The organism is Pseudoalteromonas aquimarina, assembly GCF_049257255.1.
GTDB lineage: Bacteria > Pseudomonadota > Gammaproteobacteria > Enterobacterales > Alteromonadaceae > Pseudoalteromonas.
The window spans coordinates 403,701-461,371 of record NZ_JBMMUG010000004.1; the positions used below are offsets into that span (position 1 = coordinate 403,701).

The 57,671-nt window shown below is 37.0% G+C and carries 55 protein-coding genes and 2 pseudogenes (1 of these 57 only partly in view); 38 read left to right on the forward strand and 19 right to left on the reverse strand.

The genetic code is table 11. The features are described 5' to 3' along the window. Positions 1-240 precede the first annotated feature (240 nt). From AAEU29_RS12535 to AAEU29_RS12545, 3 genes are all read left to right on the forward strand, one after another. Positions 241-1,098, forward strand: a complete 858-nt coding sequence (locus AAEU29_RS12535) for a hypothetical protein (RefSeq protein WP_421973662.1) — start codon at positions 241-243, stop codon at positions 1,096-1,098. A gap of 12 nt (positions 1,099-1,110) precedes the next feature. Further along, positions 1,111-2,247, forward strand: a complete 1,137-nt coding sequence (locus tag AAEU29_RS12540; RefSeq protein WP_421973663.1) for a DUF4785 domain-containing protein — start codon at positions 1,111-1,113, stop codon at positions 2,245-2,247. Between the two features lie 108 nt (positions 2,248-2,355). Further along, complete coding sequence (locus AAEU29_RS12545) at positions 2,356-4,359, forward strand: methyl-accepting chemotaxis protein (protein WP_421973664.1); 2,004 nt, start codon at positions 2,356-2,358, stop codon at positions 4,357-4,359. 23 nt (positions 4,360-4,382) lie between these two features. Here the strand turns inward: AAEU29_RS12545 and AAEU29_RS12550 are convergent, their stop codons facing one another. The 3 genes from AAEU29_RS12550 to AAEU29_RS12560 all read right to left on the reverse strand — a co-directional run bounded on the left by AAEU29_RS12550 (position 4,383) and on the right by AAEU29_RS12560 (position 9,923). Then, positions 4,383-5,687: an ABC1 kinase family protein gene (locus AAEU29_RS12550; RefSeq protein WP_421973665.1), complete on the reverse strand. Its 1,305-nt coding sequence runs from the start codon at positions 5,685-5,687 to the stop codon at positions 4,383-4,385. 202 nt (positions 5,688-5,889) lie between these two features. After that, entirely contained in the window at positions 5,890-7,794 is a 1,905-nt protein-coding gene (locus tag AAEU29_RS12555) for an alpha/beta hydrolase family protein (RefSeq protein WP_421973666.1), read from the reverse strand. 62 nt (positions 7,795-7,856) lie between these two features. After that, the gene (locus AAEU29_RS12560; RefSeq protein ID WP_421973667.1) at positions 7,857-9,923 is read right to left on the reverse strand and encodes a TonB-dependent receptor; all 2,067 of its coding nucleotides are present in this window, start codon (positions 9,921-9,923) and stop codon (positions 7,857-7,859) included. 114 nt (positions 9,924-10,037) lie between these two features. Between AAEU29_RS12560 and AAEU29_RS12565 the strand changes: the two genes are divergently transcribed. The 19 genes and pseudogenes from AAEU29_RS12565 (at position 10,038) to AAEU29_RS12655 (ending at position 27,977) form a co-directional block, all read left to right on the forward strand. Then, positions 10,038-11,441: a PQQ-dependent sugar dehydrogenase gene (locus AAEU29_RS12565; RefSeq protein ID WP_421973668.1), complete on the forward strand. Its 1,404-nt coding sequence runs from the start codon at positions 10,038-10,040 to the stop codon at positions 11,439-11,441. Between the two features lie 103 nt (positions 11,442-11,544). Then, positions 11,545-12,048 carry a PAS domain-containing protein gene (locus AAEU29_RS12570; protein ID WP_421973669.1) on the forward strand — a complete coding sequence of 168 codons (504 nt, stop codon included), beginning with the start codon at positions 11,545-11,547 and terminating at the stop codon, positions 12,046-12,048. Next, positions 12,017-13,522 (forward strand): methyl-accepting chemotaxis protein, encoded by a 1,506-nt coding sequence (locus AAEU29_RS12575; protein WP_421973670.1) that lies wholly within the window; start codon positions 12,017-12,019, stop codon positions 13,520-13,522. The genes AAEU29_RS12570 and AAEU29_RS12575 overlap by 32 nt, the downstream gene beginning before the upstream one ends. A 250-nt stretch (positions 13,523-13,772) precedes the next feature. Next, on the forward strand, positions 13,773-14,720 hold the full coding sequence (locus AAEU29_RS12580) for an RHS repeat-associated core domain-containing protein (protein WP_421973671.1): 948 nt from the start codon (positions 13,773-13,775) through the stop codon (positions 14,718-14,720). Then, positions 14,717-15,223: a hypothetical protein gene (locus AAEU29_RS12585; RefSeq protein WP_421973672.1), complete on the forward strand. Its 507-nt coding sequence runs from the start codon at positions 14,717-14,719 to the stop codon at positions 15,221-15,223. Before AAEU29_RS12580 ends, AAEU29_RS12585 begins: the two co-directional genes overlap by 4 nt. 196 nt (positions 15,224-15,419) lie before the next feature. Next, the gene (locus tag AAEU29_RS12590; RefSeq protein ID WP_421973673.1) at positions 15,420-15,737 is read left to right on the forward strand and encodes a hypothetical protein; all 318 of its coding nucleotides are present in this window, start codon (positions 15,420-15,422) and stop codon (positions 15,735-15,737) included. 101 nt (positions 15,738-15,838) lie between these two features. Next, a complete protein-coding gene (locus AAEU29_RS12595) occupies positions 15,839-16,291 on the forward strand; it encodes a hypothetical protein (protein ID WP_421973674.1) in 453 nt (150 codons plus the stop codon). Positions 16,292-16,615: 324 nt separating this feature from the next. Continuing rightward, a complete protein-coding gene (locus tag AAEU29_RS12600; protein WP_421973675.1) occupies positions 16,616-17,002 on the forward strand; it encodes a hypothetical protein in 387 nt (128 codons plus the stop codon). After that, positions 17,002-18,057 (forward strand): hypothetical protein, encoded by a 1,056-nt coding sequence (locus tag AAEU29_RS12605; RefSeq protein ID WP_421973676.1) that lies wholly within the window; start codon positions 17,002-17,004, stop codon positions 18,055-18,057. Before AAEU29_RS12600 ends, AAEU29_RS12605 begins: the two co-directional genes overlap by 1 nt. Positions 18,058-18,209: 152 nt before the next feature. After that, a pseudogene (locus AAEU29_RS12610) lies at positions 18,210-18,824 on the forward strand (transposase); the annotation flags it as partial. Between the two features lie 167 nt (positions 18,825-18,991). Beyond that, a complete protein-coding gene (locus tag AAEU29_RS12615; protein WP_421973677.1) occupies positions 18,992-20,437 on the forward strand; it encodes an RHS repeat-associated core domain-containing protein in 1,446 nt (481 codons plus the stop codon). 43 nt (positions 20,438-20,480) lie between these two features. Next, on the forward strand, positions 20,481-21,404 hold the full coding sequence (locus AAEU29_RS12620; protein WP_421973678.1) for a leucine-rich repeat domain-containing protein: 924 nt from the start codon (positions 20,481-20,483) through the stop codon (positions 21,402-21,404). Between the two features lie 88 nt (positions 21,405-21,492). Continuing rightward, positions 21,493-22,692 (forward strand): RHS repeat-associated core domain-containing protein, encoded by a 1,200-nt coding sequence (locus AAEU29_RS12625; RefSeq protein WP_421973679.1) that lies wholly within the window; start codon positions 21,493-21,495, stop codon positions 22,690-22,692. A 2-nt stretch (positions 22,693-22,694) separates the two neighbouring features. After that, positions 22,695-23,597: a leucine-rich repeat domain-containing protein gene (locus tag AAEU29_RS12630; RefSeq protein WP_421973680.1), complete on the forward strand. Its 903-nt coding sequence runs from the start codon at positions 22,695-22,697 to the stop codon at positions 23,595-23,597. A 42-nt stretch (positions 23,598-23,639) separates the two neighbouring features. Beyond that, positions 23,640-24,860 (forward strand): annotated as a pseudogene (locus AAEU29_RS12635) (RHS repeat-associated core domain-containing protein); the annotation flags it as partial. Between the two features lie 12 nt (positions 24,861-24,872). After that, positions 24,873-25,229 carry a hypothetical protein gene (locus AAEU29_RS12640; protein ID WP_421973682.1) on the forward strand — a complete coding sequence of 119 codons (357 nt, stop codon included), beginning with the start codon at positions 24,873-24,875 and terminating at the stop codon, positions 25,227-25,229. 300 nt (positions 25,230-25,529) lie between these two features. Beyond that, the gene (locus AAEU29_RS12645; protein WP_421973683.1) at positions 25,530-25,793 is read left to right on the forward strand and encodes a hypothetical protein; all 264 of its coding nucleotides are present in this window, start codon (positions 25,530-25,532) and stop codon (positions 25,791-25,793) included. 212 nt (positions 25,794-26,005) lie between these two features. Beyond that, complete coding sequence (locus AAEU29_RS12650; protein WP_421973684.1) at positions 26,006-27,334, forward strand: hypothetical protein; 1,329 nt, start codon at positions 26,006-26,008, stop codon at positions 27,332-27,334. Between the two features lie 265 nt (positions 27,335-27,599). Continuing rightward, positions 27,600-27,977: a hypothetical protein gene (locus AAEU29_RS12655; protein WP_421973685.1), complete on the forward strand. Its 378-nt coding sequence runs from the start codon at positions 27,600-27,602 to the stop codon at positions 27,975-27,977. 165 nt (positions 27,978-28,142) lie between these two features. Here AAEU29_RS12655 and AAEU29_RS12660 read toward each other — a convergent pair whose 3' ends face one another. The 3 genes from AAEU29_RS12660 to AAEU29_RS12670 form a co-directional block, all read right to left on the reverse strand. Next, a complete protein-coding gene (locus AAEU29_RS12660) occupies positions 28,143-28,952 on the reverse strand; it encodes a hypothetical protein (RefSeq protein WP_421973686.1) in 810 nt (269 codons plus the stop codon). A 319-nt stretch (positions 28,953-29,271) separates the two neighbouring features. Continuing rightward, on the reverse strand, positions 29,272-30,870 hold the full coding sequence (locus AAEU29_RS12665; RefSeq protein WP_421973687.1) for an ABC-F family ATPase: 1,599 nt from the start codon (positions 30,868-30,870) through the stop codon (positions 29,272-29,274). 110 nt (positions 30,871-30,980) lie between these two features. Beyond that, positions 30,981-31,778 (reverse strand): substrate-binding periplasmic protein, encoded by a 798-nt coding sequence (locus tag AAEU29_RS12670; protein ID WP_421973688.1) that lies wholly within the window; start codon positions 31,776-31,778, stop codon positions 30,981-30,983. A 300-nt stretch (positions 31,779-32,078) separates the two neighbouring features. Here AAEU29_RS12670 and AAEU29_RS12675 point away from each other — a divergent pair, with 300 nt between their 5' ends. After that, positions 32,079-32,966, forward strand: coding sequence for a cation diffusion facilitator family transporter (locus tag AAEU29_RS12675; protein WP_421973689.1), 888 nt, complete (start codon positions 32,079-32,081; stop codon positions 32,964-32,966). Here AAEU29_RS12675 and AAEU29_RS12680 read toward each other — a convergent pair whose 3' ends face one another. The 3 genes from AAEU29_RS12680 to AAEU29_RS12690 form a co-directional block, all read right to left on the reverse strand. Then, positions 32,967-33,617: a hypothetical protein gene (locus AAEU29_RS12680; RefSeq protein ID WP_421973690.1), complete on the reverse strand. Its 651-nt coding sequence runs from the start codon at positions 33,615-33,617 to the stop codon at positions 32,967-32,969. Positions 33,618-33,795: 178 nt separating this feature from the next. Beyond that, positions 33,796-34,533: a dienelactone hydrolase family protein gene (locus tag AAEU29_RS12685; RefSeq protein WP_421973691.1), complete on the reverse strand. Its 738-nt coding sequence runs from the start codon at positions 34,531-34,533 to the stop codon at positions 33,796-33,798. An 81-nt stretch (positions 34,534-34,614) separates the two neighbouring features. After that, complete coding sequence (locus AAEU29_RS12690; protein WP_421973692.1) at positions 34,615-34,857, reverse strand: DUF2164 domain-containing protein; 243 nt, start codon at positions 34,855-34,857, stop codon at positions 34,615-34,617. A gap of 174 nt (positions 34,858-35,031) precedes the next feature. On the opposite strand from AAEU29_RS12690, the gene AAEU29_RS12695 reads away from it, so the two are divergent. From AAEU29_RS12695 to AAEU29_RS12720, 6 genes are all read left to right on the forward strand, one after another. Beyond that, positions 35,032-36,099, forward strand: a complete 1,068-nt coding sequence (locus AAEU29_RS12695) for an efflux RND transporter periplasmic adaptor subunit (protein ID WP_421973693.1) — start codon at positions 35,032-35,034, stop codon at positions 36,097-36,099. Then, a complete protein-coding gene (locus AAEU29_RS12700) occupies positions 36,096-39,221 on the forward strand; it encodes an efflux RND transporter permease subunit (protein ID WP_421973694.1) in 3,126 nt (1,041 codons plus the stop codon). Before AAEU29_RS12695 ends, AAEU29_RS12700 begins: the two co-directional genes overlap by 4 nt. 133 nt (positions 39,222-39,354) lie before the next feature. Continuing rightward, a complete protein-coding gene (locus AAEU29_RS12705) occupies positions 39,355-40,584 on the forward strand; it encodes a TMEM143 family protein (protein ID WP_421973695.1) in 1,230 nt (409 codons plus the stop codon). Positions 40,585-40,742: 158 nt separating this feature from the next. Further along, entirely contained in the window at positions 40,743-41,204 is a 462-nt protein-coding gene (locus AAEU29_RS12710; protein ID WP_421973696.1) for a tellurite resistance TerB family protein, read from the forward strand. Then, positions 41,170-42,084: a hypothetical protein gene (locus AAEU29_RS12715; RefSeq protein ID WP_421973697.1), complete on the forward strand. Its 915-nt coding sequence runs from the start codon at positions 41,170-41,172 to the stop codon at positions 42,082-42,084. The genes AAEU29_RS12710 and AAEU29_RS12715 overlap by 35 nt, the downstream gene beginning before the upstream one ends. An 80-nt stretch (positions 42,085-42,164) precedes the next feature. After that, complete coding sequence (locus tag AAEU29_RS12720) at positions 42,165-42,464, forward strand: hypothetical protein (protein WP_421973698.1); 300 nt, start codon at positions 42,165-42,167, stop codon at positions 42,462-42,464. Here the strand turns inward: AAEU29_RS12720 and AAEU29_RS12725 are convergent. Both AAEU29_RS12725 and AAEU29_RS12730 read right to left on the reverse strand, forming a co-directional pair. Next, positions 42,437-44,149, reverse strand: a complete 1,713-nt coding sequence (locus AAEU29_RS12725; protein WP_421973699.1) for an alkaline phosphatase D family protein — start codon at positions 44,147-44,149, stop codon at positions 42,437-42,439. The genes AAEU29_RS12720 and AAEU29_RS12725 overlap by 28 nt on opposite strands. A 233-nt stretch (positions 44,150-44,382) precedes the next feature. Then, complete coding sequence (locus AAEU29_RS12730; protein WP_421973700.1) at positions 44,383-45,039, reverse strand: nitroreductase family protein; 657 nt, start codon at positions 45,037-45,039, stop codon at positions 44,383-44,385. Between the two features lie 110 nt (positions 45,040-45,149). Here AAEU29_RS12730 and AAEU29_RS12735 point away from each other — a divergent pair, with 110 nt between their 5' ends. Further along, positions 45,150-46,070: a LysR family transcriptional regulator gene (locus AAEU29_RS12735; protein ID WP_421973799.1), complete on the forward strand. Its 921-nt coding sequence runs from the start codon at positions 45,150-45,152 to the stop codon at positions 46,068-46,070. 107 nt (positions 46,071-46,177) lie between these two features. After that, complete coding sequence (locus tag AAEU29_RS12740) at positions 46,178-47,542, forward strand: sensor histidine kinase (protein WP_421973701.1); 1,365 nt, start codon at positions 46,178-46,180, stop codon at positions 47,540-47,542. A gap of 42 nt (positions 47,543-47,584) precedes the next feature. Here AAEU29_RS12740 and AAEU29_RS12745 read toward each other — a convergent pair whose 3' ends face one another. Then, on the reverse strand, positions 47,585-47,938 hold the full coding sequence (locus tag AAEU29_RS12745) for a RidA family protein (RefSeq protein WP_274759985.1): 354 nt from the start codon (positions 47,936-47,938) through the stop codon (positions 47,585-47,587). A 152-nt stretch (positions 47,939-48,090) separates the two neighbouring features. Here AAEU29_RS12745 and AAEU29_RS12750 point away from each other — a divergent pair, with 152 nt between their 5' ends. Next, the gene (locus AAEU29_RS12750; protein WP_274759986.1) at positions 48,091-48,990 is read left to right on the forward strand and encodes a TPR end-of-group domain-containing protein; all 900 of its coding nucleotides are present in this window, start codon (positions 48,091-48,093) and stop codon (positions 48,988-48,990) included. On the opposite strand, the gene AAEU29_RS12755 is transcribed toward AAEU29_RS12750, so the two are convergent. The 3 genes from AAEU29_RS12755 to AAEU29_RS12765 form a co-directional block, all read right to left on the reverse strand. Further along, the gene (locus AAEU29_RS12755) at positions 48,991-49,377 is read right to left on the reverse strand and encodes an MAPEG family protein (protein ID WP_421973702.1); all 387 of its coding nucleotides are present in this window, start codon (positions 49,375-49,377) and stop codon (positions 48,991-48,993) included. It lies immediately after the preceding gene. Positions 49,378-49,379: 2 nt separating this feature from the next. Continuing rightward, positions 49,380-49,619 (reverse strand): DUF2960 family protein, encoded by a 240-nt coding sequence (locus tag AAEU29_RS12760; protein WP_274759988.1) that lies wholly within the window; start codon positions 49,617-49,619, stop codon positions 49,380-49,382. A gap of 79 nt (positions 49,620-49,698) precedes the next feature. Then, positions 49,699-50,373: a tRNA (adenine(22)-N(1))-methyltransferase gene (locus tag AAEU29_RS12765; protein ID WP_421973703.1), complete on the reverse strand. Its 675-nt coding sequence runs from the start codon at positions 50,371-50,373 to the stop codon at positions 49,699-49,701. Positions 50,374-50,573: 200 nt separating this feature from the next. Between AAEU29_RS12765 and AAEU29_RS12770 the strand changes: the two genes are divergently transcribed. Both AAEU29_RS12770 and AAEU29_RS12775 read left to right on the forward strand, forming a co-directional pair. Beyond that, a complete protein-coding gene (locus AAEU29_RS12770; protein WP_421973704.1) occupies positions 50,574-50,753 on the forward strand; it encodes an NADPH-dependent FMN reductase family protein in 180 nt (59 codons plus the stop codon). A gap of 36 nt (positions 50,754-50,789) precedes the next feature. Beyond that, a complete protein-coding gene (locus AAEU29_RS12775) occupies positions 50,790-51,095 on the forward strand; it encodes a hypothetical protein (RefSeq protein ID WP_421973705.1) in 306 nt (101 codons plus the stop codon). On the opposite strand, the gene AAEU29_RS12780 is transcribed toward AAEU29_RS12775, so the two are convergent. The 4 genes from AAEU29_RS12780 to AAEU29_RS12795 form a co-directional block, all read right to left on the reverse strand. After that, entirely contained in the window at positions 51,089-51,973 is an 885-nt protein-coding gene (locus AAEU29_RS12780; protein ID WP_421973706.1) for a dTDP-4-dehydrorhamnose reductase family protein, read from the reverse strand. The two genes, AAEU29_RS12775 and AAEU29_RS12780, sit on opposite strands and share 7 nt — an antisense overlap. 85 nt (positions 51,974-52,058) lie before the next feature. Further along, the gene (locus tag AAEU29_RS12785) at positions 52,059-52,658 is read right to left on the reverse strand and encodes a TIGR02466 family protein (protein ID WP_421973707.1); all 600 of its coding nucleotides are present in this window, start codon (positions 52,656-52,658) and stop codon (positions 52,059-52,061) included. A 14-nt stretch (positions 52,659-52,672) separates the two neighbouring features. After that, entirely contained in the window at positions 52,673-53,773 is a 1,101-nt protein-coding gene (locus tag AAEU29_RS12790; protein WP_421973708.1) for a DUF481 domain-containing protein, read from the reverse strand. Between the two features lie 80 nt (positions 53,774-53,853). Continuing rightward, entirely contained in the window at positions 53,854-54,321 is a 468-nt protein-coding gene (locus AAEU29_RS12795) for a GNAT family N-acetyltransferase (protein WP_421973709.1), read from the reverse strand. A 160-nt stretch (positions 54,322-54,481) separates the two neighbouring features. Between AAEU29_RS12795 and efpL the strand changes: the two genes are divergently transcribed. From efpL to AAEU29_RS12815, 4 genes are all read left to right on the forward strand, one after another. Further along, entirely contained in the window at positions 54,482-55,051 is a 570-nt protein-coding gene (gene efpL, locus AAEU29_RS12800; RefSeq protein ID WP_421973710.1) for an elongation factor P-like protein EfpL, read from the forward strand. 161 nt (positions 55,052-55,212) lie between these two features. After that, the gene (locus AAEU29_RS12805) at positions 55,213-56,379 is read left to right on the forward strand and encodes a nucleotide sugar dehydrogenase (RefSeq protein ID WP_421973711.1); all 1,167 of its coding nucleotides are present in this window, start codon (positions 55,213-55,215) and stop codon (positions 56,377-56,379) included. A 35-nt stretch (positions 56,380-56,414) separates the two neighbouring features. Next, on the forward strand, positions 56,415-57,425 hold the full coding sequence (locus AAEU29_RS12810) for an NAD-dependent epimerase (RefSeq protein WP_421973712.1): 1,011 nt from the start codon (positions 56,415-56,417) through the stop codon (positions 57,423-57,425). A 112-nt stretch (positions 57,426-57,537) separates the two neighbouring features. Further along, on the forward strand, positions 57,538-57,671 hold the beginning of the coding sequence (locus AAEU29_RS12815; RefSeq protein ID WP_274759997.1) for a thymidine kinase. Its footprint extends 463 nt past the window's final position; 134 of the gene's 597 nt are visible here — the first part of the coding sequence; it begins with the start codon at positions 57,538-57,540; the stop codon falls past the right edge of the window.

Consider the following 57,671-nt stretch of genomic DNA (forward strand, 5'->3'; position numbering starts at 1 on the left):
CAAATAATGTAAAAGTCTTTAAATATCTGAATTTTGATTAGTTAATACAATTTAAGGCAATAGCTATATTATTTAGTTATGTAAAGCATTCTGTTTTGACATAAATCTGTAATAACAAAAGTGCCATTCATACCGATTGTTAATAAAGTGTAAAAAAATATTGTAAATGTACCCAAATTGGTTATTTTGTGATCGGAGGTCACTCCTCCGATCACAAAACAATAATTAGGAACTCACAGTATGAAAATAATTAAAATAATAGCTTATGCGGTGATGTTGTACGCAAGCAATAGCTTATTTGCTAATCAAGGACTCGCCTTTATTCATGGCACTGGAAATCAAACGGATGCTTACAATGATTACTGGACAGGCGACTTTGTAAACTCCGTCAAACAAGGCCTTTCTAACACCAATAATGTTACAGTGATAAATTGTGACTTTGATCAGTACATGTGGGATGCGCGTGCATCCGGATGTTTAGCTGAACAATTAACTGCATTTATCGACAGTAAAAATATTACCTCGCTTACCCTTATTACCCATTCAAATGGTGGCAATGTAGTACGCTGGATTTTATCAAACCCTACTTGGGATAGCCGTTTTGTAAAAATCATTAATACTGTTTCCAAAACAATTGCTTTGGCACCTTCGTCAGGCGGCACGCCTTTGGCTGATGCGGTAACTACGGGTAATTCATTTGAAACAACACTTGGCTGGATTTTAGGCTATTCAAGTGATGCGGTTAAACAGCAGCAAGTTGGCTGGATGGCACACTACAATCAAAACTGGTTGAATGGCACACCAAATAGGCCTGCGCTTAGCTCGCAATTTGAAGTAGTGGTTGGTAGTGATGTGGATTCGGCGATTTGGGACGGTGATAGTTATTGTGGTGGTTATCAATATCAAGTTGCTTTGGAAGTAACCCAAAACTGGTTGGATAATTGCTCAGATGGTTTCCTTGAATGCAGTTCACAATCTCTTGCTGGGAGCGTGTGGTTTAAAGACAAAAACCGCACAAGAGGCAGTGAGCCATTAAGTCACCATCAAAGCCGTCGTAAATGTTTCAACCTTGATGGTCTTTTACGTAACCGCATTTAAGGAATAATAATAATGAAAAAACTAACCTTATTAACGCTTTGTTGTGGTTTAGTTACTGCTACAAATGCATACTCAAATGACGTTGTATATCAATTTAAACAAGTACAACCGCGTGTTGAAAAAAATATTACTCAATCAATTACAAGCAATGAGTATTGGATGACTGTATCTGGTAAGCAATTAAGAAATGGAGTCGATTTACCACTTTCTGCACGTAATAGCTTTGTTCGTGTTGCGCCAAAAATTACCCATAAAAAGGATGAGCAACCCTACATCGAGCCACTTGATGTGCGTTCACTCAAGTTAACATCAGTTGATGGGCTACAAAATGAAGAAGGTTTTGCTGAACATGTATTTGCCCAAAAAGAAATGGATGATGCAGGCTTTTCAGATGGCAGTGTTGCGCTAAAGGTGAAATCAAATAGGGCGTTACAAAAGTTTGTGCTTAAAACTGAGCAATATCTTGATGATTCATCGCACTATTTGGTGCATGTAAAAGAAAAAGAAAGTAATGCAATTTTAAATGTGGTTGCTGCAAATGAAATGAAAAACACATCAAACTTGTTTGCGCTGCAGTCACTTAAATTTACTGATCCTAATATTAAAGTAACTCATGTTTCAGCACGTTTGAAAAGCCCAACAAATCAAACGGTTGATGTAAATGTTACAGACGATGGTGCTAAGTTTAGTGAGTCGCTTGATTATGTAGGTGCAATTAGCGGTTTATATGAATTAGAGCTGCAAGTTGATGCTATGCAATCAAATATGCCAATTAAACGCGCAATCAAAGTACCATTTGTAAATACTAAACAAACAGCCAAAACACTGCCCGATTATAACTTTAAAGAGTTGAATAATACGGTAAGCGCATCTGTTCCATTAGTTGTTAATGAGCCGGGTAAATTTAACATCCAAGCGACTTTACAAGGAAGTGATGATGGAAAGCGTTTCCATAATGTCGCAACAGTTGAAATGGCTAAAACATTTTCAAGTGATGGTAATTTTGATATTCCATTTAATGTGAGTAGAGGTTTTAAGGAATACCGACTGACAAATGTGACTTTAAAAGATCATAGTCGTTTACTTGTGTTAGAAACACCTAAGCCACAACATCAATTGAAACCTAGACTACTACCTCAATTAAACTAGTCTAATAAATACGCCAATCATATTGGCGTATTTTTCTTATTTATAAAAAATCACTTTAGAAATATTACGTTATACTCAGTAAAACACATTATTTAAAAGGGCCAAACAATGCTGTTAACGGTAAAGCAAAAAATAACTTTTGGCTTTGCATCAGTTGGGATCTTGCTTGCAGGTGTATGCGTGTTTTTCTACTTTTCGCTAGCAAATATTGAACGCGCCTATTTAAATATTAAAGAAGAAGCTTTGCCCATTCAGCGTAATGCGGATGATATTCAATCTATCATTTTAAATTACACCAAAAATGCCAATGGTATTTATGGCGCTTCTAAGCTCAGCACAATTGAGAAATTGGCTAAGCAAAATGCACAGCTAAAACAAAACCTACTTGCAGTGTTAACAACAAACACAACGAACTACGCCATAAATTTAGAAAATTTAAATCAACAATCCCTTGCGTTAATTGATGCCGCTGAAAAACTCGTTTTAAACAAGAATGCATACATAGCAGCTAAGAAAGAAAACAAAGTACTGCTATCCAAGCAGATAGAGCAAATTAAAAATAGCTCAGATCTACTTTACGATTTAGAAACTATTCCTGGGTTAAATGGGCGGTTATTAGAAGAGGTTATGGGCACAGTAGTGCGTATCGACGATATGCTGTTTAATCTTACGGAACTCACCAATGCGCTTGCTCAAACACTTGAAAGTGATACTCAGGAAAAACACCAAAACGATACACGCTTTTTAATTGCCAACATTAAAGATAATTATAATTTTTTATTGCAACAATTAACGTCGTTAGAGAGTGGTGAGTTTAAACAACAATTTGAACAAAATTTAGCAATATTTAGCGAGAATATAGATAACCCTGGTGAGTTATATTTACAACAAAAAATACAGTCAGATAAGTTTGAACAAATTGAAGCTAGTTACCAAAAAATGGAAGCACTTTCAGAGGCGATTTCAGATTCTATTCACTCAATAAAACAAGAAGCAGGTGACATCGTAAATCGCTACCAACAAATTGCAGATAATAAAATTGATGAAAATAAAGTGTTATTAATTTCCATTGCGATTGTATTTTTGTTAGCTGCCATTGTTATTGCAACACTTACCATCAAAGCAATTATCACACCGCTTGGCTTTATTAATGATTCACTCACTAAAATCGCTAACGGTGATTTCTCATCAAATGCAAAAAAATTGAATGACGATGAGTTTGGTGAACTAAGTGACAAACTTAACCGTGTTATTAGTAACTTAAAAGAGTTAATTAATGATATTTTTGCCCAAGTTGTATTGCTTGAAGAGCGACTTGAAAACTCTTTAAATAGAAGCAACACAGTTTCTGCAAATGCGCAAAAACAAATTGAACGGGCAAAACATACAACGTCTCTAGCCGAAGATGTACATGCTAGTGCCGATTCGGTGAATATTCAAACAAAACAAAGTAGTAACGATATTTTAGACGCAAGTAAACAAAGTGATGCTGTGCTTAACCTTGCGACTCAAAATAGAGAACAAATACAGTTGCTTGCATCTAATTTAAATACTTCAGTAAAACTGATGGATGAGCTTTCAACACAATCAAGTAATATTGGCAGCATTTTAGATACCATTGTTGCAATTGCGGAACAAACTAATTTATTGGCATTAAATGCTGCTATTGAAGCTGCTAGGGCAGGTGAGCAAGGGCGCGGCTTTGCGGTAGTTGCTGACGAAGTTAGGTTGCTAGCATCACGCACGCAAGAGTCGACGAAAGAAATTGCGCAAATGATTAACCGTTTGCAAACGGGGACAAGTGAAGCGCAAAATACAATAAATCAAGGGCAAGAAGTTGCTATTACCTGTACAGAAAGAAGTGCAACATTAACAGCTGCTGTAGACAGTATTGAGCAAAGCCTTTCTCGACTTTCTGAGCAAAGTAATCAAATAGATAGCGCGAGCGCAACACAAAGTGCCATGGCGCAGGATATAGTTAACCGCATGCAAGAGGTAGAGCAAAGTGCTGAACACAATAGTAATGAAGTATCAGCGCTTAGTGAAAACATTCGTCAAATAAACGAATTAGGGCATAAAGTTAGCGAGGCGCTAAATCGCTTTAAACTATAAATCTCGGGCCATTAAAATAGGCTTTATAAGTAAGGTAACAGAAGCTTTTGAACATTCACCTTAGCATTGAGCCGTTTAGCAATTAAATAAAGCCCGGCAATTTTTCGATGAATAAATAGCGCATCGACAGGTGGTGTGTGCCATTGATCTCTTTGTTTATTAATATTTTGGCTTTCAATTCGTAAAATTGATGCAATAGCACAAGTTGAGAAATCGTATTCTCCGTTAAAGCGTAATGGTTGTGATGCGATTTTAAATAAATCGATTATTTTATCTAAATATGCAACATCAATATGTTGTTTAAAAAATCCAATATCGCGGGCTGCGCGTTCTATTTGGTCTTTATTTTCTAGATAAAGTGCTTTGAAAAGTGCTAAATAACCAGAGGATATATCAGCTGATATTTCTCGCGTTGCGCCAAAGTCTAATAATCCAATAGTTTGGGTATTGTCATCATATACATAATTAGCAAAATTGGGATCTGTTTGCATTAAACGAAGATTGAATAATTCGTTAAAAAATAAGGAAAACAAATTTTCAGTGATGTGATTTCTAACAGATGGAGGTAGTCCTGCTGTTTGTTCAATCGGTATTCCTTCAATAAAACTCATCACCAGAATATTTTCATTGCTTAAATCGTGCACTTTAGGCAGTGTGAAACACGTGCTATCTAATCGTTTTTCAAACAAGTCAATGTAATGCGCTTCACGTATGTAATTTGCTTCATTTACCAGTTGCTCTGCAGTTTTGTTTAACAATGTATCTAAATCTACTTGTTTAGGAATAAGGCCTGAGAGTTTTAAAATGCGGCCAAGATTAGCAACATCACTTTCTATTGCATTCTTCACACCTGGATATTGAAGTTTTACGGCGAGTTTTTTGCCTGCATCATCATCATGGGCTATATGCACCTGGCCAATTGATGCACAAGCAAATGGTTTAAGATTGAAATAAGCAAAATTATTTACCCATTCTTTTCCCCATTCGTCACTTAAAACCGATACGAGTTGCTTGTGGGGCATTGCATATGCGTTATCACGAAGTGTCGCTAAAATCTGGCTGAGTTCGGGTGATAAAAATTCACCCGCATCCATCGAAAGTAGTTGCCCTAATTTCATAGCCGCACCTCGCATTGAGGCCAGCTCATTGGCTAATTTTTGTAAATTACTTGGTGTTAGCAGTAAGTCAGAAAAGGTCGGTTTTTGCCCACCAACAAATTGTTTTGTGCCATTAACTGCAATGTTGCTAGCAACTTTAGCAAACAAGCCACCTAATTTAGTTGCTCTACTAAAACGCGAGCTAGGCACTTTTAACTCTTTTCTGACCATTTTGCCTCCAAATAAATTGCAACAGGCAATACGTTTAACCTAATCAATAAGTTTAATTAAAACTGATATTTAAGTTGTTTAGAGACGTTGGTGTGTTTGGCAATTTAATCAGCAAGGTAAATAAGCAATTCATAACAGTCATAAAATCTATCAATAGTTTTATCTATGCGCTATTAGAATTGCTTATTGACACCCTTGCGGTTTATAAATGTTTTTGCAAAAACTCTGTGATTGCGGTTAGTGTTTTAATTCGATGCTTTTCAAAGCTTAAATAATGATTACCGTCTTCAAGTTCTATATATTCGACTTGCTTATCATAATCTTTAAGTTCATCAAACATCTCACGACTATGGGCTACAGGAACCACTTTATCGTCACTGCCATGTATCAATAAAATAGGTCGATTGATTAATTTTGCAAAATTTACTGGAGACTGCGATTCTAATATGTCGTCGTCAGTACCAAACTGTGCCTTAATAATTTCTTTATTCTCAAAGTATCGAGCTTTTGATACGATCATTTCAAGGTCTGTTACAGGAGCGAAACTTGCTGCGCATTTAAATGTTTCTGGGTGCTTAACTAATGCCATCAATGCAGCATAGCCGCCATAACTTGCACCGACCATGCAAATTCTATCTTTATCTGTATAACCCTCTGAAATCATCCATTTAGCTGCGTCTTCAAGGTCATTTTGCATTTCGTTACCCCAATTTTGTAGGGCTGACATTTCAAACTCATAACCATAACCAGAGGAACCACGGAAGTTAGGTTGTAAAACTGCATAACCTTGGTTTGCAAACAATTGGCTCCAATAATCAAATCCTGAATAATCTCGTGCCATTGGTCCACCATGAGGCAAAATGATGGTAGGAAGGTTCTTCTGACTTTCTACATTTGGCAGTGTTAAATAACCTTCAATTTTTAAACCATCTCTAGCTGTGTAAAGTACATTGGTCTTTTTAGCAATAACCTGCTCGGTAACCTCGGGGTAACTTTCAGAGAATATATTAATGGTGTTGGCTGTTCTATCGCCAAAGTAATAGGTGCCAGGATCTTTTGGTGAACGCTTGTAAGCAAGGTATTTTGTGCCATCGTCACTAAAATCAAAAACGGTGATTTTATCTTCAGGAAATGCAGTATTTAATGCTTTTTGTAAGTTTTCTCTGTCTTTATCCCAATATACTCGACCGTTAACTAAGTTTGAATGTGTAAAGCCAATTACTTCACCAGTAATATTTGAGTAAATTAAACGCCCATCAAAATCATAATCTGGATCAGCAAAAACAAGTTCGCGCTTTCGTTCTTTGTTTGAAATATCAACTTTGTAAAGTGCTTTTTTACCGTCTAATAAGGCTGTGATGTAAATGATATTTGGGTTTTTATCAAAACCAATAACAGATATTTCATCACGACTAAAGACTTCATATTCAAAGAGCTCATCTGATTTATAGCTGTCTTTTTTAAAGAATTTATAGCTTATTTTCGTATCATCGATTGCAAGACCAATTCTAACGTTCCCTTGGCGATCAGTTATCCAGTTCTTCACATCCTCTTTACAGCGCATAATACGCTTTCGTTTTCTATTGTTTACATTTACTTTGTAAACACTTGGGCAGTTATGAGTATCAAACGCAGCTGCTACTAAAATATGATCATCATCTTCTGGCAGAAAATTAATAACATTATCTTGGAATTGTGGGTCAATTGATTCTCTACCTCGCTTCGGACTGATTAATCGCTCTGGTTTTTGCTTTTTGCTATTTAAATCATATTTGTAGAGTCGTGTACTTGTATATTTTAGTGTTTGTTGTTTGCTGGTATAGCTTACACCGAGCAATAACACATCATTATTTGCCCACTCGACCCAATTTAATATGATATTTAGATTATCACTTTTTATAACAGGTAAATCTTTACTCGTACTGGTATCTAAAACTCTTAAAACCAATGTGCCTTTAAAATTTTGCAGATATGCAATTTTATTTCCATCAGGGGATAAGTTAACGTCTTGAACATTTGGTAAAGATGCAAATGATTTAATTGGCAGGGGATTTGCCTGTGTAAAAGGGGTAAATATAAGTAAAATAGCAAGCAAACGATTTAGCATGCTACCTCCATGTATATGCTAATTAATATTTCGCTCTTGATTTTAATAGATATTTTTTTAAATTAAAACTGATATTTAAGCTGTGCAGAGAAGTTCCTTGGTTCCCCTACAAAATAACGATGGTTACCGAACGCGTAATCAGCGCGCTCTGCATAGCGTCTATCAAATAGATTTAAAACTGCAACAGAAAGGCTAAGTTGCTCATTTACATATAAGCGAGTGCGCAAGTTGCTAACAGTATGACCTGCATATTGCTGAGTGTTTTCAGCATCTAGGTAGTAACCGTCGAGATAACGCGTTTCATATTGGGTATTAACATTTTCCGATACTTGCCAATCTATTTGCGCATTAGCGATTAATCTGGGCGAGGTATCAATTTCATTGCCTTTAATGCTCGGTCCATTTTGCGGATTATTTTGATAAGTATGTTTAGCGTAACTGGTATTCAATCGTGCCTTAATATTACCAGTAATATGCCAATTTAGGTCGAGTTCGATACCGCGATGACGCGTATCTAAGCCATTTAAGTAATGTCTATCAGCATCTTGATAAATGGCATTTTGTTTTTCTAAATTATAGACATTTAGTTCGCTGAAAAAATTGCCATTAACAAAGCGTATGCCAAACTCTTGTTGTTTAGCATCAACACTTTCGATGGTGATGTTTTGTTGATTGTTTTGCAAACGATATAACTCAGCCGTATGTGGTGCTCTAAAACTATCATCAACTTTTACAAAAATTAGAGTGTGTTCATTTACTGCATATGAATACCCAACACTGTAGCTTAAATCGTTAAAGGTATTTGATTGATTGCTAGGGCGAGTATAGCGGCAACCACCAAAGCCGCAGGGGGTGCCATCGTCTTTTAAATTACCGCTTGCCAAGTTGTTAGTATAATCGTATTGGGTTAAATCATAGCGTAAAGCAACAAACGCGTTATGCGAGGATGATAATGCCATATCCAATTGACTAAAAAGAGCATAATTTTGGCCAAATACGCTGTAGTCGTAGTGCCTTCCTTTAGGTAAAACAGCGCGTAAAAAAGCAGAGTCAGATTCTGTCTCATTGCTCTGATATTGCAGCACTTCGCCCTTGGTTAAATCAATATCACTGCCAATTTTTAATTTAAGCTTGTTACTGATAACGCCAACTCTGTTTATTTGCACCCCGACACTTTGTTGTGAGTTTTCTTCAACAGGTGTGCCAGGTAAAAAATGCATTAAAAAGTCCATTTGGTTGTAACGCAAATAGGGTGTTATTTGCCAAATTGACTTATCTAACTCAAGTTGGTTGTTAAAACTATAACGTAGTGACAAGCTATCGCGATAAGCATCTGGAAAAGCATTTATTTTAAGCAAAGATTTATCTTGGTACGCATTCTCACCTTGTTGTAAATAACCGGCGGTATCTTGCGTCAGATTAGTTAAAGTAAAATGATGGGTGGATTGCCAATTGCCGAAATTGTGTTGTGCCGCGGCAGATATTTTTTGTTGCTGATAGCCTGAACTTTGCTGAAAACCTCCATCAGAAGTTACAGTAACTGCAGCTCCAAAAAATAGATCATCAAAGTCATGACTATAGTTTCCATTAAATCGATAAAAATCATCACTTGCGATATCGACAATTGCCTGTGGCGTTTGATTATAAAGAGTGTTTGTTAAATTGATAATGCCATGAATTGCATTAGAGCCGTAACGAGCAGAGTTATTACCTTTTACCACTTCAATTTGGTCGCTAATTTCGAAATGACTATCAAATAACTGATTTACATTACAAAAACCAGGTGCACGTAAACTGATGCCATTTTCAAGGGTTAAAAACTCTGCGCAAGACCCAGAACCTGTCAGTACTGGGGAGCGAATAGAAAGCAGAGATTCTTGCCCATTTCCACGGCTCAACCAAACACCCGAAGCAAGGTTTAACACTTGATTTAAATGTTCAGCATTAATTGATTCGATAGCGTCTTTTGCAATAACACTGGTGTTACCGATGAGCTTGATATGGCTTTGCGCCGAACGGTTTGCGGTAGTTACAATGGTTTCTATATCAGTATTTTCGTTATTTAACGTGTTTGCGTTCACATTGAACTGGATTGCAATAACACTTGTTATAATTGTTTTTTTAAACACTTTTCGCACCAAACTAACCTTTAATCGCAACTTGACTGTAAATTGAAACTCGGCACATTATACTGCATTAAGCAATTAATCGATCTACCGTGAAATAATAATATGTATCAAAAAATGAATAAGTTACCGATATTGGGGGCGGCAATTTTTGCAGCTTTGAGTTGTTCTGTTCAGGCAAAAGTTGAAGATCTATTTAAATCAACCTGTGCCTCGTGTCATGGTGAAGCATTAACAGGAGGCATGGCAGGTTCACTCGTTGATAAGGAGTGGATAACAAAAGGTACTGATGAAGCTCTTTCGAATGCAATTAAGCAAGGTATCGCAAAAGCGGGAATGCCAGCATTTGGCGGTGTTTTAAGTGATGAAGAAGTGCGCACTTTGGTTGTTTATATTCGCGAAGCAGGCGCAAAAATTGAACAACAAAAAGCACCTGAGTCACAGTTAGGAAAAGTATTTAAAACAAAACATCATACCGTTAGTACACAAGAGATATTAACGACAGATGGCATTGTTTGGGCGCTTGATTTTTTACCTGACAACAGTCTTCTTTATACCCTAAGAGAAGGGCAACTTTGGCATGTTTCAAAAGAAGGTAAAAAAACATTAATTAAGGGCACTCCAGAAGTGTGGCATAACCGCCAAGGCGGTTTACTTGATGTTTATCCAGATCCTGATTATCAAAGTAATGGCTGGATATACTTATCGTTTAGTCAACCTGCAGGTAAAAATGAGGCAGGTGATGAAATTGCTTTTACAAAAATTGTACGAGGTAAAATTAAAGACGGTAATTGGGTCGAACAACAAACTTTGTTTGAAGCAAAACCACAGAACCGTAAAAACAGAGGCTGGCATTTTGGCTCACGTTTTGCCATTCAAGGTGACTATTTATTCTTTACCAATGGCGATGAGGGTCATCAAAATGATGCTCAAGACATTACCACTCAAAACGGAAAGATACATCGAATTTTCAAAGATGGAAGCATTCCAAAAGATAACCCGTTTTATAATGAAAAAGGGGCTCAGAAAACGATTTGGACCTATGGTAACCGTAACCCGCAAGGTTTAACTATTAACCCTACAAACGGCCAACTATGGTCTACTGAGCATGGTCCTCGTGGTGGTGATGAATTAAACCTAGTTAGTAAAGGTGTTAACTATGGCTGGCCAAAGGTTACGTTTGGTATGAATTATAATGGCACCCCAATTACTGAGCATACAGAACTACCGGGTATGCAATCGCCAATACACCACTGGACACCGTCGATCGCCGTCTCTGGCATTAATTTTTATAGCGGTACGCAATTCAAACAATGGCAAGGTGATTTATTTGTCGGTAGCTTAGCGAAAAAAGAATTACATCGTTTACGTATCGAAGATAATAAAGTGGTCGAAGATGAGATTATTTTAAAAGGCCTCGGGCGCATTAGAGATGTAATTACAGCACCGAACGGTTCACTTTATTTAACCATCAATGATCGCGATAAAAACCAAAGTAAGATTATTGCGATTACTGAATAATTACTTATAGAACAAGGCACATTTGATGAATGTGCCTTGTTTTACAATTTGCGCGAAACACAAATTTGAACTAAACATTAAATAAAACAATTAGTGTTTAGCCATGCCTGAAGTATCTTTCCCCGACAATCAAATCATTGTATCTAAAACGGATACCAAAAGTATTATTACCTACTGTAATGCCACCTTTATTTCTATCTCGGGTTATCAAGAGAGTGAGCTAATAGGCCAACCTCATAACATTATTCGTCACCCCGAAATGCCAAAGGGGGTATACAAAATGTTATGGCAAACCATTGCTAAGCAAGATGAATTTTTTGGACTGGTAAAAAATCGATGCAAAAATGGTGATTATTATTGGGCGTTTGCCAATATTAGCCCCTCCCTCGATGCCAATGGCAAAACCATTGGTTATTACTCTGTCAGAAGAAAACCAACTGAAAACCTAATTAATTTATTGGCGCCAATTTATGAAAATATGCTGAAAATAGAACAGCAACAAAGCGATAAAGAAGCTGGTATGAATGCCTCTTGGCAATATTTACTGAATGAATTTGATGGGTTAGGAGAAGATTATGTGGCAACGTTACTTCAATTCTTTGAGTGAACCCAAAAATGTAGTTTCTGCAATTTTAATTTTACTTTTATCCTTGGTATTAGCGTTTGGCGAAGGGGGCAACTTATGGTGGTTAATGTGCTTACCTGTATGGCTGATGATTAACTTTTTTATGATTGAGAATAAACAGCAGAATGTAGACCCGCTGCTACAAAAAATTATAACTGCAAGTGAGCGATTAGCAGAAGGTGATTTAGAAACGCGCATCACTAATATAAACAATTTTAGCCAATACGCACCGCTTGCTTGGAATTTGAATTCTGCAATAGATCAAATAGAGGCATCATTAAGAGAAATGCAAGCGTGCTTTAAAGCAGCAAATCAAAATCGGTTTTATCGTAAATCACTGCAAAAGGGCTTAAAAAAGGGCTTTCATGCAAACTTGGCTATAATTGACCGCTCCATCGATTCGATGAAAGAAGACTTTATGCGTGCAAGGCGCGATGCCACCTTAAACGAACTTTCTGCTAATAAAGCTGACAACCTTATCGATAACTTAAGTGCTACCCAAAAAGATTTAAACACCATCGCGCATGATATGACTGAGATCCAAACATTATCGCAAGAGTCACTCAATATCACTATGCATAATAATGATAATGTGGGTGTGCTATTTAATACGATTGAACGCTTTGCTAACGACTCAAGCTCTTTATCACAAACAACTGTGGAATTATCTGAAGCCGGTAAGCAAATTACAGAAATGGTAACCATTATTGTAAAAGTAGCGGAACAAACTAATTTATTAGCGCTTAATGCAGCCATAGAAGCTGCACGTGCAGGTGAGCACGGTAGAGGCTTTTCAGTTGTTGCTGATGAAGTAAAAGTACTTGCTGAAACCACAAAAAAAACAGCTGGCGAAATAGGCTCAATAGCAGGGCGCTTTACATCTGCTTTAGAAGACGTTTTGAGTCGTTCAGATGGTATGGCGCACGCCTCAACAGAGTCGAAAACACTAATTTCTACCTTTAGCGGTGGCTTTGAAAAAGTAATGCGTGCATCGCAAGAAGTGTATGAATTGGTTTCCAATGTGCATGCAATTTGTAATGTAACTTTAACCAAGGTGGATCATACTTTATATATGCAGCGTGCTTATTGGGCGGTTGAGCATAACGATGCTCGCAGTCAAAATGCAGAACAAGTGATGGTAGATGATAAGTCATGTCGATTTGGTCATTGGTATCATAGTGGTGAAGGGGCACATGAATACGCTCATTTACCGTGTTATTCAGAAATAGACGCACCGCATAAAGCCGTGCATGAACACGTGCATAATGCCCTTGCTTTGTTAAATACCGATTGGCAAACCAGCAAAGAATTTCAAAAACTGTTACAAGCTGAATTTCAATATGCTGAAATTGCCAGTAAAAAATTAGTTAATTTAATGGATACGCTAGCTGAGCAGAAAAAACATTTTGAATCGAGCTCTGCTACTGTATTAGACACTGAAATAGACTTGTTTTAAGTTATTAAAAATAATTGTTTAAGAGGCCTATTATGCCTTTATTTTTGAGGGTATTTTGGTGTCAACTGCTTCATCACAATGAAAAAATGAAATAGTTTCAGGTGTTACTCTCCTTCAAAAGCTAACCCACCGCTTACACATATGTTGCGCTAAAAAGTAACCACTTTAATTTGGACTTAGTTTGGGTGTTTTTTTATGTTTAGGATAGGCCACACACTACCTAATTGACAATACGCAAGCTTATGCATAAGTGATTGCCGAAACAGACAGCCTTGGCAGCCGATTAAAAACCTACCTTTACGGTGATGACTTAATCAGTCAAACCGACAGCAATAACACCACAAACACCTTCCACTATGATGGCCTAGGTTCAACGCATTTACTTTCAAGTGATACCGGTGAGCAAAGTGACACATACAATTATTTAGCCTTTGGTGAAGTGCTGAATAAAAGTGTCGCTACCGACAATAATTACCTTTACACTGGTGAACAATTCGATGGAGATTTAGAGCAATACTACTTACGTGCTAGGTATTATGACCAGAATTTAGGTCGTATGACTCAAATGGACAGCTGGCAAGGGCGTCAAGCTAAACCAATCAGCTTAAGTAAGTACACCTATACAGCGTCTAGTCCAGTCCATTTTGTTGATCCAAGTGGTAATACACACGATTTACCTGGATCTACAGTAACATTTAGAGTGTTATCTACTCTTGGCAATCGTTCAATGCACTATTTAGGTAAAACCTATAGCCGTGCGTTATTTGGTTATAATCGTAAAGATTTGGCACAAGAAGTGTTTGGTATTGTAGGAGAGGCTTTGATGGATGAAGTTCTCGCAGCATACAAAGAAATGTTAAAAGAAGGCAGGCAAGGAAGCGCTGCTAATAAAGGTACATGGGCTCACTCTAAATTTGAATCACGAGTTAAAGCGATGCGAACCAATTGGAAAAAGTATAATATCACGATTGGTTTAGAGGAGTTTAGGAAGTCTGATGGTACTCTTGCTGATTTTAAGAGGCAAAAAGATATTTTAGGGCTAGACGTTAAAGTCTACTATAAGGGTGCTTTGGTTTTAGCTTATGATTTGAAAACAGGTAGAGGCATGAGCAAAAAACGAAGAGGTAGACTAAAACTACATTTTAAAGGTGTTGAAGTGGTAGAAATTATGGTGACCCCAAGAAGAGGCAAAAAATGACGACGTTAGCCCAAATAAAAAAAATAGCTAAGCAAGACTTTATTCCTGCGATGAAAGCGCGTGGTTTTCTAGAAAGTAGTAAATCGGCAATGGTTTTTTATAAAAAGCACCTTGATGATATTTTTCAGGTTATCATGTTTGATTTATTGTCAAATAAAGAAGATCTAGAAGTATTGGTATTTTCTTGGGTTCCCGAGTTAAAACAAAGCTATGATATGAAAGAGTTCCCAAAAAAACTTGTTATCACAAATGGTGGCTCATTAGATAAGAATGGGTTAAGCGAATCTGCAGATTATTGGGAAGTAAGCCAAATAGAGTCAGTAGCAAGCATTCTAAATGAGATTATAGTTAGTGTTGATTCTCACGCTATACCTTGGTTAAATGAAATAAATTCTCGCGTAAAGCTGGTTGATGCGCTCTTTCCTGATGTAAGTTGTCGTCCAAACTTTACTGAAAGAAAAGAAAGAATATTAAGTAAATCACTGAGTAATTTAGACAATTAAAAGGATATTTTATGTCAAATACCCAATAGAAGAATATAAAGGCCACCTACCTTAATTAGCGTACTGTGAACACTTAGAAATAAAGCAACGACCAAATGTAGCCAATGCTCGCGCATTACTTGCATAAGCCTAATCAATCCAATTTTCATATACTTTTTCAAGAAAGTAGGTGCCCTTCATAAGGGTTTTGAAACATATGACACAATTTACCGCTCAATTTTGTAACGCACTCAAATTTATCAATTTAACCAAGGTTACGAATATGTGTAATTGCAGATTGGCAGACGTTATAGTGATTTTAGAGTGGGAGGCCTTTTTCCTTTTGTTTTTCCTTATTTCCTTATCAAAAGGCTATCGTCACCCAGATGGTATTTATAGTCCGGAAGGGGTTTATGGTACTTTAATTCCGCCTTTTGCTGATACTACGCAAAAAGCACTAAAACAAATACTGTATGCTAGACCAAGAAACAGACAAGTAACTCATTTTGTAACTGTAGATAATGATGCTCGTTGAGATCACCGGACTTTAGGCTCTGAGAGCGTTATAAGAGCTCCAAGACGATCAGAGGTTCAAGTAAAAGTTGTTTATTCTGGTATAAATCTAATGGATTTAAAATGACTAAAATTAAGTTAGAAGAATTAGCTGAAATAATCATGGAAGATAACATATTCGCTTACTCAAATTACATTGCACCATATAAGGTACTTAAGTCCTTTTTCTTAGATAACTCAAGCAGTTTAAATTTTGATAAGTTCTACTTAAATGAAATTACATATAAAGAGCTAGTAGTAATATTAACATCTCGAACAGGGAAAAGAGTTTTAGATAAGGAGTGGCCTGATGAGTTAGATAATATATATAAATGGGAAGCTTGGCTGGGTTTTCTTAAATATAAGATTCCTTACACTGAAGGACTTGATTTTATATTGAAGGAAAATGAAGCACTTAAAAATTTAAATGAATCTTACAATAGTAATAATGATGAAGAAATACAACAGAGGCATCTCGAGTATATCGAAATAGCTCAAGAACATCTCAATTTTATCAATTACTACAGAAAGCCTTAAAGGGTAGTGTTAGCGAAGAATATAAAGGCCACCTACCTTAATTAGCGTACTGTGAACACTTAGAAAAAAAGCAACGACCAAATGTAGCCAATGCTCGCGCATTACTTGCATAAGCCTAATTAATCCAATTTTCATATATTTTTTCAAGAAAGTAGGTGCCCTTCTTAAGGGTTTTGAAACATATGACACAATTTACCGCTCAATTTTGTAACGCACTCAAATTTATCAATTTAACCAAGGTTACGAATATGTGTAATTGCAGATTGGCAGGCGTTAAAGTGATTTTAAAGTGGGTGTCATTGTTATTTTATTCTATTTGATTTTATGTTGGAATCTGTACAAGGTTCTATTGACAGCGCTTCTAGTCAAAATGGTGGTAAGGAATACAAGAACAAAGGAGCTTTTGGTGTAGACGCCCATAAAAGACTTGAAAATATGGTAAATGCATGGGAAAAATCAAATCCACACTTAAAAATTGGAATTAAAGTTACACCTGAAACATACGTAAGCAAAGGTGGGGCTAAAGGAGTTAAGGCCGGCCGTTTTCCAGCAGGGTCTGTAAGTATAGATATAGACATTTCTTATAAAGGAGAGACAGTACTTGGGATAGACTTAAAAACAGGTAAAGGCAGGGATAAAAAAGGCATTGAAAACCGAATGTCCCGTTACCGAACTAAGAATTTGGTTCAAATTTTCTTTGAGGTTAAATAATGAATAAGAATGAAATAGAGAGAAAAATATTCAAGTACTTGAATAGTACTTTTTCAAAGTATGGATTTCTTAAGGATCTCAATTCGTTAGCATTAATAAGAAGATTCGATGAAGTTCTTCAAGTTGTTTCATGTAATTCCGTAAAAGGTTGCGTGTCCAACCCTGATGGCTGGCAAGTATACATCTATCTCGACATATGGATTCCTGAGTTCTCGAAACCTGATTCTTTCAAAAATGCTAAAAGTGCGATAGAAATAGCTCCGATTAGCGAAGAGGTAAGAGCTGGTGTATTGGGGGCTTCTCTTCCTATTTTAGACCTAAAACCAGAGTGTGGTTTTCAAATACCTTCAGATTTTAAAACTGCGTTTGAAAAACTCGTTGATGAGAAAATACTACTTTGGTTAAGTGTGTTTAGTACTAAAGAAACAGTAGTAAAATATAAAAAGCCTGACGCTTATAACGATGGCGTTGTTGCTAACATAATAGATGCAAGTAATTTTTTAAATCAATTTCAACAAACCAACGTCAAATATCTTGAAGAATATACAATAATAAATGTAATAGATGAGCAATTTGTTGAAAAAGATATCACGCCTATACTAGCAGCTAAATTAATGGAGATGCAGTTTAAACTGGTTAAAAATATAAAGTATGATGGTTTATATCGTATAGATTTGGGAGATGGTTGGGTAGCAGCCGTAATGTTTGGTCCTGCTAACGAAATCACACTAGGTATTGAGTGTATGGTTTACTGTAGAGGGTTTTCTCAAGAAAACTGGGAAGAATACCGATTTAACCAGTGGGGTATTGACCAGGCGTTTAAGAATTTGTTGATAAGTGATAACCTCTGCCAATTACCACACACTACTCTTGCAAACCATATTAGTGATAACGTTTTTCCAGAGGTAATTGGTACACTGAACCAAATGCTTAATAAATCGTATCTAAGACAGTACATTGAATCTAATTATCGATACGGTGCAGACGATTTTACACAAGATGAATTACTGGAGAGATTAGAGGCTTTGCCTGTCCCACGAATAATACAGCTATGAATCATGTAGAGAATCATTGGGGTCGCGTCTTGCTTTTTGCCTTTTTACACACAGAAAAAAGCAAAGCAATCCCCTTCTGCACAGATTCTAAACAGAAAATATAAAGGCCACCCATCTTAATTAGCGCTAGCTTTCTATCAAAAGGTGGCTTTATGGCAGTTCCGCGCCGCAATCAGGTGAGTTTAGTTGATACACCTTACTACCATTGTGTTTCTCGTTGTGTACGTCGCGCGTTTTTGTGCGGTGAAGATAAAGTAACAGGGAAAAGCTATGAACATCGAAGAGATGTGGGTAGAGAGCAAGTTACTTGAAATAAGCAAAGTATTTTGTATTGATGTATGTGCGTATGCTGTAATGAGTAACCACACTCATATCGTACTGTGCGTAGATGAGGAAAAAGGCTCACACAAAAAGCCGTTATTTTACGCTGGCATAAACTGTTTAAAGGCAACTTACTCACACAAAAATACTTGTCTGGCGAACCACTTAATCCAGCTGAACAATTCACACTCGACGAAATGACGCAGGTGTTTCGAAATCGCCTAATGGACATTAGTTGGTTTATGCGAGTACTGAATGAAGATATAGCGCGCAAAGCTAATTTTGAAGATAACTGTACTGGCCGTTTTTATTCGCAGCCATCCATGGCGCTCACCCTTCGGGCTGCCTAGCGGCATTCAAACTTTTTCCCTAAAAGTTTGTGGGAAGGACGCTTTAAATCGCAAGCGTTATTGGATGAAGCAGCGCTTGCAGCCTGCATGGCCTATAAAACTAGGGTCAGAGTAAACTTAATTCCGCAACCACCTATCGCTATGATATGCGTAACCGCATGGTGAAATATAAAGGCCACCCACCTTAAAATCAGGTTACCAGCTACGGCTATGATAAAAATGGCAACCGTGCATCACAAAGTAACAGTAATGGCACCAGTACTTTGTATGCGTATGACGATTTAAATCGTCTTACTAAGGTTAGTCACTACAATGCCCAAGGTGTTGCTATCAATGAATTTAGCTATGAGCTTGATAACACAGGGCGCAGAACTAAGCTAACTGAATCAACAGGTAGGGCAAGCACTTACAGCTACGATAACCTTTATAGATTAACCAGTGAAAGTATCACAGATGCAACAAATGGTAACAGCCAAACCAGCTTCAGCTATGACAAGGTGGGTAATCGTTTAACGCAAACGCATAACACAGTAGTCACGAGCTATGTGTATGATGATAACGATAGGCTAACGAGTGAAGCTGAAGGCACGGATGTTACCACTTTCTCCTATGACGATAACGGCAACACCTTAAGCAAAGACATTAACGGTGCGCAAACCACCTATCGTTATGATATGCGTAACCGCATGGTGGCGATGGATGCAACAGCAACCAATAACGGCACGCAAGCGAATTACCAATACAATATTGATGGCATTCGCACCAGCAAAACGGTTAATGGACAGGCAACACACTACCTAATCGACAACACGACAGCTTATGCACAAGTGATTGCCGAAACAGATAGCCTTGGCAGCCGATTAAAAACCTACCTTTACGGTGATGACTTAATCAGTCAAACCGACAGTACCAATACCACAAACACCTTCCACTACGATGGCCTAGGTTCAACGAGAAGCTTAAGTGATGACAGTGGCGAACAAAGTGACACCTACGATTATTTAGCCTTTGGTGAGTTACAAAACCAAACAGGCACCACAGACAATAATTATCTTTATACAGGTGAGCAGTTTGACGGTGATTTAGACCAGTATTACCTAAGGGCTAGGTATTACGACCAAGGTGTAGGGCGTTTTACCCAGCAAGATGCATGGATGGGGCGCGATGGCGAGCCTGTTACCCTGAATAAGTATTTGTATACCCATGCAGATCCGGTGAATGGCATTGATCCGAGTGGGTATATGACAATAGGTGGTCAAGTTACAAAAGGCCAGTTGATAAACAACTTAGTATCCATGAATCTAAACCAAGCGTACAGAGTCACTTTAAAGCGAGGAGCGAATCGTCTTATGTGTGCAGTGGTAGAGGAGGTTACTGAAGGTGCTATTAATCATGGTATTTATATGCTTTTAGATGGATCTGGGGTCTACACAGGTCAATCAATTGATATTGATAATCGAATTGAAGAGCATAAGAAGGACACTAATAAAAAAATTAATGGCACAATAGCAAAATTCCATTTCCCTTTTCAAAGGGGTACTAAACGAATACTTGAGCAAAAAATGATAGACTTGGTTGAGGAGATTTTTGGTAAAAATCGATCAACAAACAAAAGAAAAGAGATTGCAAAAAATCCAAAATCGAAAAGTAAAAAGTCAGTTAGCAAAAAATTAAGGCGGATTTTAAACTCGCTTGAGTTTTGTAAGTAAATAACAATTAGAAGAACAATAACTTTTACAGAGCAGATATTGAATGTTAATAAGTCATGATTTAATAGAGCAAAGAGAACGCGAAGGTTTATATAACTTGGTTGTCCGAGGAGCAGTTACAGAAGAGCTGTTACAAGATATAAAAGGAAAAGAGTTTAAGTCTGTATTTCTTAGAGCAGGTAACTACCCATCCCTAGAGTTTCTGTGCGATATTGAAAGCGATATAAAAGAACTCGTGATAGCCTGTGACCAGGTAGATTGGGAAAGCATTTCTAAGCTGTCAGACTTAAAGGGGCTAGTATTTGACAGTGCCTATAAAATTGATCTTGATTTTTCATGCTTCAATTCTCTAAGAACTCTGGGTTTTTATTCAGGCAAGCAGATTGATGACAGCATTTATAATATTCCTTCATTAGTTTCTTTGACAATACATAACTGGGTTGAGAATGACTGTACGAAACTTGAAAAATTGGAAAGTTTGGAGTCTCTACGACTGTACGATAGTAGAAAGTTAGAGAACTTGAATGGCCTGGAGAAACTTGAAAAGCTTGAGGGAGTAGAAATTGATGGGGCCAGAAATCTAACAAATGTAGACGCGATTGGAAGACTCAGTAAACTTAAAAAGCTTTTTTTTGTAGGGTGTAAGAAAGTAGAATCTTTTAGCTCAATTGCCAATAATTCAGAGTTGCTTTGGCTCTGTTTAACCAACTGTAATGAAATAGATAATTTACAGTTTGTCGAAAAATTAGTGAGCCTAGACACCTTCGGGATTAAGGGTACTACCATTATTGATGGTCGTTTAGATATGCTCACTCGTTTACCGAATTTAAAAACTTGTGGATTTATAAATAAGAAACACTACAACTTAAAGATGAAAGAATTAAAGAAAATATTAGAAGAGCGGTGGGGAGATAAAATAAATGAAGTCGATGATTTATGGGTAGCACCTAACACGTATGGAAGTTAGGTTCAGGAAATTTACAAAAAAATAATATAAAGGCCACCCACCTTAACTAGTAAATGGCGATAGCCAAACCAGCTTTACCTATGACAAGGTGGGAAATCGTTTAACGCAAACGCATAACACAGTAGTCACGAGCTATGTGTATGATGATAACGGCAACACCTTAATCAAAGACATTAACGGTGCGCAAACCCGTTACAGCTATGATATGCGTAACCGCATGGTGGCGATGGATGCAACAGCAACCAATAACGGCACGCAAGCGAATTACCAATACAATATTGATGGCATTCGCACCAGCAAAACGGTTAATGGACAGGCTACACACTACCTAATCGACAACACGACAGCTTATGCACAAGTGATTGCCGAAACAGACAGCCTTGGCAGCCTATTAAAAACCTACCTTTACGGTGATGACTTAATCAGTCAAACCGACAGTACCAATACCACAAACACCTTCCACTACGATGGCCTAGGTTCAACGAGAAGCTTAAGTGATGACAGTGGCGAACAAAGTGACACCTACGATTATTTAGCCTTTGGTGAGTTACAAAACCAAACAGGCACCACAGACAATAATTATCTTTATACAGGTGAGCAGTTTGATGGTGATTTAGACCAGTACTACCTAAGAGCCAGATATTACGACCAGAATGTCGGGCGTTTTACTCAGCAAGATGCGTGGATGGGGCGCGATGGCGAACCTGTTACCCTAAATAAGTATTTGTATACCCATGCGGATCCGGTGAATGGCGTTGATCCGAGTGGGTATATGAGGTTGGATAGCCTCACGTTTGGTCAGTCAATTCAAAGTTCACTAGCAGGAATAAGGACAGTAAATTACCGTATATTCTTGCGTGAGGCAGTCGATGGTGCATTGTGCCTTCTAGTTGAAGAAGTTACTGAACAAGTTATCGGTGAAGCATTCAGTGGTATATATATTTTTTCTGATGCTTCAAATGAAAACGTCCCTTATATTGGCCGTTCAGATAATTACGGTAAACGTAAAGCACAACATGATGCGGTAGACAGAATCAAGAAAGAACTAGTAAAAGCTGAGTTAGTTGTAGACAATATATTTGAAAAATTTAACTTTTCAGATAAAAAGAAGCAGGTTAAAAATCAGTTTAGGTTATTGGAACAATGGTTCATTGATTATATTGGATTTGAAAACTCTTCAAATATACGTCGAGAAGTTGCAGTATCACCTAAATCTAAAAATAGCAATGAGATTAGGAAGTTACTAGATAATAAAATTAATATTTGTGACGCGAAAGTAAAAAAATAACCATGAATGACATTTATACAGATGACTTAATATACATATCGAAAAGTGGCTGGTGCCGTTTGTACAATTGTTTAACTGAACAATCTTTTGAACAACTAAGGAGTTTGCAAATTGAAAAGCTTAGTTTGGAAGTTGGAAACTGGGAGGATTTAGGGCTATTAACCAAGTTAAATGGAAGCTTTAAGAAATTAGTTATTAATAAGGTTCGCGTCGATTGGTGCAGTATCTCGAAATTGGATGAATTAGAAGAGTTATATTTAACCGATTACTTAAAAAACAAAGTTGATTTTTCAAATTTTAAAAATCTTAAGAGTTTGTGGATTGATGGGCGAGAAGAAAACATTGAGCAGATATATACAATTAAGACACTCGAAAGTGTAAGGTTGGCAAATTATAAAGAGGTAAACCTGAGCAAGCTTGAGAAACTTCATAACTTAGTTACTTTAGAGCTGGTTGATTCAAAAAAATTGAGTAGTCTGGAAGGTATAGAGTGTTTTACTAAGCTCCAAAAATTAAATTTAGTATGTTGCACAAAACTTGTAGATGTTGATGGTGTTAAGTCACTTTCAAAATTAAAAATGCTACGAATAGACTCTTGTAAAAAAGTACGACTGACTGATGACTTTTCGACGCTTAAAAACCTTAAATATCTAGGTGTTTTTAGGCAAAAAGAAATAGTATCTTTGCTGCCTTTTAAAGACTGTCGTTCATTAGAGATACTTTTGGTAGCTGACTTAAAGGTAACTGATGGAAAAGTACAATTTATTAAAGAGTTACCGAATTTGAAAAAATTAATTTTTCAGCATAAAAAACACTATGATGAAAATCTAACATCTTTTAAACGAGAGCTGCTAGAAAAGTTTGGGGACTACGAAATTATCGAAAAGCACTTCTCAATGGTTTAAATATATAAAGGCCACCCACCTTAACTAGTAAATGGCGATAGCCAAACCAGCTTTACCTATGACAAGGTGGGGAATCGTTTAACGCAAACGCATAACACAGTAGTCACGAGTTATGTGTATGATGATAACGATAGGCTAACAAGTGAAACTGAAGGAACAGATGTTACCACCTTCACGTATGACGATAACGGCAACACCCTAATCAAAGACGTGAACGGCGAACAAACCCGTTACAGCTATGATATGCGTAACCGCATGGTGGCGATGGATGCAACGGCAACCAATAACGGCACACAGGCGAATTACCAATATAACATTGACGGTATTCGCACCAGCAAAACGGTTAATGGTCAGGCCACACAATACCTAATCGACAACACGGCAGCTTATGCACAAGTGATTGCCGAAACAGATAGCCTTGGCAGCCGATTAAAAACCTACCTTTACGGTGATGACTTAATCAGTCAAACCGACTCAAACCAAGTAACTAACACCTTCCACTATGATGGCCTTGGTTCAACGAGAAGCTTAAGTGATGACAGTGGTGAACAAAGTGATAGTTATGATTATTTAGCCTTTGGTGAGTTACAAAACCAAACAGGCACCACAGAAAATAATTATCTTTATACAGGTGAGCAGTTTGATGGTGATTTAGACCAGTACTACTTGCGTGCGCGCTACTATGACCAGAATGTCGGGCGCTTTACTCAGCAAGATGCATGGATGGGGCGCGATGGCGAACCTGTTACTCTGAATAAGTATTTGTATACCCATGCAGATCCGGTGAATGGCGTTGATCCGAGTGGGTACATGAGTTTGGTCTCCTTGAATACTGCACAAGCAGGGCAAGGTGTATTAATCAATATTGCTCATCAGCATGTGTTTCGAAAAGCCTTTAAAAAGGCGGGGTGTGAAATTGGTTTTGCATTAGCTGAAGAAAGTATTAAATACGGTATTTATGTGTTATACGACTATGTTGGGCAAACGGGCGAAAGCGTTGGAATTGACAACAGGCACTCTCAGCATTTAGAAGAGGCAAAACATAAAGCATCTAAGGCTTGGAAAGCAAACACGAAGGTCATCGCAAGATTCTTCGTTGATGGAGGAAGTGGAGCTTTAGACAAAATGGAGCAGTTTATTATTGATATATTGGAAGCGGAAGGACATGATTTAAGAAATGAAAGGCGAGTTATTGGAGATAGTCCTGACCGAGATAAAATTAGGAAAGAATTTAGAGCCTTAAAGAAGTTAATGTGTAATTAAGGAGTGTATGAAATGGCATATTCAGCAAACTTAGATAAGTGTAAAGAGGAGTACCCATTTAGTTTTTGGTACAGTCTTTATGAAAAAGGAATAGGTAAATACTCTAAAGAGTACTGCGAGGAAGTAAGAGATATTTTTGATGATTTAATTGAACGTTTAAAAGCTGCGGAATCGTTTAATTCAAATGACTTGAAAGTAGAAGAAGTTAAAAAAGCCGTTTTATCGTTAAATAAAATTCGAGATACCAAGCCGTTCTTGATAGAGACTATGGAACGTGAAGAGTTTTGTGATCTTTTCGATAGTATTTGTGAAGCCGCAGAAATAAAAAAGTTACCTTCGGATTTTACTTTGCAGTGGAGGAATTGGTAAACGGAACGAGATATAAATACGGACAGTAATCATGGGGGGCGCGTCTTGTATGAATATATAAAGGCCACCCACCTTAATTAGCGTAAAAGCTAGGATGTGACTAAGCTTTAATCAACATTAGCTTGCTATCAAAAGGTGGCTTTATAAAATATATAAAAAAATATATAAAAGCCACCTACCTGAAAATCTTAAAATCAGGTTACCATTTACGGCTATGATGTCACTACTTTCTCCTATGACGATAACGGCAACACCTTAATCAAAGACATTAACGGTGCGCAAACCATCTATCGCTATGATATGCGTAACCGCATGGTGGCGATGGATGCAACGTCAACCAATAACAGCAAACAAGCAAATTACCAATATAACATTGATGGCATTCGCACCAGCAAAACGGTTAATGGTCAGGCAACACACTACCTAATCGACAATACACAAGCTTATGCACAAGTGATTGCCGAAACCGATAGCCTTGGCAGTCGATTAAAAACATACCTTTACGGTGATGACTTAATCAGTCAAACCGACAGCAATAACACCACAAACACCTGCCTTGGTTAAACAAGAGAATAAAAGGGGTCAGGTCTTGCATTGTGCACAATGTCTAGTATCGATAATGAAGATTGTAGTGGCATAGTTAATTTTGAAACCCATTAAGAAAGAAGTGTTAGGATATTGGTTTCAAATTTTGTACCTAATATATGTAAAAATTATTTGATTCTATAAAATGATTTCTCTAGGATAGCTTCCTTTTTGTCAAGGAAGGTATCCCTATGTTTATAAAAAGTATTAGTAAAAATATAATAATTTGTTTTGGCGCATTTTCGTTAATAGCATGTGGTGGAGGCTCAGATAAAGGAGTTACAACCCCACCCGTTGTTAACACTAACTATACTGTTACTTTAAATGTAACTGGAAATGGAAGTGTTACTACAGATAAAACAAGTTATTTGTCAGGTGAAATAGCGCAAATTACAATTACACCAGATGAGCAACATTTGTTTGTTGAGGCAGATGGTTGTGGAATGATGGTTGAAGAGTACCAAACACACTTAACACAAACTCAAACCTTCTCAACCGGATCTTTAAATGCTAATTGTACACTTAATGTTAATTTTGCACCCCGCATAAAATTAGTTGATGTTATTACAGATGAAGCGTTGTTAAAATGTGCAATAGGTGAAGAATTGTCACGTGAATTTGCTGATGAAGTTAGTTTTTTGTCTTGTACGGATACAGGAATCAAATCGACATCAGGTATAGAGAATTTAATTCATTTAGCGCATGCTCAGCTTGATATTAATGAAATCGAACAGATAGATTTAAGTAATAATAAACAATTAGTTAGCTTGCGAGTTGGCCAAAATAAATTAACATCGCTAGATGTTACAAATAATAATTTATTAAACCACTTAACTGCAGATTTTAATGAGATAGCTGAATTAGACCTATCTAATGCACCGTTCTTAATTACTTTAAGTGTTTACTCTAATAAAATTGAGCAGTTAGAGCTAAGCACTAATCCAGCGTTAACTTTTCTTAACCTTGGTTCCAACTTGATTAGCAGTATTGATTTAAGTAATAACAACGAGCTTATATCCCTTTATGCTGAGTCATTATTTATCACCGAAATTTCTTTAGATAATTTATCAAGCTTAAAATCATTTTCTGTTGATGGCAGTAATATTTCTAGCATAGACTTTTCAAATAACCTCGAGTTAGAAAGAGTGAATGTAGGTGCTAACCCACAACTTACTCAAGTTGATGTAAGCATGTTAACGAACCTAAAAGATTTGTTTATTGAAGGTAATTTAGAAATTGGGAACTTTACCACATTAGATGTAAGCCAAAATACAAAATTGGAACGACTTTGGTTAGAGAGACAAAAACTCTCGACTATTGATTTATCAAATAACCCGTTACTAAATGAGTTAGATGCAAAAATGAACCAATTAACATCTATAGATTTAAGTAATAATACAGCGCTTACAACTCTAGATTTGCGAGATAATCTGCTGACTCAGCTGGATTTAACAAACAATGTTAATTTGGAAGTTGTGTATTTTGATAATACCGTAACTTGCTCAGGCGAAAAATGTTAGCACGTTAAATGTCGTAATTGGCTACATTAATGAGCGCTTATGTTGCTACCTAAATCTGCATGTAAAGCAACGTTACATGCAGATTTAAAATAATAGGTATAAAAAGAGAAAACACCATTTACTTTTGCTGTGTTAGAAAACAAGTGAACATTAGATTAGTTATAGATTTAAGTTCAATTTTATAATGTATCCCGCTATTCTTGTATTAAGAGAGTTAAGTTCATTACTTACATTAAATAACGAGAACATAGCAGTTGTCTAAAGTATGATTGACCCCGTATATGATGTGACACTTAAAAATCATCTTGTTATTGTTAAGATTTCAGGTGATTGGAACATACAAGCTGACATTGGTTATTTAACCTCGCTTGATGAAACTATATCGCGGGTTAGAAATGTACCTTGGGCGCTTTTTGCCGATTTACGTGGATGGCGTGTAACTGAAGAAGTTATTAATTATAAACATAATAAAACTATTCAACTCGCAAGAAGTAACCAAAAAGCTGAGTGCTGGTTGGTAGACAGCATAGAGCAAGGTCAGCATATTCAACATCATATCGAAAATGCACATATCCCGTTTATAAAAGTCACTACGATGCAAGAGGCAGAAGTCTGGCTCAGTAATTTCGACTTAACACTTTGATAGTTATATTTGAATATAAATATTTAGGTAAGGTACTTAACCTAAATTGACTTTAAACTTTCTTATTTCACACTTAGTTATAGATATGTTTATGCAATCGTAGTTATAAATTTGCAATAACCTTAGTTCCAATAGTCATTGCAAGATTTCGTTTGATTTAGATTATTATAAATCTAACTTTACTGTTACGTTCAAATTGGAAGACCTACTTGCCTCAATATAACTATTTTTAGCAAATTTGTTACTAAGTGGAACAGATCTGTATCGCACCAAATTGAGCGTCATATTGCAATCATTTGATGTTCGTGAATATTGATTAATCTCGTATGTTTTATTTGAAAGAGCAACAAGCTCATGGGTTGGAAAGGTGTAATCGCCATTATCATCAATATCATAATTTTTTTGTTCTTTTATGAAGGTATAATCTTGGCAAAAAAACTGTGACTCTAATTCTATTTGAGTGTCACGCCAATAAGGTAAACTCCACTGTAATGGAATCGATTGATTCTCAAAAAATATATCGTCTACAGTAGGAGAGGAAAGTATGACTCTTTCTACCATTTCTACACGCATTGGGATTTTTGAGCCATCTAAGCGGTGAAGTGTAATTGTAAAGGTGCCTATTTCTCCACTTGTTGGTATCTTGGCAGTATAACTAAAATCAGACCAAACACCTCTCAAGCTGAAAATTGGCCAAACTGCTTCTCCAATTTCTCTTTCTTCAAGTCTTACTCCTTTTTCTCCATCGAAGCTTGCTGTTAAATACTCTCCATCACTTAAATAAATTTCCGGTTTTAGGGTGCTATCTTCCCGCATTACTACGTTTATATAAGCAGAAGATTCATTATCTTCGTCGGTTTCGTACACATATGCTTTCATGTAAATATTTTTGGTACTAACACTTGTTGAATCAGTATTTCCACAACCCGACAGAATTAAAATCATTATCAAAGATAACAATAAATTGAGTTTCATATAGTTTTTAATTTTTATTTAAAAAGAGATTATTATATTAACAAACTGAAAAAAATTAATGCATTACAAAATTAACCTCATTGACGTTGGTTATCATTAGAGATTATTAGTAAGTTAATGAACTATTTTTTATAGTGGAGGTTGATAAACTAAGCAATCATCAATATTCCAAGTGGGTGTATATAGAATGTGAAAACGATTTGGATTGAACTTCTTTAATTTATCCGGGGTAGAGTCCCTTATAGAAGAAAATAATTGTGTTTAAAATATTATGATACTGAGAAAAAGGCGCTACTGTGAGCGCCTTTTCAAATGGTGATTAACGATTTTCTTCAGCTTCTTTTTTCGCTAAATATTCATCGTAAGTACCTTGGAAATCGATAACTTTCCCGTCTTTAATTTCCCAAATGCGAGTTGCAAGTGATGATACAAATTGACGGTCGTGAGATACGAAGAACAAAGTACCTGGGTACTGCTCAAGGGCTAAGTTAAGAGATTCAATCGACTCCATATCCATGTGGTTTGTTGGTTCATCCATTAGCAAGATGTTTGGTTTGTGCATCATTAGCTTACCAAATAACATGCGGCCTTGCTCACCACCCGAAATAACCTTTACGGATTTTTGAATATCGCTCTGTGAGAACAGTAAACGGCCTAAATAACCGCGAACAACTTGTTCGTCATCACCAGGCTGTTGCCATTGTTCCATCCATTGGAAAAGTGTCATGTCTTTTTCAAAATCATCAGCATGGTCTTGCGCGTAATAACCAATATTGGCATTTTCAGACCATTTAACTTCACCACCTTTAGGTGCTAAACGATTAGCGAGCGTGTGAAGTAGGGTTGTTTTACCTGCACCGTTTTCACCGATAATTGCAACTTTCTCACCTACTTCAACAAGTGCCGTTAAGTTACTGAACAAGGTGTCATCATAACCTTGGCTTAAGTTTTCAAGTTCTAATGCATTTCTAAATAATTGCTTAGATTGTTCAAAGCGAATAAATGGGTTTTGACGGCTTGATGCTTTAACTTCTTCTAATTGAATTTTATCAATTTGCTTTGCACGTGATGTTGCTTGTTTTGCTTTAGAAGCATTTGCTGAGAAGCGAGAAACAAACTGTTGTAATTCTGCAATCTGTGCTTTCTTCTTGGCATTATCTGAAAGTAGACGCTCGCGCGCTTGAGTTGCTGCAAACATGTACTCATCGTAATTACCCGGGTAAATACGAAGCTCACCAAAATCAATATCTGCCATATGCGTACATACTGAATTTAAGAAGTGACGGTCGTGCGAGATGATTATCATAGTGCAGTCACGCTGATTTAAAACATCTTCAAGCCATTTGATGGTGTAAATATCTAAGTTGTTGGTTGGCTCGTCGAGTAACATGATATCTGGTTCAGCAAAAAGTACTTGTGCAAGTAGCACACGCAATTTCCAACCAGGGGCAACTTCAGACATCAAACCATAATGCTGTTCTGTCGGAATACCAACGCCGAGCAATAATTCACCCGCTTTAGCTTCTGCTGAATAGCCATCCATTTCAGCAAATTGCGTCTCAAGCTCAGCAACAAGCATACCTTCTTCTTCGCTCATTTCTGGAAGAGAATAAATACGGTCGCGCTCTTTTTTGATATCCCATAGCTCTTTGTGACCCATAATTACGGTATCAACTACGGTAAATTGCTCGTACGCGAACTGATCCTGATTTAGTTTTGCAATGCGCTCATTAGGATCATATGAAATGTTACCTGCGCTTGGCTCAAGCTCACCACTTAAGATTTTCATAAATGTTGATTTACCACAGCCGTTAGCGCCAATTAGACCATAACGGTTACCGTCACCAAATTTAACCGAAATATTCTCAAAAAGTGGCTTTGCACCAAATTGCATGGTGATATTGTTTGAACTAAGCATTGTTTATCTATAACCCAATAAAAATTTGCGGCATTTTATCACCATATAGCAGCACAAAATAGCAAATGCAGCGTTTATTTTAATAAAAGAAAAGTAGCGCCAATTTAGCGCTAATGAAGTAAATTGCTGCAAGTTGAAGAAACAAAATCACTAAATAATGAATCAAGTTCACCGCTGGCAAGTACTGTTTCAAGCGCCTTGTTGAACTGCGCCATGAATGTTGGCGAAATACTCTGTTTATTGAAAATAAAATGAATATCAGCTTGTGAGAGTAGTAAAGGGTGAATATTAACGTTTTTATGATTTTGACGGGTTATTTCACTGCAAAGAACAACGTCATCATCAATCACAATATCAACGCGATTTTTAGCCAACATTTCAAGGCGTTTGATGGTGGTTTCAGAAAAAATAAAACCGTTATAGTCTTTTTTGGCATGTTCTAATTCATCACCGTACCAGCCAGCAAGGTTAACACCTATGAGTTTACGATTTTTAATAATCTCTTTAAGAGAAATGACGCTTTGTAGACTGCTATCGTTTTGTCGATAAGCAAAGCGATTTCGTTCAATACGGTATTTTTTAGAAAAATGGAAATCTGCCTCTCTTTCAGGGTTTTTACTTGCACCAAGCGCAATATCAAAATTACCCATGCTCAATTCAAATAAACTCCGCCTTTCAGGAAATTGTAAAACGATTAAATCACAATCCATCTCAAGCAATACCTTTCTTAAAAGCTCGACATCAACACCGCTTGGTTCTTCATACTGTGAATAACGAACATAAGGGTACCAATCATTGGTAATTGATAACTTAAGAGGTGTATTACATTCAATTGGTTTTACGCTATCTAAGGCAACTACACTCAATGAATAAAAGCTGAAAAAGAGTGCAATACAGAGTTTAAACATAGCGGCCACTTAGCAATAACGTTATTGTAAAAGTATATACATAGTGAGCATTTTTGCTGATGTAATCTGTGATTTGCCTTTTGAAAAATCAATTTAAAAAGCGATATATACATTAACAATGAAAAAACAATATAGTAATTAATAAATTGTTGTTACTTAGCAAGCGTTAAACTTAAATTAAACAATGTAGTAAATAACTCAGTGAGATGATTTATGTTACTTATGTTACAAAAGCGGTGTAACCAAACAATGTATCGCGTAAAGTAAGTTTAGCATTGTGAAAATTATATAGGATACTTTATGTCGCATTCGCACCACCATCATCACCATGGCGATAAACAACTGTCCTGGGCTGTTGCGATAAACATTGTATTAACCATTGCACAAATTGTTGGTGGTGTACTTGCAGGCAGTATGGCGTTAGTTGCAGATGCCCTTCACAATTTAAGTGATGCTGGCGCTATAGTTATTGCAATAATTGCGAGGCGTATTGCGCGTAAACCTGCTTCAAGTACCATGAGTTTTGGCTATAAACGTGCTGAAATTATTGGTGCATTAATCAATAGCTCAACATTGATTGTAGTGGGAGCCTATTTAATTTATGAGGCAATAACACAGTTTTTAGAACCTAAACCGGTGGATGGCTGGATAGTGGTTTATATTGCGGCGATTGCGCTTGTTATTGATGCAGTAACGGCTTGGTTAACTTACAAAGCAGGTGCTAAAACTAACTTAAATTTAAAAGCCGCTTTTGTACATAACTTATCAGATGCTTTTGCATCCCTTGTTGTGATTGTGTCAGGCAGTTTGATTATTCTTTACCAATGGTACTTGGTCGATTTAATCGCAACAATTGTTATATCCATTTATGTGATTTATCACGGAATTGGCTTTGCCAAACAAAGCATTGTTATCTTAATGCAAGGTACGTCTTCAGAAATCGATGTTGATGCAGTGCATCAGGCATTACTTACACTTAAAAATGTAAAAGCAGTGCATCATCTGCATGTGTGGCAATTGGATGATAATACACTTCATCTAGAAGCAAATATTGAACTCACTGATCAGGATCTTAATTTAGTTAAGGCAATGCTCAAAGAGGAGTTTTCAATTAGCCACTCGACCATTGAAACCCTCTTAAATGAGCAATCATTTGATGCGTGTTATTTACCAAACACACAGAAATAGTTATCGGTTATTACAGTTTGGTGTATTGGCCATTTTAGCCTGTTGATAGGTTTCCCATGCACCTATTGAGATAAAGCAATAGCAAAGTAGTTCTAAGCCTTCTTGGATGATTGTTTTTACGACAAAAGCATCTTGGCTAACTACCTCTCGCCAAAAACTACCCGTACCAAAAATACGACTAAAAATAACTAAAACCACTACGCCGACAATCACCTTACTCATTGCAGGCAGTTTTAATAAATTGACAAATTCACGCAGACCTTGTTTTCGTTTTCTAGAAAAAAGATAAAGAACAGACAAAGTAGAAATCAATGCAGGATAAAGCCAAAAGCCGTGGCTTATTTTATCGAACCAAAAATCACATTCACGAATGAAAAGTGCTGTAAAAAAGCCAAAAACCAATAAGCTGCCAGAGCCAATATTGCTAATTTTAATCGCTTTATAAAACAAAATATTAATAAAGATTAGTGCTAATCCCTGAAGGGTTTCAGTCATTGATAGTTCAGGGATCCCTTTTAGGAAATAATAATCTAAACGGACGCTTAGATTAACCATAAGACAAACAGCAATCACCGCAAGAATATAAATTAAGTTCCATTTAACAACAGTGCTTGATGAGTGATTTGATGAAAAAGTTGAGAGAGTATTCACAAGTAGCGTTCCTGCTTTTAGTACGTTTGGGCAGTTTAGGGGGGTAAATGTATGGGGTAAATGCTTCTAATGTAATACTTCGTCGGAAAGTGTAAGCGACTGTAATAAAAGGTTAAACGAACGTTAATAATGTAGCAAACTAAACCTGTTTACTACATTAATCTAACTTTTGCGGCGTTTATGCTAATGTACGATTAAAAAGTGCCACCGCTTGTTGATACATGGTGATTGCAAGAGCGGCATCATAGCGGTCACCTTCATCACGCATAAAGGCGTGCTGTGCATTTACTTCTTGCCAGTTAAAATTGATACCGCTTTGCTGGCACGCTTGGTAGAGTTTGATTCTTCCTTCAACAGGTACATGGGGGTCTTGTTTGCCAAAAATAAAGTGAATTTCGCCTTGAATATCTTTGATGCGTTCTAACGAATTATTGCCACTATTAGCAGGTAAAGTATCGCTGTGAATATCGGTTGCATATAAACAAAATGCCGATTTAATATTGCCATTAAGTGCTGCTCGATAAGCAAGATGGCCGCCAATGCATACGCCAATCGCACCAACATTACCATTACAACCTTCGAGCGTTTTTGCAAATTCAATTAGCGCAACTGTATCGCTGTCATGTGATTCAAGAGGTTTGGTCCACTTGTCATTATTACCTTTGTCCTTGCCATCATCATCGTAACCAAGCACTGTACCTATCGGATTTAGCTCATGAAATACCTCAGGCACTAATACATGAAATCCATGACTGGCTAATATTTTTGCAGAACGTGCGATAGGCGCTGTTTGTTGAAAAATTTCAGAATAAAAAATTAAGCACGGATAATTGCCCGTTATAGCAGGAGAGTAACGATAGGTACGCATTACACCTGTGGGTGTATCTAAGTCATGTTGATGCTGTGAAATAATCATAAAGCTGTCTTAACTAGTAAAATTATTGCTATTTTAAAATTTACAAAACCGATTTGCATATGAATTAAATTAATAATTCGTTTATCGCACCGGCTTTTCAAGTTCACCAAAGCCATCATAAAGTGTATCAATTTTACTTTGCAGTAATGTTTGTGCGTCATAAAGGCCTTGATTATAAAAAGACGCTGCGATTTCTTTAGCGATAAAATCCAGTAAAAAATCTGCATCGAATTGACCTAATTCTGTATCTAACTCTGCTTCAAAATAGTTTTGTAACTTCTCAATGCATAGCTGTTTATCGTGATCGTTTAGTGTGATTGTCATGTATTGTGCTTCTATTATTATTGATAAATTTTATTTAAATCCGAAAGGTTAACTCTTTTGATTGCCGCAAACAATTAAGCGACAAAAGCATGCTGTTTATCGCAAACAAATTGGCATTATTTTACTAACAGCTAGAATAGATGCAAATAATTATCATTTATAAAAAGTAAAGTTATGAACACACTGAATTTTAAACATGGCTTTTATGCTTTGTTTCTGCTGATAAGCTTATCGCTCACGGCAAAAGAGACATCTGTGGATTTAATCTATCCTGATGTAAGCCAAGTAACAGAGCCGCTGGCACTTTCAGGCACTATAAAATCAAAACAACAAGCAAATGTGACTGTATTAGAACAAGGTGTAATTGCGCATATTTTTGTAGAAGCCGGACAAAATGTTAAACACGGAGACCCGTTGCTTGAATTAAATAATTCGCTTGCTATAGCACAATTAGCACAAGCAAAAGCCACCCTTGAAGCATCTAAAATAGCGCATCAAGAGGCAGTACGCTTATATCAAGAGGTACTTTCATTATCAAAACAGCAAGTAGTAGCCAAAACACTAATTGCTGAAAGAGCAGCAGCTAAAGCTAAAGCTGAAGCTCAACTGGCAGTTTCAAAAGCTGTTTTTGAAGAGCAACAAGAGGTAGTGAATAGACACCGTTTAACTGCACCATTTAGTGGGGTTATAAGTAAAAGACATGTGGAAGTTGGGGAATGGATCACACCCCAATCACCGGCATTTTCTATTGTAGCAAATGACAAACTTAGGCTTGAGTTAGCAGTACCACAGGAATATTTTTCAAAGTTTCAGGAAAACCAACTTACGGTTTTAGTATCTCCTGAGCTTTCAAATTTTGCACCTATTGAATTACCGATATCACAAGTCATTGCAGCAGCAGATGAAATGTCACGTACTTTCACTGTATTTGCCGATATTACTAATAACAAAGGTTTAATTTCAGGGGTATCAGCACGGGCTTTAATTCGATTTTCAGCTGGGCAACAACAAATTTGGTTACCAAAAGCAGCAATAAAGCATCACCCTGATGGTGGTTATAGTGTTTATTCGGTAACTGAGAATGTAGCCAAACGTCATCTAATTCAAATAGTTGATGAAAAAGCGGATATAGTCGCGGTAATTAACGCGCCTAGCAATTTAGCATTTGTGGTTTCCGGCGTTGAGGCACTTAAAGAGGGTATGCAAGTCACTGTTACATCAGTAAGGGGAAGTGCTAAATGATAACTGCAGCAGTTAATCGTGGGATTTTAGTTGCGGTTTGTGTGCTTATTACCAGTATTCTTGGTTTAGTTACTGCTCTTAATATTCCTGTGCAAATGATCCCTGATCTTGAAGTAAGAACAATTACTGTACAAACAGGCTGGCCCGGTGCCACACCACAAGATGTAGAAAAAGAAATTATTATTGAGCAAGAGCGTTATCTACGATCTTTAGCTAATTTAACACGTATGACGTCTTACAGTGAAATGGGCTCAGCAAGTATTGAGCTTGAATTTCCGTTTGGTGTCGATGCCAATGATGCACTGATTCGTGTAAATAATGCTTTAAGCCAAGTGCCAGCTTATCCCGAAAATGTTGACCAGCCTAGACTGTTTTCGAGCTCGTTTTCGGGTAATGCATTTATGTACTTTACATTGAAACCGCAAAAAGGAAATCCTCTCAAATTAGATGTCGATTTGTTACGTGATTTTGCTGAAGATTATGTAAGACCTCGAATGGAGAGTGTAGCGGGAGTGTCTGAAGTTCGCGTCGGTGGTGGCGCGCAAAGGCAAATTCAAATTAAAGTGGATGCACATCGTTTAGCACAGCGTGGAATTAGTTTACCCGAGCTAAGAACGGCTATTCGTAACCGTAACAAAGATGCCTCAGCGGGAGACATTGAATCGGGGTCAAGCCGCTATTTGTTAAGGGTTGTTGCACGATTCGAAACATTAAAACAACTCGAAAATCTGATCATTGCACGCAAAAACAATGTTGATATTTTATTAAAAGATGTTGCCTCTGTGAGCTTAGATCATTTTGAAACAAGAAGCATGTCTTACTCGGATGGTGAACGAACACTTAGCTTATCGGTAAGACGTGAAAGTGGCTCTAATGTATTAGCAATTAAAGATGCAATGCTACCGATTGTTGATGAGCTTAATCAGCAGCTGCTAAGTCAAAATGGCTTAGAACTGAAGTTAATGAGTGATGATGTTAAGTATGTCAGAAGTTCACTTAAAAATGTGTGGTTTAATCTTGGCTTAGGTGCACTTCTTGCGACGTTAGTGATGTACTTTTTCTTACGTTCAGGGCGTGCAACCCTTGTTGGCATTATTGGTATTCCACTGTGTACTATTGCTGCATTTTTTGCGTTAAGCCTCTTTGGTCGAACAATTAATGTTATTTCTCTTGCGGGGGTCGCTTTTGCCATCGGCATGACAGTGGATAATACCATTGTGGTGCTAGAAGCTATTGTGCAAGCCAAGACAAAAGGTATAAGTAAGCGTAAAGCTGCAATTAATGGGGTTAAAGAAGTGTGGCCTGCTGTGTTGGCATCTACAGCCACAACGGTGATGGTTTTTGCGCCAATTTTATTTGTGCAACAAGAAGCAGGTCAGCTTTATTCAGATATCGCCATTGCAATCTCCGGGGCAATTATTGCGTCTATGTTAGTGGCAATTTTTCTTGTGCCGAGCGCAATTGCACATATAGGTAAAAGTGAGCAACTCAGTGAAGGCAAACAACTCATTCTTTCAAAGGTTTGGTTAGTTCCAGCTCATTGGCTGATTAAACATACTAAACGAGCTCGTATTAGTGTTACCGCTTTTTTTGTGGTTATTTTAGCCAGTGCAATTGTCTTAATGCCAGCAGCTGAATACTTACCTGAAGGGGAAGAGCCCAAAGCCTTTTCAATGATGATAGCGCCGCCAAGTTATAACCTGTCAGAAATGGAAAAAATTGGCAGCGAATTGCGCCAGTATTTTGATGGCTACATAAATAAAGACGGTAGCGATTTTACCCTTGGCAAAGATGATATGCCGCCGCTTGCATATTATTCGATGTCAGTATCTGTTGGACGTATATGGTTTTTGAGTGCACCAGTAGATCCTGCGCATATCAATCAAATGATGGAAGCAGTTACAACAAAATTTAAAAGCTTTCCTAAAATGCGTGCCTTTAGTTCTCGTGGCTCAATAATATCCAGTAATGATGGTGGAACTCGAGCAGTGGCTGTGGATATTGCGGGCAGTAATATTACCGATTTATATGCAGCAGCTGAGGCGGTTTATGATGAGGCAAATAAACTATTTGATAAGCCGCAAATAAATTCAGATCCTAGCTCGTTAACGTTAGATCAGCCTTTGGTTGAAATAAAACCGCGTTGGCAACGTTTGGCAGAGCTTGGTATCAACAATGCTGACTTTGGTTATGCAATCGCAGCGATGAGTGATGGGGCATACGTTGATGAATTTATTTTGAATGATGACAAAATTGATATGTTTTTATTCAGCGGTGCTGGTAATCGACAAACCATGTCGCAGCTAGCAAGTTCGCCAATTGTTGCGCCTAATGGTAGCGTTCTACCATTACATGCATTAGCAGATTTAAGCCATTCAAATAATAGCAATTCGATTAGTCGAGTGGATGGCAATCGTACTGTAACTGTGTATATTATCCCCCCTCGCAGTGTAGCGCTTGAAACTGCAGAGCAACGAGTGCGTAATGAGCTCATTCCAACACTTTGGCAACAAGGTAAACTGGCACAAGGTATTAAACTTAATATCAGTGGTGCTGCAGATCAGCTTGAAGCAACAAAGGAAGCTCTTTCGAGTAATTTTATAATCGCCTTAGCACTTAGTTACTTATTGCTGGTGGCTATATTTACTCATTGGCGATACCCACTTTTTATTTTGGCAACAGTGCCACTTGGAATGGCGGGCGGTTTACTTGGTTTAGTTTTAGTAAATGGCGTTAATTCTTTACTTACAGAGATAGGTTTAAGTAGCTATCACCAGCCTTTCGATATGATAACCATGCTAGGTTTCTTAATTTTACTTGGTACTGTCGTTAATAATCCTATTCTTATTGTCGACCAAACAAGGCGCTTAATTGTAGAACATGGCGTAAATGTAAAAAGAGCCGTTTTACTGGCTCTTGAAAAACGTTTAATGCCCATTTTAATGTCAACAGCAACGACATTATTTGGTCTTGCCCCTTTGGTACTTATCCCTGGTGATGGCACAGAGTTGTATCGGGGGGTTGGCGTTATTGTAATGAGTGGCATTTTAGTGTCGACATTACTAACACTGACGTTTTTACCTGCGTTATTGGTTGCTTTGTTAAAAGATAAACGTTCGTAGACTAAAAGTTTTGATGTAAGGGCTCACAAAGTGGGCCCTTTTGGGTTTTAGTTGCGAGAAACTTCTTATAGCAGTTGGTTTCAACCCTTTAACAAGGTACAGTTTTAAAATGGTTTGTTGTATGTCTTAAATTATGTCGCTAGAGCGTTTTATACCATTTAGAAAGTCTGATGTGATCAGCATGTGTCAGTCACTTTTTAGAAAAGAAGAGCAACCGTCTTTTATCGAATTTGCAGAATTGTTTGCCAGTGTTATTCATTTTGAATATCACAAGCGTTTAGAAGTATTAAAAGATAATTACGCACCGTTTGACCCAAATGCTGATACGCACTTGTTAACTAACCTTAGCGATGATGAAAAGCTCACTTGCCAAAAAACCTTTGCACAAGAATTTGCATCCATACTTAATGCAGCAAATTATGAAATCATTACAGATAAAGATCTGCAAGATGCATTAACGGAAGAATCACTGTTTAAAGTCAGACTCGAAGTGGCCTTTGATGATTTTGCTGAAGTGGTATTTTATCGTCGTGGTGCATCAACAAAAAATGAAACACTCAGCACTTGGTGGGGACTTAGAAAACAAACCATCAGTTTTACTAATTACGATAGAGTTGCTGTTTTTATTCGATTTAAAGATGCAGAACATTTTGCCAATAAAAAAATAAAGCCAGTTGGTTTTGAGCCTGGTGCTACCATCATCAAACTCTTTCAAAATGTACCTAAAGCCGATTTAGAAATGCTGTTTCCAAACAGTGAAGTGCGTATGAGGCCAATTGATAAAGTAATTATCGGTGCATCAGCGGCAGTCGGTGGGGTAGTTGTATTGGTTACTAAATTAGGGGCATCAATTATTTTAGTTGCTGCGTTAATTTCATACTGGTTAGGGCTACGTAATGATAATGTTGAGTTTAATCAGCAGCATTTAATCAGTTTAGGGTTAGGCTTAGGACTATTTGGTAGCTTTATTTTTAAAGAGTGGAGTAAGTTTAAAAATAGAAAAATCAAATTTATGAAAGCATTAGCAGATAACCTCTATTTTAAAAATTTAGACAATAATGCTGGGGTGTTTCACACCTTAATTGATGCAGCTGAAGAAGAGGATTGTAAAGAGGCAATAATCGCTTACAGCGTGTTGTTAAATTCTAAAGCACAGCTAACGAGTAAAGCGCTTGATAGCGAAATTGAGAATTGGTTTGAACAAACATATCACTGCCCATTAGACTTTGAAATTGCCGATGCAATTGCAAAGCTCGAAAGATTAGAGTTGATAGAACGTGACGGTGAATACATCTCTGCGCGAACACTCGATGATGCTAAAGCGCGACTCGACGCTCGCTGGGACAATTTTTACCAGTATTAATACAGGTTTTGCTGGTATTGATTTTGAGGTGAGAGATACATTTTAATCTAAAACATCTAGGCAAATAAAAACGCTGAATCGATATTGCATTTAGTAACAAATTTTCATTACCCAATGGTTGGGCTAACTTCTAACGTTAAATTTTTGGGAGTATTATTTTGATAGCACATTTAAAATCATTGTTATCTTCATTCAATCAACAAAATAACACTAAATCAGCTATCGATTTTGAAACAGGACTTGCTGCACTCTTAGTTGAAGTTATGCGTGCTGATGGCAAAGTGGTATCAGAGGAAGTTGAAAATATTCACACTATATTGACCACATATTGTGATTTACCCTATGAAGCAGCAGCACATTTATTAGATAAAGCGAAAGGCCTCGTTGAAAAGGCCATCGATTTGTATTCGTTTGTTAACGTAGTGAATGAACACACCAGCGATATTGAACGTATTGAGATTATAGAATTACTTTGGCAGGTTGCCTTTTCGGATGGCTCTGTGGATGGGCATGAAGATCATCTCATACGAAAAATAGCAGGTTTGATGTATGTTACTCATGCGGATTTTATTCAGGCAAAAATTCATGTGCAAGAAAGCCGCCAAAAAGCGAGTGAGTAATTTACGCTGGCATTTAGTGCTTATTCTGTCAGCTTTTTCATTATGTGCATCTTCATTTGCAACGATTAAACCTAATAATTTGGGCAGTTCAAAAACCATAAAGTACCAACATTTAGATGCGCTTTCGTTATCACATCAACAAAAAATTAAAGAGTGGATTTCATTTGGAATAACATCTAATGAGTTGGTATTAGGGGAGCCTTTTCAAAGTTACTATCAGTTTGATTTAAAACCGCGTTATTTTTCAACAGAGCCAGTACCTTGGGCAAGAATAGTACGAGGGACACCAGACACAGTTGAACTTCATTTTAATCGTTATGCCTCACTTGTTAGTTTAAAAAACGATTGGACGCTATATCACGAGTTATCCCATCTTTATCATCCTCTTTTCGATTACAGTGATTTTTGGTTAGGTGAGGGACTGGCAACCTATTTACAAAATATTGTGATGTTTAAAAATAACTTAATTAATCGCGATGAGTTTTATACTCGGATCAAAGCGGGGCTTTCAAGAGGTAAAGTTAATACTAAAATAAATAGCGGACGGCTAAGCGATATCAGTGAAAACATGTGGCAGTTAAAGGCGCATCAACGTGTGTATTGGTCTGGTGTTGCATTCTTTATAGAAGCTGAGCATGCTTTAAAAGCGCATAATAAGCCAAGTTTAGTTGCTTTGATAAAACAATATCAACACTGCTGTGCTATTAATGCGAAAGCGCATACCGGTAACGCCGGTGACTTTTTACGTGAACTTGATAAGTTATCGCGATCAGCAATTTTTACCAGCCTTTATCGGCGTTATCGAGACCTAGAAGACTTCCCAGTAATTACTGATCCACAAATTAAAAGCTTAATAGCACCTTCATCATTTAAATTCTGACACAAAACACATGATTAAATTCATATTTGGTTAATTTTTCAACTGCTATTGTTTATTCCTAATTAATAAGGAGAGCGCAAATGAATATGTTGTTAAGTCAAGAAGAGCTATCGATGTTACTTAGCGATGTTCAGGAAAAGGATTTAGTATTCGAAGCACAAAACAGTGAGGCTTCTGAAAGTACAAATGATGTATTTGAGAATATTGTTACGCATTATCAAACACTGCAAATAGAAGCGCGTAACACCATGTTAAGTAATATAGAAAAAGGCGATATCGCTGCTGTTAATCAACAACTTAATCGCCTGACACTTTTAAACCGAAAAATGTTAAATGAGCTTAAACAAACCCTTTATTTTGCGGGTACTTCGGTTGCTTGAGTAGTCATTTGATATTCACTTTGATGAACACTCGATAACAAGTGCCATTCACTGTGCGCTTTTTCAGGGGTAAACGTTACAGTCATAAAACCACGCTGATGTATATTGGCATATTCAAGATCGTCAACAAGCAGTTTAAGTGCTTCAGCAAATTGCAGCGCCATTTGTTCTGGCAGTTGTAAGTAATATTCTAAACCAGGCGAACTTACCGAGCTTGTTGCAAATTCATAACCACACACATTACCTTTGCCATCTTTAAGTGGGCCACCCCAAGCATTGTGGGTATCACCTGCAAGTGTAATTAGGTTTTTATCTAAGCTATGTGCTGTTTGTAAAATCATCTCGCGCTCTACAGGGTAGCCATCCCATGCATCTAAATTGTATGGTGCAACAGTCATAACACGTGCTTTTTCAAGTTCAGTTAACGTAGGATCACCTGCAAGTAACCGGCCTTTAATTTGTGCAAGTTCAGTCAGAGTTTGCGCGGTTTGCGTGCTTGGGTTAGCAAGTTCAGCCAGTAATTCAGCTGGAATATGCATACGATTCATAAGTACCTGCTGGCCAAGCACTTGCCATTTTGCATTTGAATTTATCATGCCATCTTGTAGCCAAATTAACTGATCAATACCAATTAACTTTTGTGTTGGCTCAATTAAATCAAGAATAAATCGGTTGCTGTCAATTTGACCTGTTACAGGATCAATATAATTTGCATAATCTAATGGTTTTGCACGACTTTCATGACGAGTATCAAGCATATAAAGAGATACCAGATCACCAAATTCAAATTGACGGTATAAGCTTTCTGTTTGACCTTTTACATATGGGCGAATTGGCATCCACTCAAAATAAGCTTGTAGTGCTGCCAGTTTGCGCGCGGTGAAGTCACCTTCGCCTTCATTATGGTTTTCTGCACCGTTTTTAAAGGCATCGTTGGCAACTTCGTGGTCGTCCCATACAGCAATAAATGGGCTGTTCGCATGTAATTGTTGTAAGGCAGGATCAGTGCGATAAAGTGCATAACGCTTACGGTAATCATCAAGAGTAATGATTTCTTCGGCATTGTCTGAAGCAAGCTCACGACCTAACGCTACAGCGTTTTCAGTTGCGTAGCCATTTGCACCGTATTCATAAATGTAATCCCCAAGGTGTAATACTGCATCAATATCAGTAAGTTTTGCTGCTTCTGCGTACGCATGAAAATAGCCTGCAGGGAAGTTTGCACATGACATAACGGCAAACTTAACACTGTTGATTGCGCCCTGTGGTAGCGTTTTAAATTGCCCAATCGGTGATGTTTCATCTTCAGTCACAAAGCGGTAGTAATATTTGCTGCCAGCATTTAAGCCAGCAAAGTCAATTTTAACTGTGTAGTCATTTGAAGCTAAAGCCACAACCGTTTGTTGTACAAGGTTTACTTCAAAGTTTTCATCATCTGCAATTTGCAGTGTTAGATTAACACCTTGTGGCGTTCCAGCAGGTGTAACTCGAGTCCATAAAATAATTGCATCACTTAATGGGTCGCCACTGGCAACACCGTGATTAAAGCTGACTGAAAATTCATTCTCAGCAATCTTATTATCATTATCGCTATTACAGCCTGTAAGAGACATTGCGATGGTGGCAGCACCCAGTCCATAAATAGATGCTTTTAAGAAATTTCTGCGTGAAAAGTGGTGATTCATAGTGTGACCTTTTGTTTTTCTTATTATCATAGCTACCTTATATGACAATATTAGGTCTGGTCAAACCTCTGTCCACATCAATGTGAATGGATGTAACAAGTTAATCTAAAACAGATTTGAAGTTTTAGGGTAATAGTTGATGAGAGTTTAAATTGGGTGTTGTAATCAACGCCTAGCTTGGTGTTAATACAATAAAACGCATGCTGGGTTTAAACAGCATGCGCTACTTGTAACTATAAAACAGTAATTACATCGTCTTTTGCTAATCGTGATTTTGGCAGTGATGCGTTGTAGTCTTCACTTGGCTCATGATAGCCAATTGCTAATGCAACTTCACACACATATCCATTTAGCTCTTCTGCAAATAATTCGCTTATCATGTCTTTATCTACCCCTTCCATTGGTGTTGAGTCTATGCCTAAACGTGCAACAGTATGCATGGCATTACCAAGGGCAATGTATGTTTGTGCTTTCGTCCACTGTGCGTTATTGCCTGCCTCATCAGTATTCAAATCAACAAAAGCAAATGCACCAAATGCTTGCTCTTTATTTTCTAATTTAGTGCGACCGTTTTGGATGTCAGTATCAATAACTTTCTCATAGTCACTACGCGCATACTTTGGGTTATAAGCAAATAAAAGTGTGTGCGATGCAGCTTTAATGTGTGGCTGATTAAATTGAAACTTATTAACAAACGTGTTGTGCATACGTTCTTTTGCCTCATCCGACGCAATCACAATGATCTTCCAAGGCTGTGAATTAATGGATGATGGGGAAAGACGTATCGCTTCTAAAATGATTTCTAGATCACTTTGTGAAATTTTTTTGCTCGCATCATAACGTTTACTTGTATAGCGGCGGTTTAAATCGGTAATTATTGGGTGTGTCATTAAAATCTCCTAACAACAAGCTGTTGTAAACATAGGATGTAGTTTAAAGCTTGATTAGCTAATTAAAAACAAGGTAATGTTTGAAATATTATCAAAAAATATTAGTTAATATGTTGGTAGAAGATTTAAAGCTGGTCGTTAAAATCGCTGAAATGAAGAGCATATCTAAGGCTGCTTCATCTTTAGATTTGCAATCAGCAACAGCGAGCGCCGCGCTTAAACGTGTTGAGGCAGAGCTCGGAGCAGAATTGTTTATTCGCACAACACGCAGTATCCGATTGTCAAAAGAAGGAGAGCGCTTTTTACCGCAATGTGAAGAAGCGTTATCTTTACTTTCACTTGCTAAGCAAAATATAAAAAGCGATAACAAAGATATTGAAGGGGAGCTGCGCATTGCGCTTTCATCAGATCTAGGTCGAAATGTGGTTATGCCATGGTTAGATGATTTATTAGATAGGTATCCTAAGCTGAGCGTAAGAAGCCATGTAAGTGATAGCAATATTGATTTTTATCGTGACTCAGTTGATTTAGCACTTCGATATGGCAAGCCGAATGACACTAACATGTTCGGCTTTAAAATATGTGATGTACCAAGAATATTATGCGCATCACCGAATTATTTAAAACAGCATAATGCACCGGAACACCCTAATGATTTGCAATATCACCAAGGTTTGTTTTATCAGCTACAAGAAAGAATAAACGATACATGGGAGTTTTTAGAAAACGGCAAAACAATCAAAGTGAAAATGAAAGGAAGGCGAGCCGCCAATGATGGTGATTTGGTCAGGCGTTGGTGTGTAAAAAGTAAGGGAATTGCAGTTAAATCATTAATTGATATTGCCGAAGATTTATTAGCCCAAAGGCTTGTACCGTTAATGACGAATTATCCTCACAAAAGTACCGAACTTTGGTTAATGTGTCCAAGCCGTCAGTCCATAACGCCTGCTGTGCGCTTAGTACGTGATGAATGTCGAAAACGTACCAAAGCATTAATGGAAGAATTAACCAAAAAAGGAATCTTAGGTTGAGATTTTTGTAATTTATTAGATGTATACAAACGTTAACATTAACTCAATAGTTAAGAATAATTTAAGCTATAATGTGTTAGATATTTGTTTTTAAAGCCACTTCAATTATGCATTCAAAGTTTGAAAGGCAATTGTTTAAATTGAGTCTGTCAAAATCCGTTGATGGTGGCAATTTGCATGCTGCCTCACAAGAGATTTTATCGGCAGCAACAACAGCCTTAGATATTACCCGTGCAAGTATTTGGCTGTTACGCGATGATCATATTTTCTGTGAATTTCTATTAGAACAAGGTAAGGCGTTTCCCTCGCTTGGTATAGAACTAAGTAGACATGATTTCCCCAGTTATTTTGCTGCAATTGACTCAGAGCAAGCCATTATTGCAGACGATGCCACACTGCATCCTGCAACCTTTGAATTCACAGAGAATTATTTAAAGCCACTCAATATTAAATCGATGTTAGATTTGCCAATAAGACACCTTGGCAAAATGATAGGGGTGATCTGTTGTGAACATCAAGGTGACGAAATAAAACAGTGGTCAGATGAAGAGGTGACCTTTGTTCTAACACTTGCAGAAATTTATGGCAGGGCATATAACGCAAAATCACGATGTGATTATGAAAGTGAGTTGAAAACACTCAATCTTAATTTAGAAAAAGTGGTTGAAGAGAGAACCTTTGAACTGGAGCAATCTCTAGAAGCATTAAAAGCATCCCAAGAGTCACTTATTGAAAGTGAAAAGTTTGCAGCCTTTGGCGAACTAATAAAAGGTATTTCGCACGAATTAAATACCCCATTTGGTATTGTTATTACCTCAATTTCTCATGCCTTAGAAGAAGTTAAAAGTGGTGCAATTGCTCTTGAGTCAGGCAAGCTAACCAAGACACATTTAGAATCATTTTTTGAAGAGCAGCAAAAAACCCTCAATTTAGCCGAAAACAACATTAAAAAAGCATCTCGCTTAGTTGAAAGTTTTAAGCAGGTCTCAATGGTTTCGTTAAACGATACCCCAGAGCCATTCAATATTACGTTGTTTTGCAAACAGGTAACTGACACTGTTTTACCAATGGCAAATAAACATGGCGTACAACTTGTTTTAAATTTCGAAGAAGAACTGGAGGTTACATCACAGCAAGGGCTTTTAGCGCAAGTGTTAATTCAATTAGTACAAAATACACTGACTCATGCATTTAAAGATGATGACCTTGATAAAGTTATTACTATTGGCATTACCAACAAGCAAAATACAGTTGAACTGATATTCGAAGATAACGGCAAGGGAATCGACAATAGCTTACATAAAAAGGTATTTGACCCGTTTTTTACAACCACGCGCAACGATGGATCGACAGGATTAGGTTTGTCGCTTGTTTCTAATATTGTGCATCATAAACTTGGCGGGCGAATTGTTTTAACAGACTCAAAAGAGCAGGGATGTAAATTTATTATTTCGCTACCTAACTTAAAATAAATAGACTTAGCTTCAAAATTCACTAAGTCCATGTGTTTAAAATTAGTCTATTTGTGCAGCTATCACTGATACTTCAACAAGTAATTCAGGACGCGCCATTGCAGCTTCAACACAAGCACGAGCTGGTGCATACCCTTCAGGTACCCAAGCATCCCACACTTCATTCATTTCTTTGAAATATTGCATGTCTTTAATGTATACCGTTGCACTTAACATGTGTTTGCGACTGCTACCTGATTCGATAAGTAATGCATCGACTTTATCTAGCATTGTTTGCGTTTGCTCTTTGATATCTTTGGTTGCATCAGCACACACTTGGCCGCACAAATAAACAGTTTTGTTATGTACCACAATGCGACTCATTCGTTCATTAGTATGGGTACGTTGAATGCTCATATTATTTTCCTAAACTTGAGTTTTGTATGGCCGAAACTCTATCAAAACCCGCTATAAAATAATATGTAAATCAATAGCAATGTTATAAAACATGGGTGTAGCTTATAACGGTTTGATGTATATTAGTGGCTTGAAAAAATAAGGCTATATTAATGAAATTAAAATTTATCTTTCTTCTTATCTTGAGCATTTTTAGTGTTACGGTGTTAGCCAATGATGCAAAACCGATGAATGAGCAACAACAAGAAAAAGCACTTAAAGAATTAAACGAACCGCTTTACCGCCCATTGTTGGAGCGATATGTGTTGGACGAGTTAAAATCGTTGCGTCAAGATCAACAAAAACTTCGTGAAGACACCACAAAACAAATTACACACACGGAATTAAGCGCAGCTGATAGAGCACTTGATTACACTAATGACACAATAAACAACGTGATGTTTATTATTACTGCAACAGCAACAATATTAATTCTCGTAGGTTGGAATTCATTACGTGATGTAAAAAATAAAGTTGAAAGTATTGTAAATGAACGCGTAAAAAGTATTACCGAAGAATATGAAACGCGTTTAGGCGTGCTTGAAAACCAATTAAAAGAACGTTCTGAAGAAATTCTCAATAACCAGCGGAAAATTACCATTACCAATGAAGTTCATTCACTTTGGATGCGTGCGAATTTAGAAAGCGATGTAAATTCTAAAATTGAAATTTATGACGAAATTTTAAAACGTAAACCAGATGATGTAGAAGCGATCACATACAAAGCGGATGCATTATTAGAGCAAGGTAAAACCAATAAAGCGGTTGCACTTTGCAATCAAGCAATCGATGAAGACGCTGATTACGGATATGCCTATTGGCAACGTGCCTGTGCTTACGCACAAGAAAACCGCTTGTCTGAATCGATGGACGATTTACAAATGGCGCTTAAGCTTTCACCAAATCTTAAAAATGAATTGGCAAATGAACTCGCATTTGAAAACTTACAGGTACTACCTGCATTCTTAAAACTACTTGAAGATGCAGGTATTAAATTGAGTGAGCAAGCCTAATTAATTTAGGCTTAAAAACATCATTGCGATTGGGCAAATTAAACCCACTAACCATACGCTCGATCGCAATATATGCCAATTTACGTAGTAACAAACGCAATAAAGCACGCGTGCAATAATATAGATAATCGCAAGTGTTTCAGTTGTAGTGGTTATGGTATTTGTTGCAAACACCACCACTAATGCAATGGTAAAAATTAGCAGTGATTCAAAACTATTTTGATGCGCAGCTAGTGCTCGGGCACCAAATCCAGTTAATTTACTTTGCTGTGCACGAGGATGACGGTTGTCGTAACCACCTTGTTTATTCATGGCAATTGCAACAGGTGCTTTTGCTAGATAAGGTAAAAGTGCGGCAATAATTGCACAAAGGATTAATGTATTCATCGTTATTCTTTAATAAATGTGATGTTAGTTACACCTAACTTTTTAAAATACTCATCTCTGAAATTGCGGATTGCCGCTTTATCTTTAGCATACAAAGTAACTTGATGCTCCATCTTTGAATAATCAGCAATATCAAAGCCCTCTGCAGCTGCAATAGCTTCAAACATAGAGTTATACTTGTCTTGCGCAAAATTAATCAGTTTTTGTTGGTGATTAAAGGTGTATTGAATTTTCTTAGCCATAAATGTCTTCTAACAATATTTTATGACATTGTACTTAACTGTAAATAATCTGGATATACGAAATATTCGCTTGGTGGGTTTAATTGTTAGAAAGTGATTTTAATTTGTTGGTTATTTTGAGGTATTCATTTAATGCAGGTTTAAATTCAACTTTGTGTGAAGCCACTTTTTCATAATGCGATACAAGACGTTTTAAATAGTTTGAAGCGGTATCAGGTTTTGTATGCTGCCAAATACTCTCGCCAACAGGGCTTATTAATTTAGCGCTAATTTTTGATATATAGATGATCTCATAAAATCGATTATTCTCTTCAACGAGTGTTTCTTTTAAAAGCCTAAAGTCTAATTCAATTAATTGTTTGCGTAGTAAAAAGGAATGATGAACAGGGCAAATAATAAAGTCTATATCTCTTGTTGGGTATTTAGATTGAATAGTTGAAACAAATTCCGCGGCTAAATCGCCACCTACACCTGCAATGATAACTAAATGCCTGCCAGGATAATCAACAATTGGTAGAGCATTTACGCTTATTGTATGGCAAAGCCAATTCGACTTGGGAAAGCGTGTTTTAAGGTTATGCTCGAGCGCTAGCATGATGTGCTTTGCAATATCAACAAAATGGATTGTGCTAGCAGGATGTACGTTGCAAAGCGCTTTACCTAAAAAACCATGATCGCAACAGGTATCCCAAATATGGTGATAGTTGAGCTCAATAAAATCAACGATGGTTTGCAAACGATTTGATAAAGACATAGCGAGTGTACAAAAAATTAAGTGAGTTATTTTAACAAGTTTTAATTAAAAATATTGGATATTAAATGTATATTGCATGCAAAATATCTAAGGGAATTTAAATGAAAATAGCGATAATAAGTGGCAGTGGTCGTAATAATTCAAATAGTTTTAAACTAGGTCAATTTATAGCAACAAGATATTAATCTTAAACAATTACAATGGATCTGATTGATCTGAACCAACAATGTATTTTACTTCATCACTATGAACCATTAGATGACCCTCAGTTAATGTATGAGAAAGTACAATTACTTAATCGATTATATGACTGTGATGGTCTAATGATTATTGCGCCAGAGTGGGGAGGCATGTTACCTCCTGTATTACATAATGCTTAGTTGCTAAGCGCATTTGGCTCCGCATCAGGCTTTCCGTTGGGGCAGAAACCAGCCTTTGCAATTGGAGTGTCGGCATCAGGTGGCGGCCATAATCCTATTAGTATTTTAAAAGGCTATGGCGCAAAGAACCCGCATTTAGTTTGGTTATCTTTTCATTTAATTATCAGCAATATAAACGAATTTTTATCTGATATTGACGAAGATAGTCAAAACAGGCGACACCTTCAACTCATGTCACGTTTAGACAGCGGTGCTCATGCTTTAACACTCTATGCAAAGCAGCTTAAACCAATACGAGAGCAACTAACAAAACTTTCAGAGAAACACCCCTTTGGTCAGTAGACTAAATGTGTTTTTATTATCTCAGTAAATGCTTGTTTAAAAGAGCGTGTGTGACGAATCTTAAGTGCGCTCAAGCGTGTATCTTTTAATGCACAGTTATATGGTCGGTTAGCAATTTGGCTTGGTTCATTGATTGGTGAAATACCCTTTGTGTCCAGATTTAGAATTTCTGCAGATAATTTAGCAATTTCAAACTTTGTATATGCTTTTTCATCTGATAAATGAAAGATACCTGATGTATTCTCACTTGGCTGTTTAACTAAATCGACCAATGTATAGGCGATATCGTCAACATGTGTAGGGAAGCGAATAGCCCAGTTATCATGTGCACTAATTGGTTTATCGTTGACCTGCTGCGCAATGGTTGTAATGGCTGACTCATCAAGTGATTCGACGTCTCCGTATAGTACTGGTACTCGTATAACCGTATGGGCTTTGCTTGTACTTAACACAATCTGTTCACCCAATTCTTTGGTTTCACCGTAAAAGTTTAACGGGTTCGTTTTTGCGTTTTCTAAATAAGGCGCCTCTTTACCATTAAATACATAATCTGTGCTGATAAAGAATAAACGGGCATTTAAGCGCTTAGCTTCGTTTGCTAAATGTTCCGTTACAGCAAGGTTTAGCGCCTTTGTGTGTGCTTGGTTATTTTCGCATACATCAGGTTTTCGCTCTGCTGCTGCATGAATGATAATGTCAGGCCTAGCACTATTTAACAGCTCGGTAACAGCAATGTTATCTGTTAAATCAAGTTGAATTATTGGTGCCTTTGCACGGCTAAAACCTGTGCCAATAACATTAAACCCTTGTTCGGTAAAAATCCGAAATAGCGCACGGCCCAAGAGGCCCGTAGCACCAGTCACCAGTACATTTTTCATAACATTCCTTACATAAAGTAATTGTTATTTTAAAAGCGCTTCGCTTAAGCGCCTAGTATTAAACTGTTATTTTATGTGACACACATTACGCGATATAGGCATTAAAACTGAGAGAAATACGTGTTTTGCTTGAGCGATTTGGCATCACACTATGTGGCACGTGAGAACGAAATAGCACAATTCGATTTTGTTTGGCAGTGTAACACGCTTCAAAGGTTTCAAGGCCTACTTCCTCTGTCGCTATCGGTGCTGAAAAGTTGGGATGATAAAATTTTATGTCGCCAGAATTCTCAGGTGCGTCAAGATAAAACGAACCACTTACAAATGAGGGGTGAGTGTGATGAACATGGGTATGCACTTCTTGGCTATCGCCAGGGCGATAAAAATTAAACCAGCTTTCTCGTATCTCAATATGCTTGGCTTTGGGATTAAGCTTTTTAATAAAGAGTGCTGCTTGTTCTAAAATAAACTCATGTGTATGAACTAAATCATATTTATGCAGTACTTGCCTATGTTCAGGCAGACGGGACTGTATATAAGAACGAGCATTAGCATCATCTTGTGTTAGGATTTGATTATACTCTTGTTGAATAATCGCTTTTAGTTCTTGTTGGATTAAAAAAGCACGATCTCCTTGGAGATCGTGACTGTATATAGGCGTGGCGAACCACAAATCAATTTTCATATTATTATTGTTAGTTAAAATTCATAACCTAAGCTTACAACAAATCGGTAGTCATTTTTATCCGGTGTAAATGTGCCTGTTGGTTTTGGGTTTTCGATACGGTCTAAATAAAATGATAAGTCCAGATCGAAATCACCAATTAGGTCAACCTCTAATCCTGTTTTTAAACGGTGTATATATTCACCAGCGTCTTCACTTACTACTTTAACTTGGTAGTCTGCATCAAATTCAATATCTTTTGTTATATCCCATTGAATTACTGAGCCCAAGTTTAAAACACCAGATGTTTCGTTATCATCCTGACCAGGTTCTACGTTAATGTAGTTAGTTGATTGATAACTCGGACCTGCACTTACTTCCCAAGAAAAATCACCAGTATCAATTAGTTCATAACCAATACCCACACCAAATGTGTGTCTGCTGTCGATATTACCAAATTCATCAGCAAAGTATTCGTAGTCAGCAAGTCTAATAAAGGTTCTAGGTGAGAAGAACCAGTCGAAGTTAGCGGTAAAGCGCTGATCATTTGTGGTTTCTTCTTTTTTACCGGTTTCTTGGCTGACACGTTCACTGAAGTTACTGATAAACTCCGAAGAAAAACGGCTAGTTGATGTTCTACGCTGTGCTTCTGCACTGATTGTGTAATCAGATTGTTCAGAATTACCGCGGCGGAAGTTGGTACCAAAGTTTACCTCTCCATCCCAGTAATCTAATTCATTCCCATCAGCAGAGGCGATAGAGAGTAAATTACTCATAGCATAAGATTGTTCTGAGCCATTTTGAGCGATACTAAACTTGCCATCTTTAATAATAAGCTTGCCACTAATCACAGTGCCATCATTAAGACGAATACTTTGTTCACCCTTAGAGTAAAGTTCGGCAACATCTGCAATATCAATCACTTGAATACCAAATTCATCTGAATCAAATTCAAGTTCTTCTTCATACATGGTGATTAGGTCACCTTTAAGCCATTCCCCTGATGAGGTTTTAACCCAATCAAACTTTTGATCAAATGAAGGTGTGTCAGGTTTCCAAATTGGGTATGTATCGGCATAAGTATAAAGAGGAGTGAGGAGAGTTGCGCTTAATAGTAAAGAATGTGCGAATTTCATAAAAATAACTTCCTGTTATAACTGAATTATTCACACATTATATTATTTTTGTACCGATTTAAACTGCTTTAGATCAAACTTTAGTTTGCAGACGATAGTGGTAATTCCATAAATACGCTTAGCGGGTTATCACGATAACGACCAAAACACTCACATCGAGTAAAACCCAGGCTTTCGTACAAATGAATTGACTCTGTTTGTTTGCTACCTGTTTCGAGTCTGAGTAATGGGATTTGAGCTTGACCTGCCCAATACATTAGATTTTGCATAATGCGGCGTGATAAGCCTTTTCCGCGGTGAGTTGGTTTAACATAAACACGTTTGATTTCACCATAGAGGTTAGATTCAAACTTTTTAACTATCGCACCACACGCGATGATACCTTCGTCAGTAAGAAGCCCAATGGCATGTACATTGGGTTGATTTAGTTCACTTAAAGGTAATGATTGGTCACTGGCAATTGGATAAAGTGAATTCATCAAGCGATCTATTTCTGCAAATAGGCTAATAACATTTGGATCGTTTGAGTCTAATGAGACTAACTGCATAGTGTCCTCTACAACTTTTTAACTTTGCCTGTCATATATTGTGGCAAATAATTAAAAATCAAGTTAACAAAAAATACAAGTTTGATTTTCACCATTATTTATTTACTAACAGCCAATATTTTTGTAGGGTCTGCATAAATTGACACAATGAGTATGACAAATGCCAAAAGCAAGTGAAATTAAAAAGCATGCCGCTATTGATTATAACGGTCGCGTGATGATTGTTCGTGATATTGAGCGTTCAGTACCACAAGGTCGTGCGGGTGGTAGTTTATACCGCATGCGTATGTATGATGTGGTAAACGGTGGTAAAGTTGACGAGACTTTCAAAGCTGACGAAATGCTTAATTTTGCAGACTTAAACCGTAGACCTGCTGTCTTATCTTATGTAGACGGTGACGAATACGTATTTATGGACGAAGAAGACTACACACCATATAACATCAATAAAGAATCAATTGCTGAGCAGCTTTTGTTTATTGATGAAAACACCAAAGGTTTATTAGTGGTTGTTGTTGAAGGTAGCCCTGTTTCAATCGATTTACCATCGAGTGTTGAACTAGTGATTGAAGATACTTCACCTTCAATTAAAGGTGCATCAGCAAGTGCGCGTACTAAACCTGCTACTATGACGACAGGTCTTATCATCCAAGTACCTGAGCATATTTCAGTCGGTGATAAAGTGAAGATCAATACCTCTGAACAGAAGTTTATGGGTCGCGCTGATTAATTATTTTTTATGCAGATAAGGCTTAGCATTTGCTAGGCCTTTTTTTATGTTCATTAATAGTAAAATAAATTTGCAATAAAACTCCGTATGTTAAAATATGCAGATAATTATTTTCAAATAATCTTAATTTTTAAGATTTTACGTATTAATCAAGGTCTAGTATGAATATCACTATTGCGGGAACTGGCTATGTAGGCCTTTCAAATGCTGTTCTACTCGCGCAACATAACTCAGTCATTGCATTAGATTTAATTCAAGAAAAAGTGGATTTAATTAATCAGAAAAAATCCCCAATATCAGACCCAGAAATTGAATCGTTTTTAGCAAATAAAGAATTGGATTTAAAAGCTACTACTGATAAAGAGCTGGCTTTTAAAAATGCAGATTACGTCATTATAGCTACGCCAACAGACTATGATGAAATAACCAATAAATTTAATACCTCTTCTGTGGAAGCGGTCATTAACGAAGTAAACAAAGTTAACCCATCAGCCATTATGGTGATTAAATCAACTGTGCCAGTTGGTTTCACAAAACGTATAAAACAAAAACTATGTACCAGTAATATTCTTTTTTCTCCTGAATTTTTAAGAGAAGGGAAGGCGCTTTATGATAATTTGTATCCTTCGCGCATTATCGTTGGCGAAAAATCTGAAAGAGCACAAGTTTTTGCTGAATTACTTGCTGAAGGGGCGGTAAAAGAAGATATTGATATTTTACTAACGGGCTCAACAGAAGCAGAAGCTGTAAAGCTATTCTCTAATACCTACCTTGCAATGCGGGTATCTTATTTTAATGAGCTTGATACCTATGCAGAGAGTCATGGCTTAGATACCAGAGAAATTATTCAAGGCGTTAGTTTAGATTCTCGTATTGGTAATCACTATAATAACCCATCGTTTGGCTATGGTGGCTATTGTTTACCAAAAGATACCAAGCAATTACGTGCAAATTTTGAAGATGTACCAAATACCTTAATCAATTCAATTGTTGAATCAAACACAGTCAGAAAAGACCATATTGCATTTTCGATCATTAATAGGCAGCCTAAAGTTGTTGGTATTCACCGCTTAATAATGAAATCAGGCTCAGATAACTTTAGAGCTTCTTCAATTCAAGGCATTATGAAACGCATTAAAGCAAAAGGTATTGAAGTTGTAGTTTATGAACCTGTGCTTGAAGATGAATATTTCTTTAATTCACGCGTTATTCGTGATTTAGAAGAGTTTAAACAAATCTCTGATGTGATTGTCGCCAACCGAATGGAAGCGTGTTTATCTGATGTTGCAAGTAAAGTGTATACCCGAGACTTGTTTGGCAGCGATTAGCTTACATAATTTATAATTTATTACAGGAAGGTCCTTTGAAGTATCTTGTAACAGGTGTAGCAGGTTTTATTGGTAATTTTGTGGCAGAAAGACTATGCCAACTTGGTCATGAAGTTATTGGTATAGATAATCTGAATAATTATTATGACGTAAACCTTAAAAAAACTAGGCTAAATCGTATTTCACACCTTGAACAATTTAAATTTATTGAAATGGACATTTCAGATAGAAAAAGGGTTGAAAACTTATTTTGCAAAGAAAAGTTTAAACGTGTAATTCATCTTGCTGCACAGGCTGGTGTGCGATATTCAATTGATAACCCTATGGCTTATATTGATTCTAATATTGTGGGAATGACAACAATATTAGAGGGTTGCAGGAATAACAAAATCGAACATCTGGTTTATGCATCATCCAGTTCTGTATATGGTATGAATGAAAAGATGCCATTTTCTGAAGATGATGTTGTCGACCATCCAATTTCACTTTATGCAGCCACTAAAAAATCTAATGAATTAATGGCATACAGCTACAGTCACCTCTATGACCTTGCAACAACGGGGCTTCGCTTTTTCACAGTTTATGGCCCTTGGGGTAGACCAGATATGGCTCCTTTCTTATTTTGCGATGCAATTTTAAATGACCGAGAAATAGAAGTTTTTAATAATGGAATAATGAAACGTGATTTTACTTATATAGACGACATCGTTGAAGGCATTATTCGAATTCAAGATGTTATTCCAACTCGCGATACCTTTGATTTACATAATACTCTACCCAAGAACAATACTCCTTATAGGCTTTATAATATAGGCAATAGTAAACCAATTGAATTAATGAAATTTATTGAGGCAATTGAAATTGCTTCTGGGAAAGAAGCGAAAAAGAAATTTTTACCTATGCAGGCAGGAGATGTGCCTGCAACATTCGCAGATACGTCTAAGCTGCAACAAGCAATTGGATTTACACCTAAAACAACTATACAAAATGGTATTAATGCGTTTGTTAATTGGTACAAAGATTATTATGGTACAAGCATAAAATAACCATCTCATTTGATAACTATAAATACACTATTTGATTTAGTAGTTATTCATCTTTTCCTAGCACGAATCACCCAAATTAGTTAGCATTAACATTTTAGCTTTTAGGTAATTTATGGCTCAGTTGTACTTCTATTATTCTGCGATGAATGCAGGAAAATCTACTACGTTACTACAGTCGGCATTTAACTATAAAGAACGTGGTATGGAGCCATTAATCTATACGGCAGCAATTGATACGCGATTTGG

Excerpts from the sequence above, each read along its gene's own strand:
- AAEU29_RS12535 (WP_421973662.1), top strand. The coding sequence starts at position 241 with ATGAAAATAATTAAAATAATAGCTTATGCGGTGATGTTGTACGCAAGC.
- AAEU29_RS12540 (WP_421973663.1), top strand. The coding sequence starts at position 1,111 with ATGAAAAAACTAACCTTATTAACGCTTTGTTGTGGTTTAGTTACTGCT.
- AAEU29_RS12545 (WP_421973664.1), top strand. The coding sequence starts at position 2,356 with ATGCTGTTAACGGTAAAGCAAAAAATAACTTTTGGCTTTGCATCAGTT.
- AAEU29_RS12550 (WP_421973665.1), bottom strand. The coding sequence starts at position 5,687 with ATGGTCAGAAAAGAGTTAAAAGTGCCTAGCTCGCGTTTTAGTAGAGCA.
- AAEU29_RS12555 (WP_421973666.1), bottom strand. The coding sequence starts at position 7,794 with ATGCTAAATCGTTTGCTTGCTATTTTACTTATATTTACCCCTTTTACA.
- AAEU29_RS12565 (WP_421973668.1), top strand. The coding sequence starts at position 10,038 with ATGAATAAGTTACCGATATTGGGGGCGGCAATTTTTGCAGCTTTGAGT.
- AAEU29_RS12570 (WP_421973669.1), top strand. The coding sequence starts at position 11,545 with ATGCCTGAAGTATCTTTCCCCGACAATCAAATCATTGTATCTAAAACG.
- AAEU29_RS12575 (WP_421973670.1), top strand. The coding sequence starts at position 12,017 with ATGTGGCAACGTTACTTCAATTCTTTGAGTGAACCCAAAAATGTAGTT.
- AAEU29_RS12585 (WP_421973672.1), top strand. The coding sequence starts at position 14,717 with ATGACGACGTTAGCCCAAATAAAAAAAATAGCTAAGCAAGACTTTATT.
- AAEU29_RS12590 (WP_421973673.1), top strand. The coding sequence starts at position 15,420 with ATGACACAATTTACCGCTCAATTTTGTAACGCACTCAAATTTATCAAT.
- AAEU29_RS12595 (WP_421973674.1), top strand. The coding sequence starts at position 15,839 with ATGACTAAAATTAAGTTAGAAGAATTAGCTGAAATAATCATGGAAGAT.
- AAEU29_RS12600 (WP_421973675.1), top strand. The coding sequence starts at position 16,616 with ATGTTGGAATCTGTACAAGGTTCTATTGACAGCGCTTCTAGTCAAAAT.
- AAEU29_RS12605 (WP_421973676.1), top strand. The coding sequence starts at position 17,002 with ATGAATAAGAATGAAATAGAGAGAAAAATATTCAAGTACTTGAATAGT.
- AAEU29_RS12620 (WP_421973678.1), top strand. The coding sequence starts at position 20,481 with ATGTTAATAAGTCATGATTTAATAGAGCAAAGAGAACGCGAAGGTTTA.
- AAEU29_RS12630 (WP_421973680.1), top strand. The coding sequence starts at position 22,695 with ATGAATGACATTTATACAGATGACTTAATATACATATCGAAAAGTGGC.
- AAEU29_RS12640 (WP_421973682.1), top strand. The coding sequence starts at position 24,873 with ATGGCATATTCAGCAAACTTAGATAAGTGTAAAGAGGAGTACCCATTT.
- AAEU29_RS12645 (WP_421973683.1), top strand. The coding sequence starts at position 25,530 with ATGCGTAACCGCATGGTGGCGATGGATGCAACGTCAACCAATAACAGC.
- AAEU29_RS12650 (WP_421973684.1), top strand. The coding sequence starts at position 26,006 with ATGTTTATAAAAAGTATTAGTAAAAATATAATAATTTGTTTTGGCGCA.
- AAEU29_RS12655 (WP_421973685.1), top strand. The coding sequence starts at position 27,600 with ATGATTGACCCCGTATATGATGTGACACTTAAAAATCATCTTGTTATT.
- AAEU29_RS12660 (WP_421973686.1), bottom strand. The coding sequence starts at position 28,952 with ATGAAACTCAATTTATTGTTATCTTTGATAATGATTTTAATTCTGTCG.
- AAEU29_RS12665 (WP_421973687.1), bottom strand. The coding sequence starts at position 30,870 with ATGCTTAGTTCAAACAATATCACCATGCAATTTGGTGCAAAGCCACTT.
- AAEU29_RS12670 (WP_421973688.1), bottom strand. The coding sequence starts at position 31,778 with ATGTTTAAACTCTGTATTGCACTCTTTTTCAGCTTTTATTCATTGAGT.
- AAEU29_RS12675 (WP_421973689.1), top strand. The coding sequence starts at position 32,079 with ATGTCGCATTCGCACCACCATCATCACCATGGCGATAAACAACTGTCC.
- AAEU29_RS12685 (WP_421973691.1), bottom strand. The coding sequence starts at position 34,533 with ATGATTATTTCACAGCATCAACATGACTTAGATACACCCACAGGTGTA.
- AAEU29_RS12690 (WP_421973692.1), bottom strand. The coding sequence starts at position 34,857 with ATGACAATCACACTAAACGATCACGATAAACAGCTATGCATTGAGAAG.
- AAEU29_RS12695 (WP_421973693.1), top strand. The coding sequence starts at position 35,032 with ATGAACACACTGAATTTTAAACATGGCTTTTATGCTTTGTTTCTGCTG.
- AAEU29_RS12700 (WP_421973694.1), top strand. The coding sequence starts at position 36,096 with ATGATAACTGCAGCAGTTAATCGTGGGATTTTAGTTGCGGTTTGTGTG.
- AAEU29_RS12705 (WP_421973695.1), top strand. The coding sequence starts at position 39,355 with ATGTCGCTAGAGCGTTTTATACCATTTAGAAAGTCTGATGTGATCAGC.
- AAEU29_RS12715 (WP_421973697.1), top strand. The coding sequence starts at position 41,170 with ATGTGCAAGAAAGCCGCCAAAAAGCGAGTGAGTAATTTACGCTGGCAT.
- AAEU29_RS12720 (WP_421973698.1), top strand. The coding sequence starts at position 42,165 with ATGAATATGTTGTTAAGTCAAGAAGAGCTATCGATGTTACTTAGCGAT.
- AAEU29_RS12725 (WP_421973699.1), bottom strand. The coding sequence starts at position 44,149 with ATGAATCACCACTTTTCACGCAGAAATTTCTTAAAAGCATCTATTTAT.
- AAEU29_RS12730 (WP_421973700.1), bottom strand. The coding sequence starts at position 45,039 with ATGACACACCCAATAATTACCGATTTAAACCGCCGCTATACAAGTAAA.
- AAEU29_RS12735 (WP_421973799.1), top strand. The coding sequence starts at position 45,150 with ATGTTGGTAGAAGATTTAAAGCTGGTCGTTAAAATCGCTGAAATGAAG.
- AAEU29_RS12740 (WP_421973701.1), top strand. The coding sequence starts at position 46,178 with ATGCATTCAAAGTTTGAAAGGCAATTGTTTAAATTGAGTCTGTCAAAA.
- AAEU29_RS12745 (WP_274759985.1), bottom strand. The coding sequence starts at position 47,938 with ATGAGCATTCAACGTACCCATACTAATGAACGAATGAGTCGCATTGTG.
- AAEU29_RS12750 (WP_274759986.1), top strand. The coding sequence starts at position 48,091 with ATGAAATTAAAATTTATCTTTCTTCTTATCTTGAGCATTTTTAGTGTT.
- AAEU29_RS12755 (WP_421973702.1), bottom strand. The coding sequence starts at position 49,377 with ATGAATACATTAATCCTTTGTGCAATTATTGCCGCACTTTTACCTTAT.
- AAEU29_RS12760 (WP_274759988.1), bottom strand. The coding sequence starts at position 49,619 with ATGGCTAAGAAAATTCAATACACCTTTAATCACCAACAAAAACTGATT.
- AAEU29_RS12765 (WP_421973703.1), bottom strand. The coding sequence starts at position 50,373 with ATGTCTTTATCAAATCGTTTGCAAACCATCGTTGATTTTATTGAGCTC.
- AAEU29_RS12770 (WP_421973704.1), top strand. The coding sequence starts at position 50,574 with ATGGATCTGATTGATCTGAACCAACAATGTATTTTACTTCATCACTAT.
- AAEU29_RS12780 (WP_421973706.1), bottom strand. The coding sequence starts at position 51,973 with ATGAAAAATGTACTGGTGACTGGTGCTACGGGCCTCTTGGGCCGTGCG.
- AAEU29_RS12785 (WP_421973707.1), bottom strand. The coding sequence starts at position 52,658 with ATGAAAATTGATTTGTGGTTCGCCACGCCTATATACAGTCACGATCTC.
- AAEU29_RS12790 (WP_421973708.1), bottom strand. The coding sequence starts at position 53,773 with ATGAAATTCGCACATTCTTTACTATTAAGCGCAACTCTCCTCACTCCT.
- AAEU29_RS12795 (WP_421973709.1), bottom strand. The coding sequence starts at position 54,321 with ATGCAGTTAGTCTCATTAGACTCAAACGATCCAAATGTTATTAGCCTA.
- efpL (WP_421973710.1), top strand. The coding sequence starts at position 54,482 with ATGCCAAAAGCAAGTGAAATTAAAAAGCATGCCGCTATTGATTATAAC.
- AAEU29_RS12805 (WP_421973711.1), top strand. The coding sequence starts at position 55,213 with ATGAATATCACTATTGCGGGAACTGGCTATGTAGGCCTTTCAAATGCT.